This is a genomic window from Pantoea sp. YR525, assembly GCF_900116775.1.
Taxonomy (GTDB): domain Bacteria; phylum Pseudomonadota; class Gammaproteobacteria; order Enterobacterales; family Enterobacteriaceae; genus Pantoea; species Pantoea symbiotica.
Genome location: NZ_FPBU01000015.1, coordinates 1 through 57,671, shown reverse-complemented (window position 1 = coordinate 57,671; position 57,671 = coordinate 1). Strand labels below are relative to the sequence as shown.

The following is a 57,671-nucleotide window of genomic DNA, read 5'->3' as shown; positions in this document are numbered from 1 at the left end:
GCGGATAACGGCATTGGTATGGCGTCTGCGCTGGCGGTGCTGGCTGACAACAGCCTGATCCACGGCCCGATTGAAGTGCTGCTGACCATGACCGAAGAATCGGGTATGGACGGCGCCTTTGGCTTACAGCCGAACTGGCTGCAGGCCGACATTCTGATCAATACCGACTCGGAAGAGGAAGGTGAGATCTACATGGGTTGCGCCGGTGGTATCGACTTCATCACCACCTTGCCACTGACGCGTGAAGCGATTCCTGCGGGCTATGAAACACTGAAACTGACGCTAAAAGGCCTGAAAGGCGGTCACTCCGGTGCCGACATTCATCATGGTCTCGGCAACGCCAACAAACTGCTGGCACGCTTCCTCGCGCTACACGCGCGTGAACTCGATGTGCGTTTGATCGAATTTACCGGCGGTACGCTGCGTAACGCTATCCCGCGTGAAGCTTTCGCTACGCTGGCGATCGACAGCCATAAAGTTGACGAACTGAAATCGGCTGCGGCCCATTTCCAGGCAACGCTGCTGAACGAACTGGGCGTGAAAGAGAAGAACATCGCCGTCGTCGCTGAGTCGCTGGCGCATCAAGGCCAGGCGCTGAACGCTGACAGCCGCGATCGTTTCCTCAACCTGCTCAACGCCACACCAAACGGCGTGATCCGTAACTCCGATGTGGCGAAAGGCGTGGTGGAAACCTCGCTCAATGTCGGCGTGGTGACCATGGATCAGAGCAATGCCGAAATCATCTGCCTGATTCGTTCACTGATCGATACCGGCAAAGATTGGGTGGTTGAAGTGCTGACCTCGCTGGCCGAACTGGCCGGGGCGAAAAGCGCACCAAAAGGCGGCTATCCGGGCTGGCAGCCTGATGCCGATTCACCGGTGATGGCGCTGACGCGTAAAACCTACGAAGCGCTGTTTGGCAAAACGCCGAACATTCAGGTGATTCACGCCGGTCTGGAGTGTGGTCTGTTCAAGAAGCCGTATCCGAACATGGATATGGTTTCGATTGGCCCAACCATCACCGGCCCGCATTCGCCGGATGAGCAGGTTCACATTGAAAGCGTGGGTCTGTACTGGAAACTGCTGACTGCGCTGCTCAGCGTGGTGCCAGAAAAAGCGTAAGTTTTGAATTTCGCGACAAACCCGGCTTCGGTCGGGTTTTTTATGCCTACAACCCCAGCACCAACTGTCGCTCCAGCTGAGGATCCACCATCGTGACATGCAATCCCACCAGCCGTACGCCGCGCCCTGCTCTGCGTTCGTCCCACGCCTGACGCGCTATCGTGATCATGTCTTCTTTATTCAGCACCGACCAGACATGCTCCTGCGTGGTTTGCTGGAAATCATTGAACTTGAGTTTCACACCTTGTCGGGCGATCTGTTTATCCGGCTTGATGGCGGTTAAGCGACGATCCAGCTCGGCATAGAGAAAATCAATAATCTCCAGACACTGCTCCCAGCTGTGAATGTCTTCCATTAGCGTGCGTTCAACGCCAAGCGATTTACGTTCGCGCTCAACCACCACATTGCGCTCATCAACGCCGTTGCTGCGTTCCCATAAAATACGGCCAAACTTGCCAAAGCGTTTGAGCAGCAGCGCCAGATCGGCACGCTGCACATCGACGCAGGTACGCAATCCCATCTCTTCCAGCTTTTTGGTCGCCACTTTACCGACGCCAGGAATTTTGCTCAGCGGCAGCGTCAGCAAAAAATCGGACATCGCGTCAGGCGTAATCACATATTGCCCGTTGGGTTTGTTGAGATCGGAAGCGATCTTGGCGAGGAACTTGATCGGCGCGATCCCGGCTGAAGCGGTTAACCCGGTTTCACGCAGAATATCAGCGCGAATCGCCTGCGCCATTAAGGTCGCCGAACCGTGGCAATGCAGGCTATCGGTAACATCCAGATAGGCTTCATCCAGTGAGAGCGGTTCAATCAGCGAGGTGTAACGCGAGAAGATGTCGCGGATTTGGCGGGAGGCTTCTTTATAGGCATCGAAGCGGCCAGGCAGCAGCCGCAGATGCGGGCAAAGTTTGAGCGCCATGCCGGTCGGCATTGCGCTGCGCACGCCATATTTGCGGGCTGGATAGTTAGCAGTACTGATTACACCACGCTGCACGCGACTGCCGCCAATGGCGATCGGAATATCACGTAAAGAGGGATCGTCGCGCATCTCAACCGCTGCGTAAAAGCAGTCCATATCGACATGAATAATTTTGCGCATACGCCCTCCTGAGTACTGGATAAGTATACAGCAGCGAAAAATATCGGCAATAATTGTTGAGAGAGAGATTAAAGTTTACAAATTAGTGGTCGTATTCCTTTTAGGAACGCGCCATTTTCTCGGACACTGGCTTGATTAAAAGCCAGACAATGTTAATGTTGCGCTGCGATAGCGGATATTTCCGATAATGCAATACCCGGACGCTCAGCGTCATCGTCTCTCTTCAATTCAAGGTATCTACAGAATGGGCAGAATCGCATTAACGCTTGCGATGATTCTTATGCCAGTCCTTAGCTGGGCAATTAACCCCGAGCCTACGCAACCGCTGGCTCCGGTGAGCAAAGAGTTAAAGAAACAACTAATTGGCACCCCCGTTTTTATTCAGATTTTCAAGGAAGAGCGTACGCTGGAACTGTACGGCAAAATCGGTAATGAATATCGTCTGCTGGACAGCTATCGCATCTGTAATTTCTCTGGCGGTTTAGGACCTAAACGTCGTCAGGGCGATTTCAAAAGTCCGGAAGGCTTTTATAACGTCAAGCTGAATCAGTTGAAACCGGATAGCCGTTTCTATCGCGCTATTAACACTGGTTTCCCGAATCAATACGATCGCGCTAAAGGCTATGACGGCAATTATTTAATGATTCACGGTGATTGCGTATCGATTGGTTGCTACGCGATGACCAATGCGTCAATGGATGAGATCTTCACCTACACCAATGCCGCGCTGCGCAATGGTCAGCAGGAAATTCAGGTCAACATCTATCCGTTCCGCATGACCGACAGCAATATGCAACGTCATAAATACTCGACCTACATTAACTTCTGGCGTGAACTGCAGCCGGGCTATGCGTACTTTGCCAGGTACCGTGTGCCGCCAACGGTGAATGTGACGGCAACCGGCCAATATGCGGTGAACAGCACGCCGGTGATCTCTACACCGGATGCTGCCTCGAAATCATTCCTGGCGCTCACCCAGGCAAAATAATGCCCACTCGCCTGGCACTATCCGGTGCCAGGTTTCATTCCCTGTCAGCGGTTGCGTGGCAATCACCGTCACCACATCTTGCGGCGTCGTCTGCTGCTGAAAATCAATCTCCACATCCTGATCGAGCAGCGTGGCTTTGCCAAACGGCGCACGGCGCGTAATCCAGTAGAGATTGGTTGAACAAAACGCCATCAGGTAGCGCCCATCCGATAACAGCATGTTGAACACGCCCTTCTCACGCATTTCTGCTGCCAGCTCGGCAATGTAGCGGAACACCGCCGGCCAGTTGCCCGGCGTACGTGGATAGCGCTCGGTCAGTTTATGCAGCATCCAGCAGAACGCTTTTTCGCTGTCGGTTTCACCAATCGGACGGAACGGCCCGGTATCCAGCTGACGATAACCTTTAAGCTGACCATTGTGTGCGTAGGTCCAGTTGCGGCCCCAAAGCTCACGCGTGAACGGATGGGTATTTTCCAGCGACACTTCCCCGCGATTCGCCTGGCGGATATGCGCCACCACGGAATGCGATTTGATCGGGTATTCCTGCACCAAACGGGCAATCGGCGAGTTAAAGCTCGGCTGCGGATCTTTGAAGGTGCGGCACCCTTTTCCTTCGTAAAACGTGATGCCCCAACCATCTTTGTGCGGCCCGGTTCCACCGCCACGCTGCACCAGACCGGTAAAACTGAAACAGATGTCCGTGGGGACATTGGCGCTCATCCCGAGCAATTCGCACATAGCAACCGCCTTAAGTTAGATCCTCTCGCGCACGGCGAGAGGAACGCATCATTACTTAACCATCTCTTTTTCAATCAACAGCATCAGGATGTGGATCACTTTGATATGAATCTCCTGAATGCGGTCGGCATAGCCAAAGTGCGGCACGCGAATTTCAATATCCGCTGAACCTGCCATCTTGCCGCCATCTTTACCGGTCAGAGTAATCACTTTCATGCCTTTCGCGCGCGCAGTTTCCACCGCTTTGATGATGTTGGCGGAGTTACCGGAGGTTGAGAGGCCCAACAGCACATCACCTTCGCGACCAACCGCTTCGATATAGCGCGAGAACACATAGTCGTAGCCAAAATCGTTGCTGACGCAAGAGAGATGGCTGACATCAGAAATGGCAATCGCCGGGTAGCCAGGACGGTTTTCACGATAGCGCCCAGTCAGCTCTTCAGCAAAATGCATGGCATCGCAGTGCGAGCCGCCGTTACCGCAGGAGAGCACCTTGCCGCCCGCTTTGAAGCTGTCGGCCAGCAGCACTGCGGCGCGCTGAATCGCGTGAATGTTGGCTTCGTCACTCAGGAAGTTGTTAAGCGTATCGGCTGCTTCATTGAGTTCTGAGCGAATAATGTCCTGATACATAGGGATGTCCTTTAGAGGAAAGATTGACCCGGCAAGTTTAACGGAATGGGGCTACGCCGCAAAGCGCCTGCATTCAGTAAAAGCGCGGCGCTTTGAGGAAGTTTGGCAGTTGTTGCGCATCGTGCAACGAATTTGTGAGATGTGTTGTAATTGCGATGTAAACAGATTGATAAATTTTGCCCCATATTCTAAACCTACACCCATAACAGGTCAGACCTCTTACTACTTATGGAGTGGTTCATTATGTTGGTTGCCTCAATCGTTGCGACGCTAATCCTGCTTAGCGTGTTGTTCTACCACCAAATTTCTCTTCAGCTGAGCAGCGTGATTCTGCTGCTGTGGACCGGCGCGCTGGCGGCCGCTGACGTGTGGACACCGTGGATGCTGCTGCCGCTGGCGATCATTCTGCTGCCGTTCAACCTGCCAGTGATGCGCCGCAGCATGTTCTCGAAACCGGCGCTGCACAGCTTCCAGAAAGTGATGCCGCCGATGTCACGCACCGAAAAAGAGGCGATCGACGCCGGCACCACATGGTGGGAAGGCGATCTGTTCCGCGGCAAACCGGACTGGCAGAAGCTGCATAACTACCCGCAGCCGCGCCTGACCGAAGAGGAGCAAGCCTTTATTGATGGGCCGGTGGAAGAAGCGTGCCGCATGGCGAACGACTTCGAAATCACCCATGAAATGGCCGATTTGCCGCCGGAGTTGTGGGCGTATCTGAAACAGCATCGCTTCTTCGCCATGATCATTAAGAAAGAGTATGGCGGCCTCGAGTTCTCAGCTTATGCGCAGGCGCGTGTGCTGCAGAAACTGGCGGGCGTCTCTGGCATTCTGGCGATCACCGTCGGCGTACCCAACTCACTCGGCCCAGGCGAACTGCTGCAACATTACGGTACCGATGAGCAGAAAGATCATTATCTGCCGCGTCTGGCACGCGGTGATGAGATCCCTTGTTTTGCCTTGACCAGCCCGGAAGCGGGTTCGGATGCCGGCGCGATTCCCGATACCGGCGTGGTGTGCATGGGCGAGTGGCAAGGTCAGCAAGTGCTGGGCATGCGCCTCACCTGGAACAAGCGCTATATTACGCTGGCACCGATTGCTACCGTGCTGGGTCTGGCGTTCAAACTCTCCGATCCGGATCATCTGCTGGGCGATACCGAAGAGCTCGGCATCACTTGCGCACTGATCCCAACGCACACGCCTGGCGTAGAGATTGGCCAGCGCCACTTCCCGCTTAATGTGCCGTTCCAGAATGGTCCAACGCGCGGTAAAGACATTTTCGTGCCGATCGATTTCATCATCGGCGGCCCGTCAATGGCCGGTCAAGGCTGGCGCATGCTGGTGGAATGTTTGTCCGTCGGTCGCGGCATCACGCTGCCTTCGAACTCAACCGGCAGCGTGAAAAGCATTGCGCTGGCGACCGGTGCGTATGCGCACATCCGTCGTCAGTTCAAAGTCTCTATCGGTAAAATGGAAGGGATTGAAGAGCCGCTGGCGCGCATTGCCGGTAACGCCTATGTAATGGATGCTGCCGCGACGCTGATCACTAGCGGCATTATGCTCGGTGAAAAACCGGCGGTGCTGTCGGCGATTGTGAAGTTTCACTGTACCCATCGCGGTCAGCGCGCCATTATCGACGCCATGGATATCGCTGGTGGTAAAGGCATTATGCTGGGCGAAAACAACTTCCTGGCGCGTGCATATCAGGGCGCACCAATCGCCATCACCGTGGAAGGCGCTAACATCCTGACACGTAGTATGATTATCTTCGGCCAGGGCGCCATCCGTTGCCATCCTTGGGTGCTGGAAGAGATGAATGCCGCAGCGAAAAACGATTTGGTGACTTTTGATCGCGCGCTATTCAGCCATATTGGGCACGTTGGCAGCAATAAAGTGCGCAGCCTGTGGCTGGGCTTAACCGGCGGTCGCACCAGCGCCACGCCAACCCGCGACGCCACACGCCGCTACTATCAGCACATCAACCGTTTGAGCGCCAACCTCGCGCTGCTGTCAGATGTGTCGATGGCGGTACTGGGCGGCAGCCTGAAACGTCGTGAACGCATCTCGGCGCGTCTCGGCGATGTATTGAGCCAGATGTATCTGGCGTCAGCTACCTTGAAACGCTATGAGGACGAAGGCCGCAACGAAGCTGATTTGCCGCTGGTACATTGGGGCGTGCAGGATGCGCTGCATCAGGCCGAAGTGGCAATGGATGATTTGCTGCGCAACTTCCCGAACCGCATGGTGGCCGGTGCGCTGCGATTGGTGATTTTCGCCGGTGGTCATCACTGCCCGGCACCGTCCGATAAACTGGATCACAAACTGGCGAAACTGCTGCAACTGCCTTCCGCGACGCGTACCCGTTTGGGACGCGGCCAGTATCTGGCACCAAGCGCACACAATCCTGCGGGTCAGCTGGAGCAGGCGCTGCAGGATGTGATGGCCGCCGAAGTGATTCACGATCGTCTGTGCCAGCAGCAGAAAAAACACCTGTCGTTCACCCGTCTGGATGCACTGGCGCAGCGTGGTCTGAAAGAGGGCTGGATTGATGAGAGCGAAGCGCAGGTGCTGATCCGTGCTGAAGCCAGCCGCCTGAAAGCGATTAACGTCGATGATTTTGCGCCGGAAGCGCTGGCAGTGCCCGTTCAACCCAAAGCAGGTAAACCGTCGCGCGCAAGTGAAGCGGCGTAATACCCTCAGGCAGCGAAGGAATTCGCTGCCTCTTCACTTTTCCATTTCTTAAGCTCTGGTAGTAAAAATATTTTCATTGCATATCAGACATATCTGCACGGCGCTATTTTCCCGCCTCTTTAGGATACCGGCCATTACCTCATCAATAATGGTTCAGACAAATGGATTCCAGGAAAAACCGCCATAGCCCTTACGGCACGGAGCAGGACGAACTGCCGCAGCCGCTTTCTGATACGCACACACTGACCGTCTTCGACGCGCACGTCAGCGCGTATGCAGCAACCACCGCCGCAATCCCCGAAGAGAGCTTTGACTCCGAGCGCCTGCAGAAGATCAGCACCGGTACGCAGCTCGAAACCCAGGCTGGCCTGATTATCCAGAACCACAACAGCCGCCTCGAAGTATCCGAGTACAACTGGTTCGGCTACAACTCCAAAACCCTGCTGGTCGGCGAAAAAAGCACCATCGCCTTCACTCTCGGCGCGCAGGGCATGTCCGAGTTCAGCTTCGACTACTTTGCCCTGCACAACCACACCACCGTGATGAACTTCTACGACGCCGCCGGCAACCTGATTGGCTCCGAGAAGCTGCTCTACACCGGCTCCGTCACCGCCAAACAGTTCGTCATCAAAACCCTGACCTTCACCGCCCCGTCCGGCACCCAGATTGCCCGCGCCGAGCTGGTCACCGGCGACGAGCCCTCCGTCGGCGACTACGGCTTCCATATCGACAACGTGAAGTGGAGTGCATCCAATCTGCTGCCGGTTAACATCACCTTCGACCAGATGCAGAAGGACTCCGGCGCCAGCGCCGCCGACTTCATCACTAACGACGGCTCCGCCGGTCGCCAGGTAAACGGCACTCTGAGCCGCGCACTCAGCGCGAACGAAACGCTGGAGTTCTGGGACGGCTCGAAATGGGTGACCGCCAGCGTCAGCGGTCTGACCTGGCAGGCTCAAGACGCTATCGCCCACGCCGCAGACTGGGAATACAAACTGCGCGTGGTCGATAACACCGGTAAAACCACTCAAGAACAGAGCCAGAAGGTGGTGCTCGACGTCACACCATCACCGGTGCAGATTATCTTTGAGCGCATGGGCAAAGACGACGGCATCGCCGACGACTGGAAAACCACCGACGGCAGTGCCGGCCGCACCGTCAGCGGTAAGCTTGACCGCGCGCCCGACGCCGGCGACGTCGCCGAATACTCCACCGACGGCGGTAAAACCTGGCACAAACTCACCCTGAACGGGCTGGACTGGTCCTTCACCGACCCGGACGGTCATAAAGCCGACTGGCAGTATCAGGTGCGCATCACCGATGTCGCCGGAAACGTCGCCGTTCCTGCGGTGCAGGATGTGGTGCTGCTGCCACCTCCGGTACGCCTCAGCTTTGACCGCATGGATAAGGATACCGGGCCCAACGCAACCGACTTCATCACTAAAGACGGATCTGCCGGACGCATTGTGGAAGGTAACCTCAGCCGTCTGCTAGAACCGGGTGAAAAACTGGAGTTCTGGAATGGCACCCAGTGGGTGGAGGCCACCGCCAACGGCCTGCGCTGGCATGCGCAGGATGACACCGCGCACGGCAGCAGTTGGACTTACAAAGTACGCGTGATTAACGCCTCCGGTAGTACGCTGGAAGATCGGCACCAGGATGTAGTGCTCACCCCTTCTCTCCCCATTCAGGCCACTTTTGAGCGAATGGAGAAAGATTCCGGTAGCAGTGGTACCGACTTCATCACCAGAGACGGTTCTGCCGGACGCCTCGTACAAGGGATGCTCAGCCGCACTCTGGATCCGGATGAAACCCTGGAGTTCTGGAACGGCTCGGCCTGGGTGAAGGCCACAGCCAACGGTATGAGCTGGCAAGCACAGGATACCAGTGCGCACGGCGATACCTGGCAATATAAGCTGCGTATCACCGACGTCGCTGGTAGCACTCTTCACGAACAGACTCAGGAAGTGATGCTCGACGTCACGCCTTCTGACGTTCAGGTTATTTTTGAGCGCATGGGCAAAGACGACGGCATGGCGGATGACTGGCAAACCACCGATGGCTCCGCCGGGCGCACCGTCAGCGGTAAGCTTGACCGCGCGCTCAGCCCCGGCGACGTCATCGAGTACTCTCTCGATGGAGGTGGCACCTGGCTGAAGCTCACCGTAAGCGGCCTGAGCTGGAGCTTCACCGACAGCAGCGCGCACAGCGAAGACTGGCAGTATCAGGTGCGCATCACCGACGTCGCCGGCAACGTCGCTGCACCGGTGGTGCAGGAAGTGGTGCTGCTCACCACCGCCATCAGCCTCACCTTTACCCGCATGGATAAGGACACCGGCGACAGCGATACCGACTTCATCACAAAGGACGGCTCCGCCGGACGCCTGGTCGAAGGCACAATGAGCCGCGCCCTCCTGCCGGGCGAAACCCTGAAGTTCTGGAACGGCGTGCAGTGGATTAACGCCACCGTGAACGGCATAACCTGGCAGGCGCAGGATGACCACCTGCACCCGGTCAGCTGGCAGTACAAGCTGCGCGTTACCGACAGCACGGGCAGCACCCTGCAGGACCTCGCCCAGAATGTGACGCTCATCCAGCCGCTGCCCGTGCAGGCGACGTTTGAGCACATGGACAAAGACACCGGCAGCAGCGCAAGCGACTTCATCACCAAAGACGGCACCGCCGGACGCCAGGTCGAGGGCACCCTCAGTCGCGCGCTGGAGCCGGGCGAGAAGCTTGAGTTCTGGAACGGCACGGCCTGGGTCAGCGCCACCGTGAGCGGCATGACGTGGCAGGCGCAGGACACGACAGCGCACGCGGCCAGTTGGCAGTATAAAGTCCGCATCACCGACGACGTCGGCAAGGCCCTGCACGAGAAGGCACAGAGCGTGGTGCTCGACGTCACGCCGTCTGCCGTGAACATCACCTTCGAGCGCATGGAGAAGGACGACGGCACCCCTGGCGACTGGAAAACCTCCGACGGCAGCGCCGGGCGCACCGTGTCCGGCAGGCTTGACCGCGCGCTGAACGCCGGTGACGTCGTTGAGTTCTCGCTCGACGGCGGCCTCACCTGGCGGCCCGTCACACTGAACGGACTGGCGTGGTCCTTCACCGACCCGGATGCCCATGACAAAGGCTGGCAGTATCAGGTGCGCATCACCGACGTCGCCGGCAACGTCGCCGCGCCGGTGACTCAGGACGTGGCGCTGCTCGCCACCGACATATCCCTCACCTTCACCCGCATGGAAAAGGATACCGGCGGCAGCGCCACCGACTTCATCACGGAGGACGGTTCCGCCGGACGTAAGGTTGAAGGCACGCTAAGCCGCCTCCTTTTCCCAGGCGAAAAACTTGAATTCTGGAACGGTAAAGCCTGGGTTCTCGCCGCTGTGGACGGGCTGGTCTGGCAGGCACAGGATAACACCGAGCACAACGCCGACTGGGAATACAAGTTACGCGTTACTGACCTCAGCAATAATGAAATTATCGAGCAAAAGCAGCAAGTTGTGCTTAAAGGACCGCCACCAGAGGAGGCTCTGCTGTCCAGTATGGGCAAAGACAGCGGGTTGGACTCACATAACCTGTTCACCAACGATGGGCGCTCAGGGCGCATCTACTGGGGAACTTTCGACGAAACAGACATCGGCGCACGGGTTGAAGTTACCACCGACGGTGGACTCACCTGGCACGAGGCGCTGATTGACGGCAACAAATGGCTATGGCAGGACAGCGCGGCGCATACTGCAGACTGGACGCTGCAGACGCGCGTCACAAATAAGTCAGGAAAGAGCACCGAAGGCGCCGTGCATCAGGTGCAACTGGATACCACGCAGCCTAATGCACCGGAGATGATTAATCGGGAAGGCAATTACCTGACTGTCAGCCTGAAAGACAGTAACGTGGTGGCAGGCGATAAGATAATCGTGCATATCAATAATAAGAATGCATTCTATACCTTAACCAATGCCGATATTTTGGCGGGTCAGGCCGTCATCACGCTGCCTGCTAACATCCCGCTGTCGGCAGAATATCGCGCCGCCTTTATGGATATACACGGCAACATATCGGACTATTACTCTCGTCAGGAATATATTGTTGATTTTGAAGATGCTCCGTTATTCCAGGGCGTAACCGCCGGAAAGACTTATGACATTGGCCTGGTTAGTCTTACATGGTCAGGTAATAGTAATTTTAATGGTATTGTTAATTGGGATTCACATGAACTGCTTAATGATGGGCGTTCTGCGATGAAGATGGAACTCAATAACGGTTTTAAAAGCAATAAGGTTTCTTTCTTTATTGGGGGATTAAACCGAACCAGTATGGTTCTGGAATTTTATGACGGCGCGACAAAAATCCACACTCACACAATTGACGGTAAGCGTGTAAACCAAAATGTGACAGTTACCTTGCCTGCTGGAAAAAAATTCACCAGCATAATTTTCCCTGGAGGCTCCTCCGATGAATATTCGGTGGACAATTTTAATTTCCACTCTTCGACAAATAAGATACTGCCAACCGAGACCGTTCAGAACATAGTAAAAGACGACCTCATTTCCGTAGGCGATAATTTGGACAACATCTTTGTGGTGCATAACGTCAGCGACCTGAGCAAAATCGAGATGCTCAACGGCAACGGCGGCATTGATACGCTGAAACTCGCAGGTGCGAATCAGACGCTGGATCTCACGAATTTCCTCAGCAAAATCCAGTCGATGGAGGTGATTGATATTACCGGCAGCGGCAATAACACCATTAACCTGTCACTGGGTGATATTTTGCAGCAGGGCGGCAAAGATCTGTTAAATATGTCCGGCAACGTGCAGATGGTGTTGAAAGGCAACGCCGGGGATAAGGTTAACCTCTCCGATCTACTGCCGGATAATGGCGACGTTGGCGACTGGAGCAGCAGCGGCAATGTTACGGTCGGCGGCGTAGTCTACACCGTCTGGCAGCACAGTGCGCTTGACGCTGAACTGCTGGTGCAGAGCGGCGTCACCACCAACGTCATTAATCATTAATCATTAATCATGCCACGCGCGGTGGGAAACCTCCCGCTGCGCGTTCTAACTTTTCCTCCCCCGCCATTTCTTAAGTCCCCGCCGCAAAAATATTTTTGCCCGATACCAGACATGTCTGGACCGCGCTATTTCCTGTCCTCTTTAGGATAGCGACCATTACCTCTACTTAATGGTCAGGAAAAATGGATTTTAAAAAAAACCGCTATAACCCTTACGGCACGGAGCAGGATGAACTGCCCGTGGCGCAGACCTCCGTCGCCACTGCCGTTATGGCAGCAGCGCCCCCAGCCGTTCCGGAAGAGCGCTTCGACGCCGAACGCAGTCAGAAGATCAGCAGCGGTTCCCTGCTCGAGACCCAGGCCGGCCTGATTATCCAGAACCACAACAGCCGCCTCGAAATCGCCGAGTTCAACTGGTTTGGCTACAACTCTAAGACGCTGCAGGTCGGTGAAAAGAGCACCATCAACTTCACCCTCGGCGCCCAGGGCATGTCCGAATTCAGCTTCGACTACTTTGCCCTGCACAACCACACCACCGTGATGAACTTTTACGACGTTAACGGCACCCTGATTGGCTCCGAAAAGCTGCTCTACACCGGCTCCGTCACCTCCAAACAGTTCGTCATTAAAACCCTGAGCTTTACCGCCCCGGCCGGCACGCAGATTGCCCGCGCCGAGCTGGTCACCGGCGACGAGCCCGCCGTCGGCGACTACGGCTTCCACGTCGACAACGTCAGGTGGGCCGCCGCCGGCCCGCTGCCGGTGAACTTCACCTTTGACCGGATGCAGAAGGACACCGGCACCAGCGCCACCGACTTCATTACCAAAGACGGCTCCGCCGGGCGCCAGGTGGAAGGCACCCTGAGCCGCGCCCTCAGCGCGAACGAAACGCTGGAGTTCTGGGACGGCAGCAGGTGGGTGGCCGCCAGCGTGAACGGCATGCGCTGGCAGGCGCAGGACGACACCGCGCACGCCGCCGACTGGGAGTACAGGCTGCGCGTGGTGGACACCGCCGGCAACGCCACGCCGGAGCAGAGCCATCAGGTGGTGCTCGACGTCACGCCGCCGCCGGTGCAGGTTATCTTCGAGCGCATGAGCAAGGACGACGGCGTCGCGGACGACTGGCGCACCGCAGACGGCTCCGCCGGCCGCCTCGTCAGCGGCTCGCTCGACCGCACGCCCGACGCCGGTGACGTCGCCGAATACTCGTACGACGGCGGCAAAACCTGGCATACGCTCACCCTGAACGGGCTGGACTGGTCCTTCACCGACCCCGACGGCCACAACGCCGACTGGCAGTATCTGATACGCTTCACCGATATCGCCGGCAACGTCGCCGCTCCGGCGGTGCAGGACGTGGTCCTGCTGCCGCTCGACATCACCCTCTCCTTTGACCGCATGGAAAAAGACACCGGCGCCAGCGACAGCGACTTCATCACCCGCGACGGCTCCGCCGGCCGCCGGGTCGAAGGCACGCTGAGCCGCGAGCTCAACGCCGGCGAAACCCTGCAGTTCTGGAACGGCACCGCGTGGGTAAATGCCACCGCAACCGGCCTTACCTGGCAGGCGCAGGACGACGCGGCGCACGGCGGCAGTTGGACCTACAGGCTGCGAGTGGTCGACGCCACCGGCAGCACGCTTGAGGACCAGCATCAGGACGTGCTGCTCACCCCGCCCTCACCGGTGCGGGTCACCTTCGATTACATGGAGAAGGATGACGGCATCGCCGGCGACTGGCGCACCAGCGACGGCTCCGCCGGACGCCTCGTCAGCGGAAAGCTTGACCGCGCGCTCAGCCCCGGCGACGTCGTCGAATACTCCCTCGACGGCGGCGTCAGCTGGCAGGTCGCCTCCCTGAACGGCCTCGGCTGGTCCTTCACCGACCCCGCCGCCCACGGCCAGGACTGGGTTTATCTCGTGCGCATCCACGACGTCGCCGGCAATATTGCCGCCCCGGTCAGTCAGACCGCCGTGCTGCTCCCGCCGCCGCCGGTCAGCCTCACCTTCGAGCGCATGGACAAAGACTCCGGCATCAGCGCCACCGACTTCATCACCAATGACGGCAGCGCCGGACGCCTTGTCGAAGGCACCCTCAGCCGCGCGCTCAGCGCGGGCGAGACGCTGGAGATGTGGGACGGCCAGCGCTGGGTCAGCGTCAGCGTCAGCGGCCTCAGCTGGAGCGCGCAGGACGACGCCGCCCACGCCGCCGACTGGCAGTACAAACTGCGCGTCCTCAACCCCGGCGGCGTCCCGTTCCACGAACAGACGCAGGACGTGGTGCTCGACCTCGTGCTGCCGGACGCCGCCGGCCTCTCCGGGATGGGCAAAGACAGCGGGCTGGACGTGCAGAACCTTTACACCAGCGACGGCCGCGCCGGGCGCATTTACTGGGGCACCTTCGCCGCCGCGGAAACCGGCGCGCGCGTGGAGGTCACCACCGACGGCGGCCTCACCTGGCACGACGCCCTGACTGATGGCAACAGGTGGAGCTGGCAGGATAACGAAGACCACGGTGCAGACTGGACGGTGCAGACGCGCATCACCGATCGCGCGGGCAACACCTACGAAGGCACGCCGCATCAGGTGCGCATGGACGCCACGCCGCCTGACCATCCGGATTTGATTAACCGCGAGGGCGACAGGCTGACCGTCAGCCTGAAGAACAGCGGCGTGGTGGCCGGCGACAGGATTATCGTCCACATTGACGGCAAAAACGCCTTTTACACCCTGACCGCTGCCGATATCCAGGCGGGCCAGGCCGTCGTCACCCTGCCGGCCAACAGCCGCCTGTCGGCAGAGTACCGCGCCGCCTTCATGGATGCGCACGGCAACGTGTCGGACTACTTCTCCCGTACGCCGCTAATCTTCGATTTTGAAGATCAGAAGGCTTTTAATCATCCGGTCAGAAATAAAGCGTATGACTTTGGCTTGTTCAGTATCATTTGGTCTGGCTCATCGGCTAACCATGGAATTACTGGTGTCGCTAAAGAACAGGGCATGCAATATCCAACCAACACACTGGGTATAACCTGCGTTGGAGACCCTGTAACGTTGATGCTAAATCATGGTAAAAAAAGCAACAAAATGACCTTCGAGATTAAAGACTTAACGCTCGGGGATATTAGAATTGAATTTTATGATGATGGAAAATTGGCATATAACTACACTGCCTACATGCGCAATGGTAAATATCAATATCTGACAGTAGATCTGCCAGCAGGAAAAGAATTTACCTCCATAAAATTTATTCCGGCAACTTCAGGTGATGTTCTGGCTATTGATAACCTGAACTTCTGGGTTTATGACGATAAGATCGTGTCGACTGAAACAACTCAGACCGTGCTTAACGGCGACATTATTTCCGTGGGTGATAACCTGGATAATATCTTCATCGTTAATAAGGTCAGCGACCTGAGCAAAATTGAGATATTCAACGGCAACGGCGGCATTGATACGCTGAAGCTGGCGGGGGCGAATCAGACGCTGGATCTCACCTCTTTCCTCGGCAAAATACAGTCAATGGAGGTGATTGATATTACCGGCAGCGGCAATAACACCCTCAACCTGTCGCTGGGCGATATTCTGCAACAGGGCGGCAAAGATCTGTTCAACATCTCAGGCAACGTGCAGATGGTGGTGAAAGGCAATGCCGGCGACAAAATAAACCTTTCAGATCTCCTGCCCGACAAAAGTGATGTAGGCGACTGGAGCAGCAGCGGCAACGTTACCGTCGGCGGCGTGACGTACGCCGTCTGGCAGCACAGCGCGCTCGATGCTGAACTGTTGGTGCAGAGCGGCATCACCACTAACCTGCTCAATCATTAATCACACCATGCGCAGTGGGAAATTCCTGCTGCGCTTTTTACGCTTTACACTCCCCGCCATTACTTAAGTGCGCAACGCAAAAATATTTTTGCCCGATACCAGACATATCTGCACGGTTCTATTTTTCAGCCTCATTAGGATACCGGCCATTAACACATCATTAATGGTTCAGAAAAATGGATGCCAAAAAAAACCGCTATAACCCTTACGGTACCGATCAGGACGAACTGCCGTATCAATCAATCGTCAGCCGGGAAGTGGCCGTTTCTGCCGTTTCGCCGGCATCTGCTCCGGAAGAGCGCTTTGACGCTGAGCGGATACAAAAAATCAGCACCGGTGCGCAGCTTGAAACCCTGGCTGGGCTCATTATCCAGAACCACAACAGTCGCCTTGAAATATCCGAGTACAACTGGTTCGGCTACAACTCTAAAACCCTGCTGGTGGGTGAAAAGAGCACCATCAACTTCAGCCTTGGTGCACAGGGTATGTCCGAATTCAGCTTCGACTACTTTGCCCTGCACAACCACAGCACCATGATGAATTTTTACGATGCCAGCGGCAACCTGATTGGCAGCGAAAAACTCCTTTACACCGGCTCCGTCACCGCCAAACAGTTCGTTATCAAAACCCTCAGCTTCACCGCCCCGCCCGGCACGCAGATTGCCCGCGCCGAGCTGGTCACCGGCGACGAGCCCGCCGTCGGCGACTACGGCTTCCACATCGATAATGTGAAGTGGACCCCATCCAGCGTACTGCAGGTGAACTTCACCTTTGACCAGATGCAGAAGGACACCGGTGCCAGCGCCACCGACTTCATCACCAAAGACGGCTCTGCCGGACGGCAGGTAGAAGGGACGCTGAGCCGTACACTCGTTACGAATGAAACGCTCGAGTTTTGGGACGGTTCAAAATGGGTAACCGCTAGCGTGAACGGCATGCGCTGGCAGGCACAGGACAACATTGCGCACAACGCCAGCTGGGAATATAAGCTACGCGTGGTGGATGCCGCCGGCAATATCACTCAGGAACAGAGCCATCAGGTGGTGCTTGATGTCACGCCATCTCAGATACAGGTTATCTTCGATCGCATGAGCAAAGATGATGGCATTGTGGATGACTGGCGTACCACTGACGGTTCCGCTGGACGTATCGTCAGCGGATCCCTTAGTACGGCGATGAGCACCGGTGACGTCGCCGAATACTCGCTTGACGGCGGTATTACCTGGCATCTGCTTACCCTGAATGGCACAGACTGGTCCTTCACCGACAAAGGCAGTCACATTTCCGACTGGCAGTACCAGGTGCGAATCACTGATGTCGCTGGCAATATCAGCTCCCCAGTGGTGCAGGACGTGGTGCTGTTGCCACCGCCGGTCCGCCTCAGCTTTGACCGAATGGACAAGGATACAGGCACCAGCGCAACCGACTTCATCACTAAAGACGGCTCCGCCGGACGTCTGGTAGAAGGAAATCTTAGCCGCCTTTTGGAACCTGGTGAAAAGCTGCAGTTCTGGAACGGCACTGAGTGGGTAGAAGCCATTACCAACGGCCTGCGCTGGCATGCGCAGGACGACACCGCTCACGGCAGCAGCTGGATCTACAAAGTACGCGTTATTGACGCCTCGGGTAGTACGCTGGAGGATCGACATCAGGACGTAGTGCTCACTCCTTCTCTTCCCATTCAGGCCACTTTTGAGCGTATGGAGAAGGATTCCGGTAGCAGTGACAAAGACTTCATCACCAGAGACGGTTCCGCCGGACGTCTTGTACAGGGAACACTTAGCCGCACTCTGGAGCCTGATGAGACGCTGGAGTTCTGGGACGGCACCCAATGGAGCACCGCCAGCGTTAAAGGACTGGTTTGGCAAGCACAGGACACGGGTGTACACGGTGATAGCTGGCAATATAAGCTGCGAGTCACCGACGTTGCTGGCACCACTCTGCACGAAAAAACTCAGAATGTGACGCTCGATGTCACACCGTCTGACGTTCAGGTTATTTTTGAGCGCATGAGCAAAGATGATGGCGTAGCCGACGACTGGAAAACCACTGACGGCAGTGCTGGACGCACCGTCAGCGGCTCGCTTAGCAAGGCACTCAGCAGCGGCGACGTCGCCGAGTATTCACTTGACGGCGGTAAAACCTGGCAAGTGCTTAGCGTCGCCACTGACAATAGCTGGAGCTTCACCGACGGCAGTGCACACGCCGAAAACTGGCAGTACCAGCTACGAATCACAGATATTGCTGGCAACGCTACCGCGCCAACAACGCAAGATGTAGCGCTGCTCACCTCCGCAATCAGCCTCAGCTTTACCCGCATGGATAAAGACACAGGTAGCCATGACACCGACTTCATTACCAAAGACGGTTCTGCTGGACGTTTGGTCGAAGGGACGCTGAGCCGTGCACTCTATCCGGGAGAAACGCTGAAGTTCTGGGACACCACAAAATGGGTCACTGCCGTCGTGGACGGTCTGAAGTGGCAGGCGCAGGATAACAGCGCCCACGCGTCCAGCTGGCAGTACAAGTTGCGCGTGACTGATAACACAGGCAGCACGCTGCAAGATCATCTTCAGAACGTGGTGCTGGATGTCACGCCGTCCGACGTGAACATTCTCTTCGAACGTATGGACAAGGACGACGGTATCGCCGACGACTGGAAAACCACCGACGGCAGTGCAGGACGCACTGTCAGTGGCTCACTCAGCAAAGCACTCAGCACCGGTGATGGCCTTGAATACTCAACAGACGGCGGTACCAGCTGGCAGAAACTTGCGGTCAGCGGCCTCAACTGGAGTTTTATTGACGTCGCCGCGCACGTGGCAAGTTGGGAGTACCAGGTGCGCATCATCGACATCGCTGGCAACATCAGCGTGCCCGCCGTGCAAGAGGTGGAACTGGTGCAACCCAATCCCATTGCTCTCACGTTCACGCGCATGGAGAAAGACACCGGTGCCAGCGACACCGATTTCGTCACCAGCGACCTCTCCGCTGGTCGCCTGATTGAGGGGACGCTCAGTCGTGCATTAGAGCAAGGTGAAAAGCTGGAGTTCTGGGATGGCACAAAATGGGTTAACGCTGTTGTAACTGGCCTCAGCTGGCAGGCGCAAGATAACACCGCACATACCGACAGCTGGACATATACATTACGCGTTGTCGATCAGGCGGGTAAGTCTCTGCATGAGCAGTCACAAGATGTGGTGCACGAACTGATTATCCCTGACGCCGCGAAGCTTGCCGGTATGGGCAAGGACAGCGGGATGGATATTGAGAATCTCTATACCAATGACGGTCGCGCGGGACGCATTTTCTGGGGCACCTTCGATGCAACAGTGGCCGGTACTCGTGTGGAAGTCACTATCGATGGCGGCCTGAGCTGGCACGACACGCTGATTGATGGCAACAAATGGGTCTGGCAAGATCAATCTGTACACACTGCCGACTGGACTTTGCAAACGCGCATCACCGATGTTGCAGGCAACATAGTTGAAGGCGATATACACCAAATTCGCATGGATGTTGCGCCACCCAACGCACCAGAGCTGATTGATCGTGAAGGCAATAAACTTACCGTCAGCTTGAAAAACAGTAATGTGGTAGCCGGTGACAAGGTTATCGTCCACCTCGACGGTAAGAATGCCTTTTATACGCTGACCAGCGCCGATATTCAGGCAGGCCAGGCTATCGTGACATTGCCCTCCGGCATACGTCTTTCAACGGAGTACCGCGCCGCCTTTATGGATGCGCACGGCAACGTCTCAAACTATTTCTCCCGTACCCCATTCACGATTGATTTTGAAGATCATCAGGATCTTAGCGGCCCAAGAGCGAATAGAGTTTATGATTTTGGCCGCTATAATCTCCGCTGGGCAGGCCCTGATACGACATTTGATGGCATTTTCAGATGGGCCTCTGCACAAGGCCCCGTATGGGGTGATAAAGGACTAGGATTAGTCTTCACCAACTCGGCAACGCTCGAGCTAAATAATGACTTTAGAACCAATAAGGTCATTTTCGATGCCAGAGCCATGAAAGAAAGAGATATTCGCGTCGATTTTTATGATGGTGGAACTGTCGTTCATTCCCTGCAGATTTACAAAAGTAACGGTATTTATCAACACGTCGAAGTCACGCTTCCTGCTGGTAAAACGTTCACTGCGATGAAATTCTCAGGTTTAGGTAGAGGTACTCCCGCTGTTGTCGACAACCTGATTTTCGAACTTAATAACGATAAGTTGCTGCCCACTGAAACTGTTCAAACCGTGATTAACGGCGATTTAATTAGCGTGGGTGATAACCTGGATAACACCTTTATTGTTAATAAGGTCAGCGATCTGAGCAAAATCGAGATGCTGAACGGCAACGGTGGCATCGATACGCTGAAGCTGAACGGGGCAAACGAGACGCTGGATCTCACCGCCTTCCTCGGCAAAATTCAGTCAATGGAAGTGATCGACATTACCGGCAGCGGCAATAACACCCTCAACCTGTCACTGGGCGATATTCTGCAGCAGGGCGGCAAAGATTTGTTAAATATGTCCGGCAACGTGCAGATGGTGGTGAAAGGCAACGCCGGGGATAAGGTTAACCTCTCCGATCTGCTACCGGATAATGGCGACGTTGGCGACTGGAGCAGCAGCGGCAACGTTACGGTCGGCGGCGTAGTCTACACCGTCTGGCAGCACAGTGCGCTCGATGCTGAACTGCTGGTACAGAGCGGCGTAACAACCAATCTGATCAATCACTAATCACGCCACTACGCGCAGCAGGAGCCTCTTCCACTGCGCGTACTCTCTTTTACCCTCTTCGCCATTTCTTAAGTCTCCCGCGCAAAAATATATTCTTCGGATAACAGACATGTCTGTACGGCGTATTTTTTTTGCCTGTTTAGGATACCGGCCATTATCTCAATTCAATGGTTAAGAAAATGGATTTCAAAAAGAATCGCTACAACCCTTACGGTACCGAGCAGGATGAACTGCCTCAGTCATCCGGCGATATCCCTGATCCGGCCGTTTCCGCCGCACCGGTAACCGATGCTACGTTGCTGGCCTCTGCCTCGCCGATCGGGGAAAGCTTTGATGAAGAGCGCGTACAGAAGGTAGCCATCGGCGCCCAGCTCGAAACCGAGACGGGTTTGATCATCCAGAATCACAACAGTCGCCTTGAAATCGCCGAGTTCAACTGGTTCGGTTACAACTCAAAAACTCTGCTGGTGGGTGAAAAAAGCACCATCAACTTCAGCCTTGGCTCTCAGGGCATGTCCGAATTCAGCTTTGATTACTTTGCCCTGCATAACCACAGTACGGTGATTAACTTTTACGATGCTGATGGCAACCTGATTGGCAGTGAAAAGCTTTTCTACACTGGCTCCGTCACGGCCAAACAATTTGATATCAAGACCCTCAGCTTCACCGCCCCCGCCGGTATGTTAATTGCCCGCGCAGAGCTCATCACTGGCGATGAGCCGGGTGTCGGTGACTACGGCTTCCACATCGATAACGTAAGCTGGACCTCCGCAGGTTTGATACCGGTTGGATTCACTTTTGACCGCATGGACAAAGACTCCGGCAGCAGCGGCAGCGACTTTATCACCAAAGACGGCTCTGAAGGACGCAGCGTGGAAGGTACGCTGAGCCGCGCCCTCGCCGCCTCCGAAACTCTGCAGTTCTGGGACGGCAGCAAGTGGGTCTATGCCACCGTAACCGGCATGAACTGGCAGGCGCAGGACGACACGCTGCACAGCGCCGACTGGGAGTACAAATTACGTGTCGTTGATGCGGCAGGCAATGCCACGCCGGAGCAGAGTCATCAGGTGGTGCTGGATACCACGCCATCCGACGTGCTGGTTACCTTCGGGCATATGGATAAGGACGATGGTACCGATGCGCGTGACTGGGAAACCACCGACGGCAGCGCCGGACGCACGGTATATGGCTCTCTGAACAAAGCGCTGAGCGCTGGCGACATCATTGAATACTCACTCGACGGCGGTAAAACCTGGCTGGCGCTCAGCGTCGCGGCCGACAACAGCTGGAGCTTTAACGATAACGCCGCTTACACCAGCGACTGGGAATATCAGGTCCGCATTACCGATATCGCCGGCAACGTTACCGTGCCGATCACACAGACGGTGACGCTGGCTGAAATTATGCCCGTCATTACTGAAATGTGGGACAACCACGGCGGTAACGATCTGGTCGCTCATAACGGTTATTCCGACGACCTCACACCAACGCTGAAAGGCACCGGACAGCCCGGAGCCACGCTTGATGTTTATGCCTTTTACAGCAACGAAAACTACAGCAAAAAAATAGGATCGGTGCTCGTCAAAGCAGACGGCACCTGGGAGTGGACGCCATCAGCAGCACTGCAGCCGGGTGAAATTACCTTTGATATGGTGACAAAGACAGGACTGGCTTCGGATCCCGTTACGCTCAACCTGGTATCTGCCCCAACCGTCGATAAAGCCTTTGATAATGCCGGTCAGACCCAGGAATGGCTGGCTAACGGCGATGCCACCGATGACAGCGCTCCGCGTCTGTACGGTAAAGCGCTGCCCGACAGCCTGGTTTATATCTATGACAACGGTTCACTGATTGCCAGCGTCACCGCAGACGCCAGCGGTGCCTGGGAGTGGGAACACGCCACCGGCATGAGCGTCGGCAGGCACAGCATCACGGTAAAAATGGAGAAAGGCGCGTTCCAGAGCGACTTCTCGCAGCCGTGGGAGTTTGAATACGTCAGCATGCAGCCGGTCAGCTTTACCCTTACCAGCATGCAGAAAGACACCGGCAGCAGCCAGACCGACTTCATTACCAACGATGGTTCAGCCAGCCGCGAAGTTACCGGTACGCTCAGCCGCGCACTCTCCGCGACGGAAACGTTGCAGTTCTGGAACGGCAGCGCCTGGGTCAATGCAACCGTTACCGGCATGAGCTGGAAAGCACAGGACGCCACGGCGCACAGCGCCGACTGGGAATACAAACTGCGCGTGGTCAACAGCCTCGGTGACGTATCGCCGGAGCAGGATTTCCAGGTGGTGTTAGACACCACGCCATCTGACGTGCAGGTCACCTTCGATCATATGACCAAAGATGACGGCAGCGACACACGTGACTGGGAAACCACCGACGGCAGCGCCGGGCGTACCGTGCACGGCACGCTGAGCAAAGCACTCAGTGCAGATGACATCATTGAATACTCACTCGATGGTGGTAAAACCTGGCTGGCACTCAGCGTTGCCGCTGACAACAGCTGGAGCTTCACCGACGGCAGTGCGCACACTGGTGACTGGGAATATCAGGTGCGCATCACTGATATTGCCGGCAACGTAACCGTGCCGGTTAAGCAGGCGGTCACCCTGACTGAAATTGCGCCCGTCATCACTGAGATCTGGGACGATGTCGGCAACAGCCGCGTGGTGCCACATGAAGGTTACACCGATGACTTTACGCCACGCCTGGTCGGCACCGGCCACCCGAATTCGCAGCTTGAAATCTGGGCAAAATATGGCAGTGACAAGCTGATTAAAGTGGGCACTGTCGATGTGAAAGCAGACGGCACCTGGACCTGGACGCAGCCCACACCGGTGACGAGCGAAAATGTACGCTATGCGGCTATCTCATCTTCAGGCCTCGATTCTGCTCTCTATGACATCAAGCTGGTTAAGCCGCCGACCATTGAGAAAGCCTACGATGACGCCGGCCAGACCCAGGACTGGCTGGCTAACGGCGATGCCACCGATGACAGCGCTCCGCGCCTGTACGGTAAAGCGCTGCCCGACAGCCTGGTTTATCTCTACGACAACGGTTCACTGATTGCCAGCGTTACCGCAGACGCCAGCGGTGCCTGGGAGTGGGAACACGCCACCGGCATGAGCGTCGGCAGGCACAGCATCACGGTGAAAATGGAGAAAGGCGCGTTCCAGAGCGACTTCTCGCAGCCGTGGGAGTTTGAATACGTCAGCATGCAGCCGGTCAGCTTTACCCTTACCAGCATGCAGAAAGACACCGGCAGCAGCCAGACCGACTTCATCACCAACGATGGTTCAGCCAACCGCGAAGTCAGCGGTACGCTCAGCCGCGCACTCTCCGCGTCAGAAACGCTGCAGTTCTGGAACGGCAGCGCCTGGGTCAACGCCTCCGTTACCGGCATGAACTGGAAAGCGCAGGACGCCACGGCGCACAGCGCCGACTGGGAATACAAACTGCGCGTGGTCAACAGCCTCGGTGACGTATCGCCTGAGCAGGATTTCCAGGTGGTTCTGGACACCACGCCTTCAGCTGTTCAGGCGTTCTTTGTTGAGATGAGTAAAGACGATGGCACAACTGGCGACTGGCAGACCTCCGATGGCAGCGCCGGACGCAGCGTATCAGGCATCTTTGACAGAAAACTCGACGCTGGTGATATCGCCGAGTTCTCGCTCGATGGCGGTAAGACCTGGCACCCGCTGACGGTAAACAACCTCTTCTGGAGCTTTACCGATAACACCGCACATACCACCAACTGGGAATATCAGGTGCGCATCACCGATATCGCGGGGAATACCACCACGCCGGTTAAACAAAGCGTGGTACTCGGCGATGCTGCTCCAGCTATCACTGAAGTTTGGGATGACGTAGGTGGCAGTAATGTCGTGCTGCAGAATGGTTATTCGGATGACCTAACCCCAAGGCTCAAAGGTACGGGTACACCGGGGGATAAGATTTTTATATTCCTTCTGGATAAAAGTGGAACGGGAACCGGGCATGTATTTTCCAAACCTTATCCTGTTGTGGACAGCAAAGGTAACTGGGAATGGACATCACCCACGCCATGGCCGCTGGGCAAAACGGAAGTCTATGTCTTTAGCCAGAAAACTGGTGCTGAGTCAGCCACTTACACTTTCAATCTCGTTGAAGGCCCAACCATTGAAAAAGCCTTTGATGACGCAGGGCAAACCTCAGAATGGCTGACTAACGGCGCAACCACCGATGACAGCACGCCACGTTTGTATGGCAAAGCGCTAGCGGGCAGCCTTGTCTATATCTACGACAACGGCAAGCTGATAAGCAGCGTCACCGCGGATACCAATGGAGCATGGGAGTGGGAACATGCCACTGGCATGAGCGTGGGCAAGCACAGCATCACGGTGAAAATGGAGAAAGATGCCTTCCAGAGCGACTTCTCCCCGCCGTGGGAGTTTGAGTACGTCAGCATGCAGCCGATCACCTTCACGCTCACAAGCATGGAGAAAGATACCGGCATCAGCCAGACCGATTTGATCACCAATGATGGCTCAGCCAACCGTGAAGTTGTAGGCAAAATCAGCCGCAAACTCGTCGCTGGTGAAACGCTGCAGTTCTGGAATGGCAGCGCGTGGATTAATGCCACTGTCACCGGTAAGAACTGGAAAGCACAGGATGCAACCGCGCACACAGCCGACTGGATCTATAAATTGCGCGTTGTTGATGCTGATGGGAATTTCTCGCCGGAGAAAGAGTTCCAGGTCATTTATGACATCACGCCTTCTGACAACCAGCTCAAATTTGTATATATGGAGAAGGATAGTGGTGTCGGCGCCGCATCACGTGATTGGATAACCGATGATGGCAGCCAAAATCGCCGCGTATATGGAACACTCGATAAGTCGCACAAGGTGACCGGTGTAATCGTTGAGTACTCATTGGATGGCGGTAAAACCTGGGCAGCAGCAACCTTGAATGGTGAACAGGCATGGTGGTTCACCGATGATAAAGCACACACCAGCGACTGGGAATATCAGGTGCGAGCTGTTGATGTGGCCGGTAATGTATCAGCGCCAGTGAAGCAAAACGTTACGTTGGAACAAATAATTGAACCAACGATTGGCAGCGTATGGGACTACGTTGGTGGCAGTGACATGGTGCCACAACATGGATTATCCGATGATCGCCACTCCACCTTTAAAGGCACGGGAAAACCGAATGATATTATTAACTTCTGGGTTATCAACACCAAAGGGGATATTGTTGCGCAAGGAAATGCGCCAATTGACTCAAATGGCAATTGGTCCTGGACCCCAATACAAGAACTCCCACTTGGTGATGTGATATTCCAAATACTTGAGTCTTCAGGCAAACCGTTACCTTCATATCCTATAACTATCGTTGCACCACCGACCATTGAGAAAGCTTTCGATGACGTTAAAAACGTTGCGCTTCCTTCAGGTGCCACCAGCGCGGACTGGAGTCCGGAATTTGCCGGTAAAGCACTCCCTAACAGTGTGGTGCAAATTTATGACGGCAACAAACGTATTGATAGCGTTAAAGCCGATGCTAATGGGGCATGGGAGTGGGAATATGCGGGTGGCCTGAGTGTCGGCTTACATAAAATCAATGTAAAAATGAAAGTGGGAACCTTCCTGAGTTCCTCGTCTGCTGACTGGGAATTTATCTATGCCAATCCCGTTACCATCAAGCTTTCGCAAATGGATAAGGATACGGGTAGCAGCCAAACCGACTTCATTACCAATGATGGAACCGCAGGACGCAACGTAACGGGCACGCTCAGTAAAGCACTGGGCGCAGGTGAAACCCTGAACTTCTGGAACGGCGTTTCCTGGTCTAAGGCCACCGTCACCGGTACAACATGGACGGCAAGGGATAATGCGGCGCACTCCGGTAACTGGCAATACAGGCTTCAGGTCGCTGACAGCAAAAATAATGTTCTCGCTGATCAGATTAAAAATGTGGTGTTGGATAAATCCACTACCGCACCTGCCATAGAAAGGGTAGCTGTCAATGGTGACAATTGGGGTGGCTACGTGGGTCACTACGGTAAAACCAAAGATCGTACGCCAACCCTTGAAGGCCATGTTGAAAAAGGGGCCACGGTAACCATTCAATATGGCATTGATAATGGTGCCTGGCTAGGAACAGCTACCGTTAAAGCCGATTCAATTGATGGTAGATGGCTTTGGACACCGACGACGCCTTTATATGATGAAGCCTGGGACTTCCGCATTCAGTACACCGATCAAGCCGGTAATACCAGCGCGTGGTCGCCACAATTCACCATCGTTATTGATAACAAGTCGACCTTCTCCAACAACGACATTGCTGTAAATGCCGAATGGGATGGAAGCGGCATCCATGGCGTAACGTTGGATGATAATGCTCCGCTGGCGATTAACACGCTGAACATAACCGGCAGCAATCAATCACTTGATCTGTCAGCACTGCAAAAAACCTTATCTGCCCTCAACACCATTGATCTCAGTGGCGACGGTGATAATCAGCTAACGCTCAGTGCCGAAGATGTGCTGGCTCTGGGACAGCATGCCCTGTTCATTGATGATGATAAAAAGCAGATTCAGGTGAAGGGTAACGAAGGTGATAGCGCGATTTTGGCCCGTCAGCTGGAGAACTTTGATGCTAACGAATGGGTGGTGGCCAAGGGCACAATTACCTCTTCAGGCGTCGAGTATCACGTGTGGCACAATCAAAACTCAGATGTCGAAATTTTGATTCAGGCCGGATTGAAAACGGAACTCATGTAATGCGCAGGTCGCCATAAATGGCGACCCTACAAAGGATTGGCGCGTTTTTCGTAGGGTGCGCATTTATGCGCACCCTGCAGAATCATCAGCAATTTTCATCGCTAATCTGCAAAACTCAATAATAACGACCAATATTGATTTGGACCTCTAAGCGTCTGGATTGCCCTGAATTGTTATCCTGTTTATAGTGACGACAACACAAGGTGACTCCGCAACGACATTCGCGCTTAAGGCCATAAACAATGACGCAGCACAACCTGATCCCCGAGAGCAAATTACCGGCGCTCGGTACCACCATTTTTACGCAAATGAGCGCACTAGCGCAGCAACACAACGCCATCAATCTCTCGCAAGGTTTCCCCGATTTCGACGGCCCACGCTACCTGCAACAACGTCTGGCCTTCCACGTCAGCCAGGGCGCCAATCAATACGCTCCAATGATAGGAACATTGCCACTGCGTGAAGCGATTGTTGAGAAAACCGCTGCGCTTTACGGCCACACGCCTGACGTCAACAGCGACATCACCATCACCGCAGGCGCGACCGAAGCGCTCTACGCCGCAATTACCGCATTAGTGCGTGCCGGTGACGAAGTGATCTGCTTCGACCCAAGCTACGACAGCTACGCGCCTGCCGTGCAGCTGGCGGGCGGCGTGTTAAAACGCATCGCCCTGCAGCCGCCGGGTTTCCGCGTTGACTGGCACGAATTCCGTAGCCTGCTGAGCAGCAAAACCCGCTTAGTGATTCTGAACACGCCACACAATCCTTCCGCTACCGTGTGGCACAAAAGCGATTACGTCGAGCTGTGGCAGGCAATTGCAGAGCAGGAAATCTATGTGCTGAGCGACGAAGTGTATGAGCACATCTGTTTCGCCGAAGCGGGCCACGCCAGCGTGTTGGCGCATGCTGAACTGCGTCAGCGTTCAATTGCGGTATCGTCATTTGGCAAGACCTTCCACATGACCGGCTGGAAAGTGGGTTACTGCATTGCCCCGGCAGCGATCAGCGCTGAAATCCGCAAAGTGCATCAGTATCTGACTTTCTCGGTGAACACACCGGCGCAACTGGCGATTGCCGATATGCTGCGTCAGGAACCTGAGCACTATCGTGAACTGCCAGAGTTCTACCGCGCGCGCCGCGATCGCTTTATTCAGAAGCTCTCCGCCAGCCGATTCAAGGTGCTGCCGTGTGAAGGCACTTATTTCCTGCTTGTGGATTACAGCGCGATTTCCGATCTGGATGACGTGAGTTTCTGCCAGATGCTGACCAAAGAAGTCGGCGTGGCGGCGATTCCGCTGTCGGTATTCTGCGCCGAACCCTTCCCGCACAAGCTGATTCGCCTGTGCTTTGCCAAACAAGAGGCGACACTCGACGCCGCTGCGGAGCGCTTATGTCAGCTTTGAAAATTACCGTTCTACAGGAAACCCTGAGTTGGATGGATGGCGCAGCCAACCTGCGTCACTTCGATGGCGTGCTGAAAGGCATTGAAGGCCGCGACATCATTCTGTTGCCGGAGATGTTCACCACCGGTTTTGCCATGGAAGCCGCCGAAAGTTCGCTGCCGCAGGATGAAGTCGTCGCCTGGCTGCACGCGCACGCACAAACCAGCAACGCGCTAGTCGGCGGCAGTGCGGCGATCCAGACGGAAAAAGGCGCGGTGAACCGTTTCTTGCTGGTCGAACCGAACGGCACGCTGCATCAGTACGACAAGCGTCATTTGTTCCGCATGGCCAATGAGCATCAGCACTATGTGGCGGGTGAAACGCGCGAAGTGTTTGAGTGGCGCGGCTGGCGTATTCTGCCGCAAATTTGCTACGACCTGCGCTTCCCGGTGTTTTCCCGCAATCACAATGATTATGATTTGGCGCTGTATGTCGCTAACTGGCCGGCACCGCGCGCCTTGCACTGGCAGTCGCTGCTGTTAGCCCGTGCCATTGAAAATCAGGCTTATGTTGCGGGTTGTAACCGCGTCGGCAGCGATGGCAATCATCATCAATACAGTGGGGATAGCCGGATCATTTCGCCACAGGGTGAGATTCTGGCGGCTGGCGAGCCGTTTGCGCGCGCGCGTTTGGATGCGGAGTTGTCACTCGAAGAGTTGCAAGCTTACCGTGAGCGTTTTCCGGCATGGCGCGACGCAGATAACTTTACCTTATAAAACAACGCAGGGAGAGGTTCCCTGCGTTTCAATGCACTATCCCAGCAAATTCAACGCCATTTTCGCGATGCCATTGCCTTGATTTAACATTGCCTGGCTGCTTTGCATCAGCATGTTCATGCGTGTCATTTTCGTCACTTCCATGGCGTAATCTGCATCGACAATGGTACCGATATTAATATCGGTATTGTCGCGCATATTGCTCAGGTTAGCGTCGGTGTACTGCAAACGGTTGATGTTAGAACCGAATTCACTGCGTACTGACTGCACTTTTTCCAACGCTTCACTGACAAGATCAATGTTGTCGTTCGCCGTTGTCGCATCTTCCAGCGCACCTGGGTTACCCGGAACGGTCACCAGGTTTAACATCGCATCCACAGAACCCTGCAGCTTGCTATCCAGATTTACTTTCAGCACTTCATCACTTGAGCTACCAATCTGGAATTGCACGGTAGAAGTGAACTTGCCTTTTACTTCCGGCGGGATCACGCTCTGCAATAACGGCTCAGATCCGTAACGAGTATTACGCATGATGCTATCCATTTCGCTGAACAACGCGTCGTACTCTGACTGCATCGCACTACGATCTTCAGCGCTGAAACTGTCATCGGCTGCCTGAGTAGAGAGCTCCTTCATGCGCTGCAGCACGTTGGTCACCTCTTCCAGCGCGCCTTCACCCAGCGACATCATCGCACTCGAACGTGCGATATTGTGCTTCGCCACGGTCATGCCATTGGATTGTGACTGCAAGCGGGTGGCGATTTGCAGACCTGCCGCATCATCAGCCGCACTGTTAATACGTTTGCCGGTTCCCAAACGCTGCATGGCAACGCTCAGCGCATCAGTGGCTTTGCCCAGCGATCGGGTTGAAGTCATGCTTATAGCATTGGTATACATCGATATTTTCATAATTATTTATCCTACTGTTGTTGCTCCGTTGTGGGCCTTTTGCGCACCTACTTAAGAGCGTCACAGGAGTGAGCGTATTTTAGTGTTCGAATCCTTTAAGAACCGGTTTGAGTCAGGTCTTACGATTTTCGCCCGATCAGGCAGCATTATTACGCTGTTTTTTCAGCGTAAAATTTTAATAATCTCGACATTAAGTGAAAAAACAGCAAAAAATAAGGCAGCCACTTTCGGCTGCCTTGCTTTGAAGTTGAATAGCTTCTGCTGGTGATTACAGCTCGAAGCGATCCAGATTCATCACTTTGGTCCATGTGGCGACGAAGTCGGTCACGAACTTCTGCTTCGCATCGCTGCTGGCGTATACCTCGGCCAGCGCGCGCAGAATAGCGTTCGATCCAAACACTAAGTCGGCACGTGTGGCGCTAAACTTAACTTCACCGTTCAGACGATCGCGGCCTTCAAACAGTTCTTCGCTCTCGTCGGTGGCTTTCCACGCGGTGCGCATGTCGAGCAGATTGACGAAGAAGTCATTGCTCAGCACGCCAACGCGATCGGTGAACACGCCGTGCTGGCCGCCGTCGAAGTTAGTGCCGAGAACACGCAGACCACCAATCAGCACCGTCAATTCTGGCGCGCTCAGCGTCAGCTGCTGTGCTTTGTCTAACAACAGCGTTTCGGTTGAAGAACCTTTCGGGCTGCGACGATAGTTGCGGAAACCATCGGCCAGCGGCTGCAGGAAGTTGAACGACTCAACGTCGGTTTGATCCTGACGCGCATCAACACGGCCCGGCGTAAATGGCACTTGCGTTGCCACGCCAGCGGCTGAAGCGGCCAGTTCGATACCTACGCTACCCGCCAGCACAATCACATCAGCCAGCGACGCTTTGCCGGATTCCTGCTGAATCTTCTGCAAGGTTGGCAGCACATCATTGATTACACTGGCATTCACCGCCCAATCTTTCTGCGGCGCTAATGCCAGACGTGCACCGTTGGCGCCGCCACGTTTGTCACCGCCACGGAAGGTCGATGCTGAAGCCCAGGCCACTGAAACCAGCTGGCTGACGCTCAAACCTGAAGCAGCAATGCGCGCTTTAATCTCGCTGATATCAGCAGGCGTTGGCTGATGAATCGCCTGCGGTAACGGATCCTGCCACAGCAAATCTTCCTTCGGCACTTCCGGACCAATGTAACGCGCTTTTGGTCCCATATCGCGGTGCGTCAGTTTGAACCACGCGCGGGCAAAGGCTTCATTGAACGCCTGCGGATCGTTGAGGAAGCGGCGCGAAATCTTGCCAAACTCTTCGTCAAAACGCAGCGTCAGATCGGTTACCAGCATGGTCGGTTTACGTTTTTTCTCCGGATCAAACGGATCCGGGATAATCGCTTCGGCATCAACAGCTTCGAACTGGATTGCGCCCGCTGGGCTGTGCGTTTGCACCCATTCGTATTTGAACAGGTTCTCGAAGAAGTAGTTGCTCCACTGCGTTGGGGTTTGCGTCCACACCACTTCCAGACCTGAAGTGATGGCATCTTTACCCACGCCGCTGCCGTAGCTGCTGGTCCAGCCGAGGCCCTGCGCTTCAATCGGTGACTCTTCAGGATCAACGCCAACGTGGCTGGCTTCTGCCGCGCCGTGAGTTTTACCCAAGGTATGGCCGCCAGCAATCAGCGCCACGATCTCTTCGTCGTTCATGCCCATATTGCCGAAGGTGGCACGAATCGCCGGCGCGGCTGATTTCGGATCGCCGCTGGCTTCCGGACCTTCCGGGTTAACGTAAATCAGGCCCATTTCGGTGGCGCCCAACGGTGCATTGGCGAGCGCTTCTGGATGGCGATGTGCCAGCCATTCGGTTTCGTGGCCCCAATCCACATCCATATCCGGTTCCCACACGTCTTCGCGACCGGCACCAAAGCCGAAGGTGCGGAAGCCCGCGTTTTCCAGCGAGACGTTGCCCGCCAGAATGTAGAGATCGGCCCAGGAAATTTTCTGACCGTACTTCTGCTTCACCGGCCACAGCAGGCGACGCGCTTTATCAAGGCTGACGTTATCCGGCCACGAGTTCAGCGGCGCAAAACGCTGCTGACCACGACCAGAACCGCCGCGACCATCGATGGTGCGATAGGTACCCGCGCTGTGCCACGCCATGCGAATGAACAGCCCAATATAGCTGCCCCAGTCGGCTGGCCACCAGGATTGCGAATCGGTGAGAAGTGCGCGGATATCGGCTTTTAATGCGGAGTAATCCAACTTGCTGAATTCGTCGCGGTAGTTGAAGTTGTCACTAAGTGGGTTGGAACGGTTGGAGTGCTGGTTTAACAGGTCGACGCGTAACATATTGGGCCACCAGTCGCGGTTGGATGTCCCGCCACCAGCGCCACGCGCCAGAACACTTTTCTCTTCAGACGCCCCGTGATGAAAGGGGCACTTGCCTGCGGCTGCTGCATTATCGTTATTGTCGTGCGTGCTCATGTTTATCGGCTCCATTGGCTTCACATTGCTTTCTAATATGCGACTAAGATTAGCTGCACTTTCGCCAGGAATATATTTGGATGAACCGAAGGTTTTGATAGTTACTGGCTTTCAAGCGCAGCGCGTGATGCGCTTCGCAAAATGGGTGTGGACCAGGTCGCCATGAATGGCGACCCTACAAGGGACAGATATGGGAATTTATGCGGCAATAGGCCGGTTTCGGTTTTGTAGGGTGCGCATTTATGCGCACCGGCCGTGATTAAACGCGGATCAGCTGCCGCGATAGGTTGACCATGACCACGGCGAGATGAGAAACGGCAGATGATAATGGCTGCCTGTGGCACCAATCACGAAATCGATCTGCGCGCTCACGTAGAGCGCATCGCGCCCTTCGGCGGCAAAGTAGTCGCCGATCTCTGCCGTCAAACGATAATGACCCGGTGCCAGCGGTTCGGGCGTCAGATCTTTAATGCGTCCGTCGCTGTCGGTTTTGCCTTCCACCAGCGGCAGCCAGCCTTCCGGGCTATTTTGCTCGAGCGAAACCGCCACGCCAATCGCCGGTTTGCCCAGCGCGGTATCGAGAATATGCGTCGTAATGGTGCTCATGTGATGCTCTCCTTTAGCCGCAACAGGGTAATTTCACGCAGCTGCGCCAGCGCTTCACGCTGTTCACTCGCTGCATCGTTGTTAAGCCGACGCTGCAATTCCGCCAGCATCTCTTCGCCGCTGCGCCCTTTGGCACGAATCAGAAACACCCGGCCAAACCGCTGCTCATAGGTTTGATTACCCGCCAGCATCGCCAATTGCAACGCACCGTCCGTCTGCTGCATCGCCGACTGCTCACTGCGCGACAGCGTGGCCTCTTTGTCCGCGCCCGCCACTTTGTCGCCAATGCGCGGATGGGCACTCAGCGCCTGCTCAAGCTCAGCGGCTTGCCAAAACTGCGCCAGGCGATCGGCTTCTGCCTGCAAAGCCGCAACGTCGGCATAAGGCCGTGCCGCCACCAGCGCCTGTTGCCAGCCGGGAATCGCCACGCAGTGGGCAATCGCCGTCTGCGCGGCTTCGGGTGACAACTGATTGAAGCTGACTAAATCCATCTTTATTCCTTAGCACGTGCAATATCGTAAACCGCTTGCAGATACGCCTGCACGCCCAGCGCCACATCAGCGGTTTGTACCGATTCCGCCGGATGATGGCTGATGCCGCGATGGTTGCGCACAAACAGCATGCCAACCGGCCAGCGCTCAGCGATAGCAATCGCATCATGTCCCGCGCCGCTTGGCAGCGACAGGCTGCGCCCTTGCACGGTTTCTACCGCGTGGCTCAGCGCCTGCTGCAAGCGCGCATCACAGGCGGTGGCGGCAATCTGGTAATACGTGTTGGAGTTGAAGGTTAAGCCGCGACGCAGCGCAATCGCCTGCGCTTGAGTGAGCAGCGTGGAGAGCAAACGCTCCAGCGGCTCATCCTGCGGACCGCGCACGTCGAGCGACAGCTGCACTTCGCCGGGGATCACGTTGACCGCGCCCGGCAAGCAGCTCAGCGTGCCGACGGTCGCCACCAGCTGCGGATCGTGCTCCTGCGTGGTGTGTTCAATAAACACCATCCATTCGGCAGCCGCAGCCAGCGCATCTTTGCGATGCGCCATCGGCACGGTGCCCGCATGGCCGGCTTCACCGATAAAACTGCAATTCAGACGACGCGCACCGTTGATTGCCGTCACCACACCAAGCGCCAAATCTTCCTGCTCAAGGCACGGACCTTGCTCGATATGCAGTTCCAGATAGGCGGCGATCTCATTGACATCACGCGCCGCGTCGAGAATTTTCGCCGCATCGAAACCGACGTCCTGCATCGCTTCTGCCACGGTAATGCCATTGCCATCAGGATGCGTCACCCAACTTTCCGGCCAGCTGCCGGTAATGCCACGGCTGCCGAGCAGCGTAATGCCGAAGCGCGTGCCCTCTTCGTCGCCGAAGCCGACAATCTCAATCGCCAGCGGTAAACGCTGCTGCCGATCGTGCAACCACTGCACGGTTTCGATAGCGCTTAACACGCCGAGCATGCCGTCGTAGCGACCGGCGTTGCGCACCGTATCCAGATGCGAACCGAGCAGCAGCGCCTGAGCGCCCGGCTGCGCCGCTTCGTAGCGACCGCAAATGTTGCCCACCGCATCCTGCCAGGTCGTCATGCCCGCGGCCTGCATCCAATCGCCGACGCGCGCGTTGGCGCGCAGCTGTTCCGGCGACAGATAAACGCGCGTCAGGCCATCTTCGCTTTCGCTGATCTCAGCCAGCGCATCACAGCGCGCCATGACGCGAGCGGCGGCGATCTGCGCCTCGCTGGCGGTCATCAGGCTTTTATTCATGCGCGGCTCCCGTAAAGATCCCACGCAGCCTGCATCGCTGCGCCTTGCGTGGTGCGGAAACCAACATGATTCAGCACCGCTTCCAGCGCGCTTAAGGTCATCATCACGCAATCTTTACGCGCGTTGTAACCCATGGTACCGATGCGCCACACTTTGCCGTGCAGCGGACCAAACGAAGTGCCGATCTCGATACCGAAATCTTCCAGCACCAGCTTACGCACCTGATCGCCATTCACGCCCTGCGGGATCACCACGCCGAGCACGTTATTCATTTTGTGTTGCAGATCGCCGAAGGTTTCGAGGCCCATACCCTGAATGCCTTTCAGCAGCGCATCGCCATGCAGCTTATGGCGCGCGATGCCGTTATCTAATCCTTCCTGCATCATCAGACGCGCACATTCACGCGCGCCAAACAGCGCGGTGGTGGCTTCAGTGTGGTGATTAAGGCGCTCTGGGCCCCAGTAATCCATGATCATGCCGAGATCGAAATAGTTGGAGTAGATCATCTCGTCGTCGCCATCCTGATGATCGGCGGTGCGGATGCCCTCTTCCACGCATTTACGTTTGCGGATCACCGCTTCCATCTGCGGGCTCAACGTGATTGGCGAGGTGCCGGACGGTCCGCCGAGGCACTTCTGCATGCCAGCCGATACCGCATCCAGGCCCCACGCATCGGTTTCCAGCGCATTGCCGCCGAGCGACGCGGTGGCATCGGTGTAGAACAGCACGCCATATTTCTGGCAGATCGCGCCCAGCTCTTCCAGCGGTTGCAGCATGGTGGTCGAGGTATCGCCCTGCACCGTCAGCAGCAGGCGCGGCTGCACTTTTTTGATCGCATCTTCGATCTGATCCGGCGTAAACACTTCGCCCCACGGCACTTCAATGGTGTGCACTTCCGCACGGCAGCGGCGGGCGATTTCACACAGCAAATGACCGAAACGGCCAAATACCGGCACCAGCACTTTGTCGCCCGGACGGATCGCCGACAGCAGAATCGCTTCGATACCGGCGCGTGAGGTGCCGTCGATCAGCATCGTCCAGCGGTTTTCAGTGCGGAATACGCAACGGTACAGCGCCATCACTTCGTTCATGTAGTGCGTCATCGCCGGATCGTACTGACCAATCAGCTGGCTCGACATGGCGCGCAGCACGCGCGGATCGGCGTTGATCGGGCCCGGTCCCATCAGCAGACGCTGTGGCGGATTGATTTGCGAAAATTGGCTGATATCCATGTTGTATTCCTTAAAGAAAACTTAGAGGCGGACCGTGGAGATAAATTGCTTCAGCTCCGCCGTTTGCGGATTGGCGAACAGCGTTTTGCTGTCGCCCTGCTCCCAGACGCGCCCCTGATGCATAAAGACCACGCGATCGCCCACGTCGCGGGCGAAGTTCATTTCATGGGTGACGAGAATCAGCGTCATGCCTTCGGCGGCCAGCTGCTCCAGCACTTTCAGCACTTCGCCGACCAGCTCGGGATCGAGCGCGGAGGTGATCTCATCACAGAGTAAAACTTTGGGCTGCATCGCCAGCGCACGGGCAATCGCCACGCGCTGCTGCTGACCGCCAGACAGATTGGCCGGGTAGTAATTGATGCGCTCACCGAGGCCGACTTTCTCCAGCATCTGCGTTGCCAGTTCACGGCATTCAGCTTCGCTTTTCTTCAGCACGCGGCGTGGCGCCAGCATCACGTTTTCCAGCGCCGTCATGTGCGGGAACAGGTTGAAGTTCTGGAACACCATGCCGACCGAGCGGCTGATTTCACGCGCCTGCGATTCGCGGTCGGTAATGGTCATGCCGCCGAGTTTGATGCTGCCTTCCTGATAGCCTTCCAGCCCGTTCATGCAGCGCAGCAAGGTACTTTTTCCCGATCCGCTGCGGCCGATAATCGAGATCACTTCGCCGTGATCGACATCGAGATCGACACCTTTCAAGACGTGGTTGTCGCCGTAGTACTTCTGTACCTGATTAATGGTGATGAGCGGCATTGAATTTTTTCTCCAGGTACTGGCTGTAACGCGACAGCGGATAACACATCAGGAAGTAACCGAGCGCCACCAGGCCAAACACCTTGAACGGCTCATACGTCACGTTATTCAAAATGGTGCCGGCTTTGGTCAGCTCGACGAAACCGATAATCGAAGCCAGCGCGGTGCCTTTAATCACCTGCACGGCAAACCCAACCGTAGGCGCGATAGCGATACGAATCGCCTGCGGCGCCACCACGCGAAACAGCGTTTGACCAAAGGTCAGGCCAAGACAGCGCGACGCTTCCCACTGCCCTTTTGGCAGGGCGCGAATGCTGCCGTACCAGATATCCACCAGAAACGCGCTGGTGTAGAGCGTTAAGGCCAGCGAGGCGGCGGTCCAGGGCGCCACATCGATGCCGAACAAGCCGACACCAAAGAAGGCGAGGAACAGCTGCATCAGCAGCGGCGTGCCCTGAAACAGCTCGGTGTACGCGCGCACAAAGCGCATCGGCCATTTACGCTTCAGCAGGCGCATAAACAGCAGCGGTAAGGTCACCAGCGTGCCGCCAAAAAACGCCACCAGCGAGAGTAAAATTGTCCAGCGCGCTGCCAGCAGCAGGTTGCGCAGGATGTCCCAGTCGGTAAATTGCGTCATCATGCCGGCTGCGCTCCCAACCATTTACGTCCCAGCGCCAGCAGCAGTTGGCGCATGGCAATCGACAACACCAGATAGATCAGCGTGGTCACGAAATAGACTTCAAAACTCAAAAATGTGCGCGACTGAATCAGGTTGGCGGCAAAGGTCAACTCTTCGTACGACACCTGCGACACCACCGATGAACCGAGCATCACAATGATGCATTGGCTGACCAGCGCCGGATAAATGCGCTGCAGCGACGGCGGCAGCACCACGCGGATAAAGGTTTGCGTGCGGGTCAATCCCAGCACGCGCCCCGCTTCCCACTGGCCGCGCGGCGTCACCTGAATCCCGGCGCGAATAATTTCGGTGCTGTAAGCGCCAAGGTTAATCAACATCGCCAGCAGCGCGGCTTCGCCCGCCGTCAGTTTCAGACCGAGATTGGGCAAACCAAAGACGATAAAAAACAGCTGCACCACAAACGGCGTATTGCGGATCAGCTCGACATACAGGCCCCAGATGCGGCTCGCCCAGCTCGGTTTGCCGCTGCGCAGCGCCGCGCCGAGAATCCCGAGGCTGACGCCGCCCACGGTGGCGAGCACGGTGATCTGAATCGTGACCCACAATCCGGCCAGCAACTCTGGCCAGTGCGGCCAGAGATCGGCAAAGTTAAGTTGCGCCATGCTTTATGCGCCGAGGTTGGCTGGCAACGGCGCTTTCAGCCACTCTTCCGACAGCTTGTTCAGCGTGCCGTCTTTGATGCCCTGCTCAATCAGCGCATTCACTTTCTCTTTCAGCGCCGGCTCATCTTTTTTCAGGCCGATGTAGCACGGTGAATCTTTCAGCATGAACTGGGCAACCGGTGCTTTCGCTGCGTTCTGACGTGCAATGGCGGCGACAACCAGGTTACCGGTGGCAACATATTGCACTTGTCCGGAAAGATAGGCCGACAGCGTGGTGTTGTTATCTTCATAACGCTTCACCTGTGCATCTTTAGGCGCGATATCGCTCAACACCATATCTTCCACTGCACCGCGCGTGACGCCGATGGATTTTCCGCTCAGCGCTGCCGCATCTTTCAGGGTTTCACCTTTCGGACCAAATACGCCGAGGAAGAACGGCGCATACGCTTGGGTGAAATCGATCACTTTTTCGCGCTCGGCGTTTTTTCCCATGCTGGAGATCACCAGATCGACTTTATCGGTCTGCAGATACGGCACGCGGTTGGCGCTGGAAACCGGCACCAGCTGCAACTTCAGTTTCATCTGTTTGGCGAGATACTTCGCCATGTCGATATCGTAGCCCTGCGGTTGCAGGTCAGTACCCACGGAACCGAACGGCGGGAAATCCTGCGGAACCGCCACGCGGATCACGCCACGCTTCTGGATATCCTGCAGCTGATCGGCCATCGCACTCCCGACCTGCGCCATCAGCAATGCCGCGCCTGCTACCGCTAATAATACTTTTTTCATTATGCACCCCGGTGAGTTTACGTGAAACAAAAGATTCTTGGTGAATCATTCTGCAACTAATGTGCCAACCGCAGTACCGGAAGAAGAAAGGGAAAAAAACGTGGATTTACCGTGTTGCAGGCAGCAAAAACGGGCATCGCGCCCGTTGGAATTAACGATCAAAAACAGTGCAATGCACCATGATGGCGCCCGTTATCGGTGTTCCAGCTCGTCGAGATGTTGATAAAGATCGGCAATTTGATGGATGCGCTGACGGCCCTGCGACAACATTTCATGCAGCAACGCATTCGCCAGCAGGTTTACCAAACTCATGGCGGAGGCGTAGCTATCAAAGGCGGAAACGCTGTCGAGCGGTGCGCAAAGCTGCCAGCGAGCCAGCGTGATAATGCCCTGCGCCTGCGGCTCACACAGCGCCAGCACCGGGATATTGCTCTGCTGCAGCTGCTGCATCAGCGGACGGATGATGCGTGGACGGCGACGAAACGCCATCACCACCACGATATCGTCGGGCGTGATATCCACCAACTCTTCGCCCAGCGTCTGGCCCGGCTGCGGCAGCACATGCACCTGCGGACGCGCCTGCATCAGCTGCTGTCGCAGGTGCAGCGCCACCGGATAGGCGTTACGCATGCCGATGATAAACACCCGTTTTGACGCGCCCAGCGCGCTAATCACCTCGCCAAACTGCTGCGGATCGATGCTGTTAACCCACTGCGTCAGATTCGCCATCTCTTGCTTATAATGGCGTGACAGCAAGGTGTTGCCCTGCACCGCATCACGATTGTCGGTGAGCGGCATGCCGCTCTGGCGCAGGATGCGCAGCTCATCGCGCATGTCCTTGTATTTCTCGTAACCGAGACGCTTGAACAAACGGCTAACCGTCGCCTTCGACACGCCGCTCAGCCGCGCCAGCTCGGCGCTGTTGTAGCTGATCAGGTCATCAAAATGGTCAAACACGAAGTCGGCAATGCGCTGCTCCTGCGGCGACAGTTGCGGATAGTGACTACGAAGGCGTTCATCAAGTTGTTTCATCATCGGTCCTGTAACTTTCGTTTCATCACAAGCTAGCATAAATCGATCCAGATTGATGTCCGACCAAATTGGAACAGCTCTTGCTTAGATTTATGCAGTATTTGCCAGGTGCGCACAAATCCGCACCGCACGGTTGTAGGGTCGCCATTCATGGCGACCGCCGTTCAAATGCACCCTACAAGCCATAACAGAGAAAGAGTTCACTATGATACAGAGCAACATGGCGCCGTTAGGCATGGCCGTTACGCCACATCATCTCGCCAGCGAAAGCGCCTTAGCGGTGCTGCGCGAAGGCGGCAATGCGCTGGAAGCGATGGTGGCCGCCGCTGCCACTATCGCGGTGGTTTACCCGCACATGAACGGTTTAGGTGGCGACGGCTTCTGGCTGGTGGTGCCGCCACACGGCGATCCCATCGCCATTGACGCCAGCGGCGCGGCCGGTTCACTGGCGCATCTCGATTTCTATCACGGCGAAACGCATATTCCGCATCGCGGTCCCAAAGCCGCCTTAACCGTTGCGGGTACCGTGAGCGGTTGGCAGGAAGCGTTGACGCTGGCGCAGGAACTCGGCGCTACGCCACTGCCATTAACCCGCTTGCTGCGCGATGCGATTCGCTATGCCGCCGACGGCATTCCGGTCACCGCCTCGCAGGCCGCCGCTACCGCCGCCAAACAGCATGAGTTGCAGCATCAACCCGGTTTTGCCGCCACCTTTTTACCGGACGGCAGCGTGCCGGTGGCAGGCAGCCGCTTCACCCAACCGGCGCTGGCGAACACCCTGAGCACGCTGTGCGATCACGGACTCGAGAGTTTTTATCGCGGTGAATTGGCGCACCATCTGGCGCGCGAAATGAGCGCGTTGGGGATGCCGATCACGCTGGAAGATTTGCAGACGCATAAAGCCCGCCGCTGCACGCCGCTGCATCTGGCGCACAGTGAAGGCGATATCTGGAACATGACGCCGCCGACGCAGGGTTTGGTGTCGCTGGCGATCCTCGGTATTACCGATCGACTTAATATGGCTGACGCCAATGAAGCACAAACCGTGCACCGCATCGTCGAAGCCACCAAAAAAGCCTTCGCGCTGCGCGACAAGCACATCACCGATCCGCGTCACATCGACATTGATGTACAGAGCCTGCTGGATGCTGAACATCTCAGCACGCTGGCGGCGCAGGTGGACGATCACCAAGCGGCTGCGTGGGGCACCGGGCGCGGACCGGGCGACACCGTGTGGATGGGCGTGATGGACAGCAGCGGGCTGGCCGTTTCATTCATCCAGAGCGTCTATCACGAATTCGGCAGCGGCGTGGTACTGCCTGGCACCGGCATCACCTGGCAAAACCGGGGGGCCGCTTTCAGCCTGCAGCCCGATCATTTGCTGGCGCTGCAGCCGGGCAAACAGCCGTTCCATACCCTTAATCCCGCCGCCGCGCGTCTCAAAGATGGCCGCACCATGGTGTACGGTTCGATGGGCGGCGACGGCCAACCGCAAACCCAGGCAGCGATTTTCACCCGTCACGTGATTCAGGGGCATCCTCTGCAACAGGCGGTGAGCGCGCCGCGCTGGCTGCTGGGTCGCACGTGGGGACAATCATCTGATTCGCTTAAGCTCGAAGCGCGCATCGCACCGGAAACGGTGCAGCAGCTGCGCGCACTCGGCCATGAGGTTGAACTGCTATCTGATTTCAGTGAAGTGGTCGGCCATGCAGGCGCGATCGTCAGACACAACAACGGCATGCTGGAAGGCGCGTTCGATCCGCGCAGCAACGGCAGTGCCGCCGGTTTCTAACGGAGATTATTGATGAGTTCACAACTGGATTGGGCCACCTATATCGCCCAAATGGAACAGATTCTGGCGCTGGAGCTGGATGATGCGCGTCGCGCCGAGCTGCTGACGCAGTTCAACCGCATCGCCGCGATGGCCGAGCCGCTGATGGCGCTGCCGCTCGACGATCGGCTGGAAGTGGCGGGAGTGTTTCATCCATGAAACTGTCGTCATTATCGATTAACGCCCTGCAGCAGGCGCTGAGTCAGGGCGAGATCAGCGCCCGCGATATCGCACAACATACGCTGGCGGCGATTGAACAGCATAATCCCGCAATCAACGCCTGGACCGAAGTTACCGGCCAGCGCATGCTGCGCGAAGCCGATCAGATCGATCAGCAGCGCCAGCGCGGCGAAGCCTTGCCGCCATTGGCTGGCATTCCTTACGCGGTGAAAAACCTGTTTGATGTCGCCGGACACAGCACTTTAGCCGGAGCCAGCCTGTTCAGCGAACGCGCGGCAGCCCGCGAGGATGCGTGGGCAGTGAGCAAACTGCGTCAGTCTGGCGCGCTGCTCTCCGGCATGCTGAATATGGATGCCTATGCGTACGGCTTTACCACCGAAAACACCCATTACGGCGCGACGCACAATCCGCGCGATTTAACCCGCGTGGCGGGCGGATCGTCCGGCGGTTCAGCGGCGGCGGTGGCGGCGGGTTTGGTGCACTTCTCGCTCGGCACCGACACCAACGGCTCGATTCGCGTGCCCGCTTCGCTGTGCGGCATCTTCGGCCTGAAACCGACCTTTGGCCGTTTATCGCGTAGCGGCAGCCATCCGTTTGTCGCCAGCCTCGATCACATCGGCCCATTTGCCCGTTCGGTTGAAGATTTGAGCCTGGTGTACGACACCTTGCAAGGTGCCGATGTCAGCGATGCCTTCCAGGCCGCGCAGCCCGTTGCGCCAGTCAGCGCCGGGCTCAGCAAGGGCGCAGAAGGCGTGCGTAGCGCGGTACTCGGCGGGTTCTTCTCAACCTGGTGCAGCGATGAAGCGCGCGCCGCCGTGGTCGTTGCGGCTAAAGCACTGCAGGCAATCGACGAAGTGACTTTACCGAATGCAGAGATCGCCCGTTCGGCGGCCTTTATCATGACCGCCGCAGAAGGCGGCAATCACTACTTGCCGATGCTGCGCTCGCAGCCCGAGCAGTTCGAGCCCAACTCACGTGAACGCTTGCTGGCCGGAGCGATGCTGCCCTCGGCGTGGTACGTGCAGGCGCAGCGTTTCCGCCGTCACTTCCAGCAGCAGGTGCTGCCGCTGTTTGAACAGTTCGATGTGCTGATTGCACCCGCCACACCGTGCACCGCCACCACCATCGGCCAGGAAACCATTCACATCAACGGCCAGCATTTACCGACGCGCGCCAGCATGGGCATGCTGACCCAGCCGATTTCGTTCCTCGGCTTACCGGTCTGCACCGTGCCGCTGCAAACCGCCAGCGGCTTGCCGATTGGTTTACAGCTGATCGCCGCACCGTTTAAAGAACATCTGGCACTGCGCGCCGCCTGGGCGCTGCAACAGCAAGGGCTGACGCTGCCACAAACCACCTTAATGGATGCCTGAAGATGACACCTGAACATATCGATCGCCCGGCAGTGCTCGCCGAAGTCACCGCCGCCTTTTACCGCTACGAGCAGGCGTTGATCAGCAATGACGTTGAAGTGCTGGATGAGCTGTTCTGGCACGACAAACGTACCGTGCGTTTGGGCGCGGGTGAGAATCTGTATGGCATTGATGAGATTCGCGCTTTCCGCGCGGCGCGTCCGTCGAAAGGGTTGGAGCGCGAGTTACGTAATACGGTGATTACCACTTTTGGCGATGACTATGCGGTGTGCAGTACCGAGTTTACGCGTGAAGGCGTGGAGAAGATTGGACGCCAGCAGCAGACGTGGGTGCGATTGCCGTGCGGCTGGCGGATTGTCGCGGCGCAGGTGAGTTTGATGAGTTAAGTGCGGTTTGTCCCTCACCCTAGCCCTCTCCCGCATGCGGGAGAGGGAATGATTAGGTGGTGCGATTTGTTGAATCGGGGCTGGAGCGGCACCTTCTCCCGCTGGCGGGAGAAGGTTGGGATGAGGGGCTAAGCGCTCGGTGCCGGATGCGTCTCAATCCAGTGATCGGCGATCTGCTGGCGCGTACACACCCACACATCTTCATGTTGCTGGATGTGATCGAGGAAGCGCTGCAAGCCACGGAATTTCCCCGGACGTCCCAGCAAACGACAGTGCATGCCAATCGACATCATCTTCGGTGCGGTTTCGCCCTCTTCGTACAGCACATCAAAGGTGTCGCGCAGATAGGTAAAGAACTGCTCCGCGGTGTTGAAGCCCTGCGGCGAGGCGAAGCGCATGTCGTTGCACTCCAGCGTGTAAGGGATGATGAGGTGCGGTTTGACCGTGCCGTCCTGACAAGTGACTTGCGTCCAGAACGGTAAATCGTCGCCGTAATAGTCGCTGTCATAGCTGAAACCGCCCTGCTCGACCACTAAACGTCGGGTGTTTGGGCTGTCGCGGCCGGTGTACCAGCCGGTTGGCGCTTTGCCGAACAGATCGGTTAACACGTCGACCGCCTGCTGCATGTGCTGGCGCTCGGTTTTGGCATCCATCGCCTGATAGTGGATCCAGCGCCAGCCGTGGCTCACCACGTCGTAATCCGCCGCTTTAATCGCTTCGACGATCTCCGGATGCCGTGCCAGCGCCATCGCCACGCCAAATACCGTCAGCGGCAAACCGCGTTTTTGAAACTCATTGTGAATGCGCCAGAAACCGGCGCGCGAGCCGTATTCATACAGCGAATCCATCGACATATGACGATCGGCGTAGCTGGCCGCACCGATGATATCGGAAAGAAACTGCTCGGAACCGGCGTCGCCATGCAACACGTTGTTCTCGGCACCCTCTTCGTAATTAAGAACAAACTGCACCGCGACGCGCGCTTTGCCCGGCCACTGCGCATGCGGCGGGTTGCCGGCATAACCGATCAGATCGCGTGGATAGTTTTTGTTGAAGCTGTACTCTTTCTTTCCAGATACATCATTCATTCTGTAAGTTCCTGTCGCTCAACCAGTGGTTAGTTTAGGTGCTGAAAGGCTCCGCTGAGCGGTTTTTCGAGGGGATAATCGAGATCGCCGTGCTTGCTGGTGCCAAAGCCTAACGCCACCAGCGACTCCACCATTTTTACTGCGGCGCTGACGCCGTCGATCACCGGAATGCCCAGCTCTTTGGTGAGATCCTGCGCCAGCGTGGCCATGCCGCCACAGCCCAACACAATCGCGCCGCTGCCATCTTCGCGTTTGGCCTGCATGCAGCGCTGACGGACTTTCTCCTGCGCCACGCCGCTGCCGTCTTCCAGCGCCAGCACCGGCAGATCGATGGCGTGCAGCGCAGCGCAATGGTGAGTGAAGCCATATTGCTGCAGCAGATGGCGCGCTATCACCAACGTACGCGGCAAGGTGGTGACAATCGAAAAGCGCGTCGCCACCAGCGTGGCGGTGTGCATGGCCGCTTCGGCGATGCCAATCACCGGTCCGCTCGCCAGCTCACGCGCCGCCAGTAATCCCGGATCGCCGAAGCAAGCAATGATATGGCCGCTCACGCCTTGCGCTTTGCCGCGTTTCACCTGCTCCAGCACGCCAATTGCCGCGATGGCTTCATCAAAATGCCCTTCAATCGACTCCACGCCGTGCGTTGGACACACCGCCAGAATCTCGGTGCCCGGCGCGGCGACGGCGCGCGCGGCGGCGCCAATGGTTTCCGTCATCGCTAAGCTGGTGTTGGGATTGATGACCTGAATCAGGCTCATGATGCCGCTCCTTTGTTACCGGCAAATAACCGGGTGAAATCAGGCAAGGTTTCGCCGCTGCGCTCAAAGTGCAGGCTGGCAACAATGTGTTCGAAGTGATGCTGCAGCGCCGCCGTTAACGCCGGCAGATCTTTTTGCCGCAGCAGATCCACCAGCCGATCGTGATGATCGCAACGGCAGCCGCGCTGCCACGGTGCACCGTAAGCGGCAATCACCAACGACGAACGCTGCGTCAGGCGCGTCACCATATCGGTGAGCACTTCGTTACCGGAGATCGCCTGCAGCTGAATATGAAAGGCGGCGGAGAGACGAATCGCGGCAGCACCATCGTGCTGGTCGTGTGCTTGCTGCTCTTCTTCAATTAACACGCCAAGTGCCGCTAAGTGTGGCGCCTGTACGTGGCTCAACACCGCCGGCAAATTGGCGCACTCTAATAAACTGCGGGTGGCAAAGATGTCGCGGGCTTCATCAACGCCCGGCGTCGCCACCTGTGCACCACGTCGGGGCGACAAGGTGATCATTTGCACCGCGGCGAGGCGCTGCAGCACCTTGCGGATGCCGGTGCGGCTCACGCCGAAGACGTCTGATAACGCTTCTTCCGGCAATTTACTGCCCGGCGGCAACTGATGCTCAACGATGGCGGTCAGCAGCGCCTGATAGATAGGTTCATCGCGATCGTTCAGATCGGCAGCCGTTTTCTGGCCTGTTTCACTCTTCATTACCTGCTCCGGTAAGTGACTGTGTGCTGCACATCGTATACGTGAAATTAATTTTTTGTATACAAGAAATCAATTCTGGCCTGGATCCTGCAATACCGTTTCACGATGTGATTATTTTTCCATGATGTAGAGAGGAGCAGGTTTCATGCCAAATCATTCTGAAGTGACCTCTGCGGTGGCCTCTGAAGCCAACGCGCAATACAGTCCACGCCTGTGTAACGAAGATCTGGCGCCGACGCGCGACCAGAACTGGTCGTGGTACAACATCTTTTCTTTCTGGATGTCGGACGTGCACAGCATGGGCGGCTATGTGGTGGCCGCCAGCTTCTTTACCCTTGGGCTGGCGAGCTGGCAGGTGCTGCTGTGCTTGTTAGTGGGCATCTGCATTGTGCAGCTGTGCGCCAATCTGGTGGCCAAGCCGAGCCAGATGGCGGGCGTGCCCTACGCGGTGATTTCGCGCCAGGCATTTGGTGTGTTCGGCGCGAATATCCCGGCGATTATCCGCGGGCTGATCGCTTTCGCGTGGTACGGCATCCAGACTTATCTGGCGGCCAACGCGCTGATGCTGGTGCTGCTAAAATTCTTCCCAACCCTGAGCAGCATGACGCAAAGCAGCTGGCTCGGCTTATCACAGCTGGGCTGGTGCTGTTTCGGCGTGATGTGGTTGCTGCAGGCGATGGTGTTCTGGCACGGCATGAGCGCAATCAAACGCTTTATCGATGTCGCCGGTCCGGCGGTGTATGTGGTGATGGTGGCGCTGGCGGGCTGGATTGTATACAAAACCGGTTTTGACGGTATCTCCTTCACGCTGGCCAGCAAGCAGTTGAGCACCGGCGAGCAAACCTGGCAGATGATCACCGCAACCGCGCTGGTGGTCTCCTACTTCTCCGGTCCGCTGCTGAATTTTGGTGATTTCTCACGTTACGGCAAAAGCATGGGCGAAATTCGTCGTGGCAACCGCTGGGGCTTACCGTTCAACTTCCTGCTGTTCTCGATTGTCACCGTGGTGATTGTTTCCGGTACCCAATCGCTGTTCGGCAGAATGATCACCGATCCGATTGAGACCGTCAGCATGGTGGGTAACGACGTGGCGGTGGCGATTGGCCTGCTGACCATGATTATCGCTACCATCGGCATTAATATCGTGGCGAACTTTGTCTCGCCGGCATTCGACTTCTCTAACTGCTCACCGCAAAAAATCAGCTTCCGCACCGGTGGCATGATTGCTGCAGTCGGCTCGGTGTTACTGACGCCGTGGAACCTGTTCCAGTCGCCAGAATTGATCCACTACACGCTGGATGTGCTGGGTTCGTTTATTGGGCCACTGTTCGGCATCCTGGTGGCTGATTTCTATCTGATTAAACGCAGCAAAGTTTACGTTGACGACCTGTTTGATGACACGCCAAAAGGACGTTACTGGTATCGCGGCGGCTTCAACCCGAAAGCAATTGCTGCGTTGCTGCCGTCGGTGGGCATTTGTCTGGTGATCAGCTTTATTCCTTCACTGCATGCGGTGGCGAACTTTAGCTGGTTTATCGGTGTGGCCTTGGGTGCGGGCTGCTATCGCTGGCTGGCGCGTGCTGATCGCGAAGAGTCTGTGGCGGCGTATCGCGCGACGGTGGCGGTGCAAAAGGATTAAGTTGGTAATGGTCGCCATGAATGGCGACCCTACGTCGGTTTGGAAAAATCAAAAAGCCGATGCATTTCTGCATCGGCTTCTTTAAATAGATTGGCGGAACGGACGGGGCTCGAACCCGCGACCCCCTGCGTGACAGGCAGGTATTCTAACCAACTGAACTACCGCTCCGCGCTTTGTTCCCCGTCGAGAACGAGGCGCATATTAATAGCAGCTCTCGTACCCGTCAACGCTTTTTATGTGGGAATGTTTCGTTTGGCGTTTTTTTCAGCTTAACGTCGATTTTCCACGCAAAATCAGCCGTTTTACACACGCCACAGGCAGCTACCGCCCTTCTTCTGCACTAAATCCAGACGACCTTCGTGCGCAATAATCTCTTCATCGCTGGCGCTAACCACGCGCAGACCTGAACTCGGACGCACTATCCGCTGAATGTTCTCACCGCCGCCCTGATTGTTCTGCTCACCATCGAGTGAAAAGGCCAGCGAAGTCTGACCGCCGGTCATCATCAGGAACACTTCGGCCAGAATCTCGGCATCGAGCAGTGCGCCGTGCAGCGTACGCTTGCTGTTGTCTATCTCATAACGGTTGCACAACGCATCAAGGCTGTTGCGCTTGCCGGGATACATCTTACGCGCCATCGCCAGGCTATCGGTGATCTGGCAGAAGGTTTCGGTTTTGCCGATATCCCGCTTCAGCATGCCGAATTCGTAATCCATAAAGCCGATATCGAACGATGCGTTATGGATCACCAGCTCCGCGCCACGGATGTACTCGAGGAATTCATCGGCGATATCCGCAAACATCGGCTTATCGAGTAGGAATTCATCGGCGATACCGTGAACGCCGAACGCTTCCGGATCCACCAGCCGATCGGGCTTCAGATACATGTGGAAGTTGTTGCCGGTCAGGCGACGGTTGATCACCTCAACCGCACCAATTTCAATGATGCGATGTCCTTCATAATGCACACCGATCATGTTCATGCCGGTGGTTTCGGTATCGAGGACGATCTGGCGGTTATTTGCAGTGCTCATAGGACTCGTTTTATGTCAGACTTGGCGTTTTGTCAGAAGGAAGTCTACCAGAGATGCGCAAACAGGTAGAAATATTCACCGATGGATCTTGCCTGGGCAATCCCGGTCCCGGCGGCTACGGCGCCATTTTGCGGTATGGTGCGCATGAAAAAGAGTTCAGTACGGGTTATCGCCTCACCACCAACAATCGCATGGAAATGATGGCGGCTATCGTGGCGCTTGAAGCGTTAAAACAGCCGTGTGAGGTGGTGCTTAGCACCGACAGCCAATATGTTCGTCAGGGCATCACCAGCTGGATCCACAACTGGAAGAAGCGCGGCTGGAAAACCGCCGATAAAAAACCGGTTAAAAATGTCGATCTGTGGAAACGCCTCGATGTGGCGCTCAGCAACCATGAAATTAAGTGGGAATGGGTTAAAGGCCATGCGGGGCATCCGGAGAACGAACGCTGCGACGAACTGGCGCGCAGCGCGGCGGGAAATCCTACTCAGGATGATATCGGCTATCAGGTTGAATCCTGATCCTTCACTTCACGAAACTGGCGCGTAACGTTAACCGTTTGACGTAGCTGGCTTTGACTCAGATTCTTCTTCATTTTGGTGGGCGTTAACGGGAACGTGCGTTTACGTGCCACCACAATATTCAAACAACCGAGCGCCGGTAAATGCGCGCTGATCACCCTGCCGCCCTGCCGATGCCACGGCACCACCTGAAAACGGGTGCGGTACACCACTTCATAATTCAGCAGGCTCAGCCAGTCGAGCAAGCGCACCTGGCTGAACATGCGTCCACTCCACGGCGCGCGCGAGTGTAATCCCGGAATGCCTTTGCTGATCCCTAATAGACTGAAAGGATTGAAGCCGCTGATGATCATCCAGCCATCATCGATCAATACCCGATCCACTTCGCGCAGCACGCGGTGCGGATCCTGACTCCACGCCAGCGTGTGCGCCAGCAAACAGGCATCAACTGATTTAGATTCAAAGGGTAATTGCGTGTTATTGGCGATAACCTGTAACTCATCGCCCTCAATGCCCACATTCACCTGATGCGATATGGCACACTGGCTGGTGTTGATTTCTGCGCTGAGGCTGCCAATTTTAAGCATATGAAAGCCATACAGCTTGCCGAGATAAGGCTGCAGTTGCTGAGTGAGCGCGTCGCGAAAATAGTCTCCCATTGGCATATCGCGCCAGGAGCGCGGTGCAGTCAGGATTTGGCGTGTTTTAGCCGGCTTCATGCTCTACCATTTTCCTTTTTCTACGACCTGAGAGGTGTTTATGAATCTTACCAGCATTCCCGCATTGCAGGATAACTACATCTGGACACTGACGGACGATGACAATAACTGTCTGATTGTCGATCCCGGCGAAGCACAGCCGGTGCTGGATAAAATCAGGGCTAATCATTGGCAACCCGTGGCGATTTTGCTGACGCATCATCATCACGATCACGTCGGCGGCGTGGATGAGCTGTTGCAGCACTATCCCGATTTGGCGGTTTTCGGTCCACAGGAAACTGCAGATAAAGGGGCAAAGCGTATTGTGGCCGAAGGCGATAAATTTACTCTGCTCGGGCTAAATTTCCGTGTCATCGCAACACCTGGTCACACTTTAGGACATATCTCATATTTCAGCTCCCCTTATCTTTTCTGTGGAGACACGATGTTTTCCGGTGGCTGCGGACGTTTATTTGAAGGCACCGCAGAACAAATGTTCGAATCATTTCAAAAGCTTAATCAACTCCCTGCAGATACTCTTGTTTGCTGTGCGCATGAGTACACTTTATCCAATATGAAGTTTGCTGCGGCTATTCTGCCCCATGACCCTAAAATTTTGGCAAGGTATCAGCAAATTAAGGACTTACGCGCAGAAAACCGCATTACTTTACCGACAAAACTGGCCTTAGAGCGGGAAATAAATTTATTTTTACGCACGCAAGATGCTGATTTACAACATGCTTTAGGCACTAATGTGTCATCGTCAGCGTTATGGCAAACTTTCGCCGATCTACGCGAGAAGAAAGACCGCTTTTGATATTTGAGGTTGTGTTGTGGTGGACCGTCACGTATAGTTGCTCGTCTTTTAAGCGAACTATTGACACACACATGAAGGCTAAAGCGATCTTACTCGCCTCGGTCTTGCTGGTAGGATGTCAGGCATCAAGGAATGACGCCAATATCCCCGTACAGCATGCCCAGAGTCTGTCTTCAGCTGGTCAAGGTGAAAATGGAAAGTACGGAGATCGATTGTTGTCGCCGCGATGGCAGGATGATGGAACAAGCCTCGCAGAAGATACTGATCTCTGGAATCACATTAGTGACGAGTTGAAGATGGGGATTCCGGAAAACAGCCGGATCCGCGAACAAAAAACAAAATTTTTAAAAAATAAGAGCTATCTCCACGATGTAACATTACGGGCAGAGCCGTACATGTACTGGATAGTCGAGCAGATACAGAAACGTAAAATGCCGATGGAACTGGTACTGCTACCCATAGTGGAGAGCGCTTTTGACCCACACGCAACATCTTCTGCGAATGCCGCCGGCATCTGGCAGATTGTTGCACAAACGGGCAAAAACTATGGTTTGAAACAGAACCAATGGTACGACGGACGCCGCGATGTGGTGGCCTCGACCAAAGTAGCGCTGGATATGATGCAGCGTCTGAACGGTATGTTTGACGGTGACTGGTTACTGACCATCGCCGCCTACAACAGCGGTGAAGGACGTGTGCTGAAGGCGATGAAACAGAATAAGGCGCGCGGTAAGCCGACTGACTTCTGGAATTTATCGCTGCCACGCGAGACTACGGTTTACGTACCTAAAATGTTGGCCTTGAGTGAGATTCTCAAGAACAACAAGCGTTACGGTATCAAACTGCCGACCCCGAACGAGAGCCGTGCATTAGCTCGCGTAGAGGTGGGACAGCAGATTGAACTGACGCAGGCCGCCGATATGGCCGGTATGTCTCTCAGCAAGCTGAAGACATTTAATGCCGGTTATAAAAACGGAGCCACAGCGCCAAATGGACCGCACTACATTATGGTGCCGAAGTCCAACGTTGCTAAGTTGCGCGATTCACTGGCTTCAGGTGATATCGCTTCCGTGCAGCCTACCGAGATGGCGAAAGTCAGCGCGGCAGGAAACAGCTACACGGTACGCAAAGGCGACACCTTGTCTGGTATTGCCAGCAAGCTTGGCGTAAGCGTCAGTGCACTGAAACAGCAGAACAATCTGCGCAGCGCTTCTGTTCGTACCGGTCAGACTCTGACCGTGAGCGGCAAAGCGAGCACGCAATTGGCTGATAACGGCAACAGCATCACCTACCGTGTACGTAAGGGTGATTCTTTTGCCAGTATTGCAAAACGTCACGGTGTGAATACCAAAGATGTTATGCGCTGGAACAGTGACGCTAAAGACATTCAGCCGGGCGACAAGCTCACGCTGTTTGTGAATAATAGCGCAACACCTGATACCTAATGCCCCGAAAAGGCTGACTTTTGTCAGCCTTTTTCATTTTCTGCTTCCGCTAAATTCTGCATATCGCCTGTTCAGGCACTAACTTACCCTTCGCAGTATGACTTCGATTGTTGCTAGATGGGAGCTAGAGCGTATTGGCTTAACGCTCGATACCGTAGAGAGAGTTGAACTCAACCAATAGCGGATTGTGATCTGATGCGCGCGTCACCAGCACTGAAGCCTCACTGACCTTCATATCGCGGTAGAAAACGAAATCCAGTGGGCGACCGAAAGCTTTGCGACGATGGTCATCGGTGAAGTTCACTTCACGCAGTGACATCTCCCGCGCAAAGCGATACAGCGCATTCATACGCTGACGACTCCAGGCGTTAAAATCCCCCGCCATGATCACCGGGCCGCGATGATGCTGAATCTGTTCGCCAATCGGCCCGAGTTGTTTGCTGTAGACATCGACACCGAGACTGAAATTGACTGCATGGATATTTACTACCATCAGCATTTCGCCAGTCGGCAACGGATATGCCGTGACCAGCGCAGATTTGGCTAAACGCAGCAACGGTTCACGCTCGCGAAGTGGGCAGCAATAAACAGGATGCGCAGATGCCAGCGTCATGACGCCAGAAGGATGTTGCGGTAGAACAAAGGCTGGCACCTGATCGGCCGCGAGATAGTTACTGGTGGCGAATTTGACCAGTTCGGGCGTAGCTTGCGCCTCCTGCAGTAGAACAAGGTGGGCATCTTTGCCAAAACCTTGCAGCACCGACATCCAGTCTGCGCGTTGTTGCTTGAAGATATTCCAGACTAAGACTCGCAGTGTGGGATCGGCTGGCAAAGGTGCGCCAGGCGGTAATGCCTGCCCAAGATGCAGCATTGCCCCCGGCGGAAAGATCCGCTCTGCTGGCTGACCTGCTACATAACGCATTGAATAAGTTTTTTTCCGCACTTTCCCGCCTGACTGGTTTACGACTCGTACTTCACCTGACTGTTATAGGGATTTTAGCGCGGGGTTTCAATTGGTGTTCTTGATTGTCGGAATTCGCCTCACAGCATACCAATGCAAAAGCCTGCCAGTTGGCAGGCTTTTGCGCGTGCTATTCCATCGCTATCGCCGTTTGAGGTTTGTCGAGTTGACCACTCAATCGCACCAGCAGCAGCGCGCCAAGCACAATCACCGCACCAACCCACGGTGTCTGTGCCAGCCCATAATGCTCGACAATATAACCACCTACCGTGGAACCCAGAGCGATACCGATATTGAAGGCTGCAATATTGAGGCCTGATGCAACATCGACAGCGCCTGGCGCATAATGTTCAGCTTTCTGCACCACGTAAACCTGCAAACCCGGCACGTTGGCAAAGGCGAAGATACCCATAACTAATACTGTTGCCACTGACATAAAGTGCATGCTGGCGGTGAACTGGAACACCATTAGCAGAATGGCGAGCGCCATAAAGATCAGTGTCAAAGCAGGTACCGCGCCACGGCGATCGGCCAACTTACCGCCCCAGATATTACCAATGGCGACCGACACACCATAACCCAGCAAAATCACACTCACTGCGGTAGGTGAAAAGCCAGCCAGCGACTGCATCATTGGCGCAAGAAATGTGAAGGCAGTAAATACGCCACCATAACCCAGCGCGGTAATCGCATAAATCAGCAGCAGACGTGGGTTGATCATCACGCGTGCCTGCTGTGCCAGCGTTGTTGCCGGTGGTTGAGCAATGTTACGCGGGATAAGCAGTTGGCTTGCCACCAGAGCGATGACGCCCAGCAATGACACAGCCAGGAAACTTTCACGCCAGCCAAAGTGTTGTCCGATGAGCGTACCCAACGGCACGCCAGTTACCAACGCTACGGTCAAACCGCCAAACATGATGGCAATCGCACTCGCTGCCTTCTCTTTGCTTACGAGGCTGGTCGCTATCGTGGAACCGACAGAGAAGAACACACCGTGAGCCAGGCCGGTAAGCAGTCGGGCAATGACCAGCGTTTCATAGTTTGGTGCCAACCAGGCAACCAGATTGCCAACGGTAAAGAGCACCATCAATCCCATTAATAATTGCTTACGCGCTAACTTACCGGTCAAAGCAGTCAATACCGGCGCGCCAACGGCAACGCCCAGAGCATAAATAGAGACCAGCATTCCTGCGGAAGGCAGCGTAATACTGAGTTGCTCAGCGATGGTTGGGATCAGCCCGACAATAACAAATTCTGTCGTTCCGATCGCATAGGCACTGATTGTCAGCGCCCAAAGTGCAAGTGGCATGATTAACTCCCATAAAGTTTTAATGGGCGCTAGTATTGCCTCATGCTTTAATGACAAAAAGATGCAAAATGAGAATAGACTTTTGCTTTTGGAGGGATAATGAAGGCATCGTCAGATGAGCTCAAGGTGTTTATCGCAGTGGTGGAGAGCGGCAGCTTTAGTCGGGCAGCAGAACAGTTGCAGATGGCCAATTCAGCGGTAAGTCGCACGGTTAAAAAACTGGAGAACAAGCTGGGCGTGGCGCTCTTAACGCGTACTACGCGTCAGTTAGCGCTCACTCATGAAGGCGAGCACTACTTTCGCCGCGTGCAAAAGTTGATGCAGGAGATGTCAACGGCCGAGAGTGAGCTGATCGAGCGTCAGCTCGCACCTCAGGGCGTGCTACGTATTGATGCAGCTACGCCCGTGATTCTGCATCTGTTGCTGCCGATGATTAAACCCTTTCGTGAGCGCTATCCAGACGTCACGCTATCGCTGATCTCTTCGGAGAGCTTTATTAACCTCATCGAACGTAAAGTCGATGTGGCGATTCGCGCCGGCAACTTGACGGATTCCACATTGCGTGCTCGTCTGCTCTTTATTAGCTATCGCAAATTAGTGGCGACGCCGGCTTATCTGGCGAAATATGGTGTACCAGCATCGGCAGCAGATTTAGTACAGCATGAATGCCTTGGCTTCGTTGAAACGCCACGCTTAAATCGCTGGCCTGTCGCAGGTGAAGGTGGCGAGCTTTATGACATCACGCCGGGTATGTCATCTAACAGCGGCGAAACGCTCAAACAGCTAGTGCTAGGCGATCAAGGTATCGCGTGTTTATCAGATTTTATGGTGGATAAAGAGATAGCGGATGGCACTTTTATTGAACTGCTAGCTGAACATCGCGTTCCAGTCGAGATGCCCTTTAATGCGGTCTATTACAGCGACTTGGGAGTTAGTCAGCGCGTTCGGGCTTTTATCGATTTTCTAAGTGAATGGGTTAAAGATCAGCCCTGGCGAGTGCAGGGCTGAAGAGGTAAGTCGCGATTAATCCCAGTCTGGTGCCAGACCTTCAGGACTCACTAAACGCTGCTGACGATCCAGCGCGGCAATATTTGCCATATCTTGATCATCTAACTGCAGATCAACTGCTGCCATGTTGCTCGCCAGATTTTCACGTTTGGTGGATGACGGGATCACCGCGTAACCTAACGTCATCGCCCATGCCAGAACCACCTGAGCTGGAGTGGCTTTGTGCTTCTGTGCAATCGCGTCGATTACCTGATCTTTCAGCGCATCGCCATAAGCCAGCGTCATGTAAGAAGTGATGTGAAGACCATTCTTTTGAGCAAATTCAACCACCTGACGGTTCTGCAGGAAAGGATGCAGCTCAATCTGGTTAGTGGCAATATTTTCTGCACCAACCGCGTCAATCGCCTCTTTCATCAAGGCGATTGGGAAGTTTGAGATACCAATCTGACGCGTTAGACCTGCTTCTTTTGCTGCCATCAGTGCCAACATGCTCTCTTTCACTGATACCGCCCCTTCTGGAGAAGGCCAGTGGATCAAGGTGAGATCGACATAATCGGTGCGCAGTTTTGCCAGGCTCTCTTTCAAGCTGGGAATCAACTTCTCAGCATCAAGATTCTCAATCCAGATTTTGGTAGTAACGAACAAGTCGCCACGTGCTACGCCACTTTCAATGATCGCCTGACCCACAGCTGCCTCATTTTCATAGATTTGCGCGGTATCTAATGTGCGATAGCCAAGTTCTAAAGCAGTTTTAACTGAATGGATTACAACATCGTCTTGCAGACGGAAAGTACCTAAACCAAAGGCGGGGATTGTCATGATTTCCTCATCGGATAGCGTTATGTTTCGATGGGAACTATTCTGGCAGGTTTATTGTTGCTGAAAAATCCGCTTATAAGCAGAAGAATTTTGATTTTTTATCAACAATATTAGCGGAATCACAGACATGAAAAAGCCCTGACTTTTCAATCAGGGCTTATCAATTAAGTGGCGGAACGGACGGGGCTCGAACCCGCGACCCCCTGCGTGACAGGCAGGTATTCTAACCAACTGAACTACCGCTCCACCGATTCTGTACTGATATCAGATAATCGTTCTGATTTCAGGTGTTTCGCCCTTCCAACGTCACGGGGAAGGTCACGACCCGGTAACGGGTCTTAAATTGATGCCTGGCAGTTCCCTACTCTCGCATGGGGAGACCCCACACTACCATCGGCGCTACGGCGTTTCACTTCTGAGTTCGGCATGGGGTCAGGT

At 55.6% G+C, this 57,671-nt stretch carries 39 protein-coding genes, 2 tRNA genes, 1 rRNA gene and 1 pseudogene (1 of these 43 running past the window's edge); 18 read left to right on the top strand and 25 right to left on the bottom strand.

What is annotated here, in order from left to right; genetic code table 11:
- Positions 1 to 1,122, top strand: the 3' portion of a protein-coding gene (pepD, locus tag BM323_RS22870; protein WP_036649665.1) for a beta-Ala-His dipeptidase. It extends 339 nt beyond the left edge of the window; only the last 1,122 of its 1,461 coding nucleotides appear in the window; its start codon lies beyond the left edge, outside the window; it ends in the stop codon at positions 1,120 to 1,122.
- Between the two features lie 46 nt (positions 1,123 to 1,168).
- On the opposite strand, the gene dinB is transcribed toward pepD, so the two are convergent.
- Positions 1,169 to 2,224, bottom strand: a complete 1,056-nt coding sequence (dinB, locus tag BM323_RS22865) for a DNA polymerase IV (protein ID WP_008108939.1) — start codon at positions 2,222 to 2,224, stop codon at positions 1,169 to 1,171.
- A 244-nt stretch (positions 2,225 to 2,468) separates the two neighbouring features.
- On the opposite strand from dinB, the gene dpaA reads away from it, so the two are divergent.
- Complete coding sequence (gene dpaA, locus BM323_RS22860; protein ID WP_008108935.1) at positions 2,469 to 3,212, top strand: peptidoglycan meso-diaminopimelic acid protein amidase; 744 nt, start codon at positions 2,469 to 2,471, stop codon at positions 3,210 to 3,212.
- On the opposite strand, the gene BM323_RS22855 is transcribed toward dpaA, so the two are convergent.
- Positions 3,183 to 3,950, bottom strand: coding sequence for a class II glutamine amidotransferase (locus BM323_RS22855; protein WP_008108933.1), 768 nt, complete (start codon positions 3,948 to 3,950; stop codon positions 3,183 to 3,185). The genes dpaA and BM323_RS22855 overlap by 30 nt on opposite strands.
- A gap of 51 nt (positions 3,951 to 4,001) precedes the next feature.
- On the bottom strand, positions 4,002 to 4,580 hold the full coding sequence (gene lpcA, locus BM323_RS22850) for a D-sedoheptulose 7-phosphate isomerase (RefSeq protein ID WP_008108931.1): 579 nt from the start codon (positions 4,578 to 4,580) through the stop codon (positions 4,002 to 4,004).
- Positions 4,581 to 4,823: 243 nt separating this feature from the next.
- On the opposite strand from lpcA, the gene fadE reads away from it, so the two are divergent.
- The 7 genes from fadE to BM323_RS22815 all read left to right on the top strand — a co-directional run bounded on the left by fadE (position 4,824) and on the right by BM323_RS22815 (position 29,795).
- On the top strand, positions 4,824 to 7,271 hold the full coding sequence (fadE, locus tag BM323_RS22845) for an acyl-CoA dehydrogenase FadE (protein WP_008108930.1): 2,448 nt from the start codon (positions 4,824 to 4,826) through the stop codon (positions 7,269 to 7,271).
- A 161-nt stretch (positions 7,272 to 7,432) separates the two neighbouring features.
- Entirely contained in the window at positions 7,433 to 12,292 is a 4,860-nt protein-coding gene (locus BM323_RS22840; protein ID WP_008108928.1) for an Ig-like domain-containing protein, read from the top strand.
- Between the two features lie 182 nt (positions 12,293 to 12,474).
- Positions 12,475 to 16,116 (top strand): hypothetical protein, encoded by a 3,642-nt coding sequence (locus BM323_RS22835; protein WP_091024837.1) that lies wholly within the window; start codon positions 12,475 to 12,477, stop codon positions 16,114 to 16,116.
- A 176-nt stretch (positions 16,117 to 16,292) separates the two neighbouring features.
- A complete protein-coding gene (locus tag BM323_RS22830) occupies positions 16,293 to 20,864 on the top strand; it encodes a hypothetical protein (protein WP_091004331.1) in 4,572 nt (1,523 codons plus the stop codon).
- Positions 20,865 to 21,043: 179 nt separating this feature from the next.
- On the top strand, positions 21,044 to 27,637 hold the full coding sequence (locus BM323_RS22825) for an Ig-like domain-containing protein (protein WP_091004329.1): 6,594 nt from the start codon (positions 21,044 to 21,046) through the stop codon (positions 27,635 to 27,637).
- A gap of 242 nt (positions 27,638 to 27,879) precedes the next feature.
- Complete coding sequence (locus BM323_RS22820; RefSeq protein ID WP_008105236.1) at positions 27,880 to 29,040, top strand: pyridoxal phosphate-dependent aminotransferase; 1,161 nt, start codon at positions 27,880 to 27,882, stop codon at positions 29,038 to 29,040.
- Positions 29,028 to 29,795, top strand: coding sequence for an amidohydrolase (locus BM323_RS22815; protein WP_008105235.1), 768 nt, complete (start codon positions 29,028 to 29,030; stop codon positions 29,793 to 29,795). Before BM323_RS22820 ends, BM323_RS22815 begins: the two co-directional genes overlap by 13 nt.
- 36 nt (positions 29,796 to 29,831) lie before the next feature.
- Here the strand turns inward: BM323_RS22815 and BM323_RS22810 are convergent, their stop codons facing one another.
- The 11 genes from BM323_RS22810 to hpxU all read right to left on the bottom strand — a co-directional run bounded on the left by BM323_RS22810 (position 29,832) and on the right by hpxU (position 40,644).
- Entirely contained in the window at positions 29,832 to 30,692 is an 861-nt protein-coding gene (locus BM323_RS22810; protein WP_255348925.1) for a flagellin N-terminal helical domain-containing protein, read from the bottom strand.
- 280 nt (positions 30,693 to 30,972) lie between these two features.
- Positions 30,973 to 33,171, bottom strand: coding sequence for a catalase/peroxidase HPI (gene katG, locus BM323_RS22805; RefSeq protein WP_008105233.1), 2,199 nt, complete (start codon positions 33,169 to 33,171; stop codon positions 30,973 to 30,975).
- A 270-nt stretch (positions 33,172 to 33,441) separates the two neighbouring features.
- On the bottom strand, positions 33,442 to 33,777 hold the full coding sequence (gene uraH, locus BM323_RS22800) for a hydroxyisourate hydrolase (protein ID WP_008105232.1): 336 nt from the start codon (positions 33,775 to 33,777) through the stop codon (positions 33,442 to 33,444).
- Positions 33,774 to 34,268, bottom strand: a complete 495-nt coding sequence (gene uraD, locus BM323_RS22795; protein WP_008105231.1) for a 2-oxo-4-hydroxy-4-carboxy-5-ureidoimidazoline decarboxylase — start codon at positions 34,266 to 34,268, stop codon at positions 33,774 to 33,776. The genes uraH and uraD overlap by 4 nt, the downstream gene beginning before the upstream one ends.
- Positions 34,269 to 34,270: 2 nt before the next feature.
- Complete coding sequence (hpxK, locus tag BM323_RS22790) at positions 34,271 to 35,536, bottom strand: allantoate amidohydrolase (RefSeq protein WP_008105230.1); 1,266 nt, start codon at positions 35,534 to 35,536, stop codon at positions 34,271 to 34,273.
- Positions 35,533 to 36,768 (bottom strand): pyridoxal-phosphate-dependent aminotransferase family protein, encoded by a 1,236-nt coding sequence (locus BM323_RS22785; RefSeq protein ID WP_091004326.1) that lies wholly within the window; start codon positions 36,766 to 36,768, stop codon positions 35,533 to 35,535. The genes hpxK and BM323_RS22785 overlap by 4 nt, the downstream gene beginning before the upstream one ends.
- A gap of 21 nt (positions 36,769 to 36,789) precedes the next feature.
- On the bottom strand, positions 36,790 to 37,521 hold the full coding sequence (locus tag BM323_RS22780) for an amino acid ABC transporter ATP-binding protein (protein ID WP_007887180.1): 732 nt from the start codon (positions 37,519 to 37,521) through the stop codon (positions 36,790 to 36,792).
- Positions 37,502 to 38,158: an amino acid ABC transporter permease gene (locus tag BM323_RS22775; protein WP_036648539.1), complete on the bottom strand. Its 657-nt coding sequence runs from the start codon at positions 38,156 to 38,158 to the stop codon at positions 37,502 to 37,504. The genes BM323_RS22780 and BM323_RS22775 overlap by 20 nt, the downstream gene beginning before the upstream one ends.
- Positions 38,158 to 38,823: an amino acid ABC transporter permease gene (locus BM323_RS22770; protein ID WP_008105227.1), complete on the bottom strand. Its 666-nt coding sequence runs from the start codon at positions 38,821 to 38,823 to the stop codon at positions 38,158 to 38,160. Before BM323_RS22770 ends, BM323_RS22775 begins: the two co-directional genes overlap by 1 nt.
- Before the next feature lie 3 nt (positions 38,824 to 38,826).
- Positions 38,827 to 39,612, bottom strand: a complete 786-nt coding sequence (locus BM323_RS22765) for a transporter substrate-binding domain-containing protein (RefSeq protein WP_008105226.1) — start codon at positions 39,610 to 39,612, stop codon at positions 38,827 to 38,829.
- A gap of 192 nt (positions 39,613 to 39,804) precedes the next feature.
- Entirely contained in the window at positions 39,805 to 40,644 is an 840-nt protein-coding gene (gene hpxU, locus BM323_RS22760; protein WP_091004323.1) for a MurR/RpiR family transcriptional regulator HpxU, read from the bottom strand.
- A gap of 205 nt (positions 40,645 to 40,849) precedes the next feature.
- Here hpxU and BM323_RS22755 point away from each other — a divergent pair, with 205 nt between their 5' ends.
- Genes BM323_RS22755 through hpxZ form a run of 4 tightly spaced genes read left to right on the top strand, consistent with a single transcriptional unit; the run spans position 40,850 to position 44,414 of the window.
- The gene (locus BM323_RS22755; protein ID WP_008105224.1) at positions 40,850 to 42,436 is read left to right on the top strand and encodes a gamma-glutamyltransferase family protein; all 1,587 of its coding nucleotides are present in this window, start codon (positions 40,850 to 40,852) and stop codon (positions 42,434 to 42,436) included.
- Positions 42,437 to 42,448: 12 nt separating this feature from the next.
- On the top strand, positions 42,449 to 42,634 hold the full coding sequence (gene hpxX / locus BM323_RS22750) for an oxalurate catabolism protein HpxX (RefSeq protein ID WP_008105223.1): 186 nt from the start codon (positions 42,449 to 42,451) through the stop codon (positions 42,632 to 42,634).
- Positions 42,631 to 44,028, top strand: coding sequence for an AtzE family amidohydrolase (locus tag BM323_RS22745; RefSeq protein WP_008105222.1), 1,398 nt, complete (start codon positions 42,631 to 42,633; stop codon positions 44,026 to 44,028). Before hpxX ends, BM323_RS22745 begins: the two co-directional genes overlap by 4 nt.
- Before the next feature lie 2 nt (positions 44,029 to 44,030).
- Positions 44,031 to 44,414, top strand: a complete 384-nt coding sequence (gene hpxZ, locus BM323_RS22740) for an oxalurate catabolism protein HpxZ (RefSeq protein WP_008105221.1) — start codon at positions 44,031 to 44,033, stop codon at positions 44,412 to 44,414.
- A gap of 128 nt (positions 44,415 to 44,542) precedes the next feature.
- Here the strand turns inward: hpxZ and puuE are convergent, their stop codons facing one another.
- From puuE to BM323_RS22725, 3 genes are read right to left on the bottom strand one after another with little or no spacing between them, the layout of a single operon-like run.
- Positions 44,543 to 45,502 (bottom strand): allantoinase PuuE, encoded by a 960-nt coding sequence (puuE, locus tag BM323_RS22735; RefSeq protein WP_008105220.1) that lies wholly within the window; start codon positions 45,500 to 45,502, stop codon positions 44,543 to 44,545.
- Positions 45,503 to 45,531: 29 nt separating this feature from the next.
- Positions 45,532 to 46,263, bottom strand: coding sequence for an allantoin racemase (gene hpxA / locus BM323_RS22730; RefSeq protein WP_008105219.1), 732 nt, complete (start codon positions 46,261 to 46,263; stop codon positions 45,532 to 45,534).
- Positions 46,260 to 46,982, bottom strand: coding sequence for a GntR family transcriptional regulator (locus BM323_RS22725; protein ID WP_008105218.1), 723 nt, complete (start codon positions 46,980 to 46,982; stop codon positions 46,260 to 46,262). The genes hpxA and BM323_RS22725 overlap by 4 nt, the downstream gene beginning before the upstream one ends.
- Positions 46,983 to 47,127: 145 nt before the next feature.
- On the opposite strand from BM323_RS22725, the gene BM323_RS22720 reads away from it, so the two are divergent.
- Positions 47,128 to 48,621: an NCS1 family nucleobase:cation symporter-1 gene (locus tag BM323_RS22720; RefSeq protein ID WP_008105217.1), complete on the top strand. Its 1,494-nt coding sequence runs from the start codon at positions 47,128 to 47,130 to the stop codon at positions 48,619 to 48,621.
- Positions 48,622 to 48,712: 91 nt separating this feature from the next.
- Here the strand turns inward: BM323_RS22720 and BM323_RS22715 are convergent.
- Positions 48,713 to 48,789 (bottom strand) — tRNA-Asp (locus tag BM323_RS22715).
- A gap of 134 nt (positions 48,790 to 48,923) precedes the next feature.
- On the bottom strand, positions 48,924 to 49,655 hold the full coding sequence (dnaQ, locus tag BM323_RS22710) for a DNA polymerase III subunit epsilon (protein WP_008105216.1): 732 nt from the start codon (positions 49,653 to 49,655) through the stop codon (positions 48,924 to 48,926).
- Here dnaQ and rnhA point away from each other — a divergent pair.
- A pseudogene (gene rnhA / locus BM323_RS22705) lies at positions 49,609 to 50,176 on the top strand (ribonuclease HI). The gene dnaQ and the pseudogene rnhA sit on opposite strands and share 47 nt — an antisense overlap.
- Here the strand turns inward: rnhA and BM323_RS22700 are convergent.
- The gene (locus BM323_RS22700) at positions 50,161 to 50,895 is read right to left on the bottom strand and encodes a class I SAM-dependent methyltransferase (protein ID WP_008105214.1); all 735 of its coding nucleotides are present in this window, start codon (positions 50,893 to 50,895) and stop codon (positions 50,161 to 50,163) included. The pseudogene rnhA and the gene BM323_RS22700 overlap by 16 nt on opposite strands.
- Positions 50,896 to 50,935: 40 nt before the next feature.
- On the opposite strand from BM323_RS22700, the gene gloB reads away from it, so the two are divergent.
- Positions 50,936 to 51,691 carry a hydroxyacylglutathione hydrolase gene (gloB, locus tag BM323_RS22695; RefSeq protein ID WP_008105213.1) on the top strand — a complete coding sequence of 252 codons (756 nt, stop codon included), beginning with the start codon at positions 50,936 to 50,938 and terminating at the stop codon, positions 51,689 to 51,691.
- Positions 51,692 to 51,762: 71 nt separating this feature from the next.
- Entirely contained in the window at positions 51,763 to 53,136 is a 1,374-nt protein-coding gene (gene mltD / locus BM323_RS22690) for a murein transglycosylase D (protein ID WP_036648534.1), read from the top strand.
- A gap of 139 nt (positions 53,137 to 53,275) precedes the next feature.
- Here the strand turns inward: mltD and BM323_RS22685 are convergent, their stop codons facing one another.
- Together BM323_RS22685 and BM323_RS22680 are read right to left on the bottom strand one after the other, a co-directional pair.
- Complete coding sequence (locus BM323_RS22685; protein ID WP_008105211.1) at positions 53,276 to 54,079, bottom strand: endonuclease/exonuclease/phosphatase family protein; 804 nt, start codon at positions 54,077 to 54,079, stop codon at positions 53,276 to 53,278.
- A 148-nt stretch (positions 54,080 to 54,227) separates the two neighbouring features.
- Entirely contained in the window at positions 54,228 to 55,406 is a 1,179-nt protein-coding gene (locus tag BM323_RS22680; RefSeq protein WP_008105210.1) for an MFS transporter, read from the bottom strand.
- 99 nt (positions 55,407 to 55,505) lie between these two features.
- Here BM323_RS22680 and yafC point away from each other — a divergent pair, with 99 nt between their 5' ends.
- On the top strand, positions 55,506 to 56,414 hold the full coding sequence (gene yafC, locus BM323_RS22675; protein WP_008105209.1) for a DNA-binding transcriptional regulator YafC: 909 nt from the start codon (positions 55,506 to 55,508) through the stop codon (positions 56,412 to 56,414).
- A 15-nt stretch (positions 56,415 to 56,429) separates the two neighbouring features.
- Here yafC and dkgB read toward each other — a convergent pair whose 3' ends face one another.
- The 3 genes from dkgB to rrf all read right to left on the bottom strand — a co-directional run.
- The gene (gene dkgB / locus BM323_RS22670) at positions 56,430 to 57,233 is read right to left on the bottom strand and encodes a 2,5-didehydrogluconate reductase DkgB (protein WP_008105208.1); all 804 of its coding nucleotides are present in this window, start codon (positions 57,231 to 57,233) and stop codon (positions 56,430 to 56,432) included.
- 169 nt (positions 57,234 to 57,402) lie between these two features.
- A tRNA-Asp gene (locus tag BM323_RS22665) sits at positions 57,403 to 57,479 on the bottom strand.
- A gap of 102 nt (positions 57,480 to 57,581) precedes the next feature.
- Positions 57,582 to 57,671: ribosomal RNA gene (gene rrf / locus BM323_RS22660) — 5S ribosomal RNA — on the bottom strand; the annotation flags it as partial.

Excerpts from the sequence above, each read along its gene's own strand:
- hpxK (WP_008105230.1), bottom strand. The coding sequence starts at position 35,536 with ATGAATAAAAGCCTGATGACCGCCAGCGAGGCGCAGATCGCCGCCGCT.
- dkgB (WP_008105208.1), bottom strand. The coding sequence starts at position 57,233 with ATGACAATCCCCGCCTTTGGTTTAGGTACTTTCCGTCTGCAAGACGAT.
- BM323_RS22835 (WP_091024837.1), top strand. The coding sequence starts at position 12,475 with ATGGATTTTAAAAAAAACCGCTATAACCCTTACGGCACGGAGCAGGAT.
- uraH (WP_008105232.1), bottom strand. The coding sequence starts at position 33,777 with ATGAGCACCATTACGACGCATATTCTCGATACCGCGCTGGGCAAACCG.
- yafC (WP_008105209.1), top strand. The coding sequence starts at position 55,506 with ATGAAGGCATCGTCAGATGAGCTCAAGGTGTTTATCGCAGTGGTGGAG.
- fadE (WP_008108930.1), top strand. The coding sequence starts at position 4,824 with ATGTTGGTTGCCTCAATCGTTGCGACGCTAATCCTGCTTAGCGTGTTG.
- dinB (WP_008108939.1), bottom strand. The coding sequence starts at position 2,224 with ATGCGCAAAATTATTCATGTCGATATGGACTGCTTTTACGCAGCGGTT.
- BM323_RS22855 (WP_008108933.1), bottom strand. The coding sequence starts at position 3,950 with ATGTGCGAATTGCTCGGGATGAGCGCCAATGTCCCCACGGACATCTGT.
- hpxA (WP_008105219.1), bottom strand. The coding sequence starts at position 46,263 with ATGAGCCTGATTCAGGTCATCAATCCCAACACCAGCTTAGCGATGACG.
- BM323_RS22830 (WP_091004331.1), top strand. The coding sequence starts at position 16,293 with ATGGATGCCAAAAAAAACCGCTATAACCCTTACGGTACCGATCAGGAC.
- BM323_RS22745 (WP_008105222.1), top strand. The coding sequence starts at position 42,631 with ATGAAACTGTCGTCATTATCGATTAACGCCCTGCAGCAGGCGCTGAGT.
- dpaA (WP_008108935.1), top strand. The coding sequence starts at position 2,469 with ATGGGCAGAATCGCATTAACGCTTGCGATGATTCTTATGCCAGTCCTT.
- uraD (WP_008105231.1), bottom strand. The coding sequence starts at position 34,268 with ATGGATTTAGTCAGCTTCAATCAGTTGTCACCCGAAGCCGCGCAGACG.
- BM323_RS22840 (WP_008108928.1), top strand. The coding sequence starts at position 7,433 with ATGGATTCCAGGAAAAACCGCCATAGCCCTTACGGCACGGAGCAGGAC.
- lpcA (WP_008108931.1), bottom strand. The coding sequence starts at position 4,580 with ATGTATCAGGACATTATTCGCTCAGAACTCAATGAAGCAGCCGATACG.
- BM323_RS22780 (WP_007887180.1), bottom strand. The coding sequence starts at position 37,521 with ATGCCGCTCATCACCATTAATCAGGTACAGAAGTACTACGGCGACAAC.
- hpxZ (WP_008105221.1), top strand. The coding sequence starts at position 44,031 with ATGACACCTGAACATATCGATCGCCCGGCAGTGCTCGCCGAAGTCACC.
- BM323_RS22785 (WP_091004326.1), bottom strand. The coding sequence starts at position 36,768 with ATGGATATCAGCCAATTTTCGCAAATCAATCCGCCACAGCGTCTGCTG.
- BM323_RS22720 (WP_008105217.1), top strand. The coding sequence starts at position 47,128 with ATGCCAAATCATTCTGAAGTGACCTCTGCGGTGGCCTCTGAAGCCAAC.
- BM323_RS22765 (WP_008105226.1), bottom strand. The coding sequence starts at position 39,612 with ATGAAAAAAGTATTATTAGCGGTAGCAGGCGCGGCATTGCTGATGGCG.
- BM323_RS22680 (WP_008105210.1), bottom strand. The coding sequence starts at position 55,406 with ATGCCACTTGCACTTTGGGCGCTGACAATCAGTGCCTATGCGATCGGA.
- BM323_RS22820 (WP_008105236.1), top strand. The coding sequence starts at position 27,880 with ATGACGCAGCACAACCTGATCCCCGAGAGCAAATTACCGGCGCTCGGT.
- BM323_RS22775 (WP_036648539.1), bottom strand. The coding sequence starts at position 38,158 with ATGACGCAATTTACCGACTGGGACATCCTGCGCAACCTGCTGCTGGCA.
- BM323_RS22825 (WP_091004329.1), top strand. The coding sequence starts at position 21,044 with ATGGATTTCAAAAAGAATCGCTACAACCCTTACGGTACCGAGCAGGAT.
- mltD (WP_036648534.1), top strand. The coding sequence starts at position 51,763 with ATGAAGGCTAAAGCGATCTTACTCGCCTCGGTCTTGCTGGTAGGATGT.
- hpxU (WP_091004323.1), bottom strand. The coding sequence starts at position 40,644 with ATGAAACAACTTGATGAACGCCTTCGTAGTCACTATCCGCAACTGTCG.
- dnaQ (WP_008105216.1), bottom strand. The coding sequence starts at position 49,655 with ATGAGCACTGCAAATAACCGCCAGATCGTCCTCGATACCGAAACCACC.
- BM323_RS22810 (WP_255348925.1), bottom strand. The coding sequence starts at position 30,692 with ATGTATACCAATGCTATAAGCATGACTTCAACCCGATCGCTGGGCAAA.
- hpxX (WP_008105223.1), top strand. The coding sequence starts at position 42,449 with ATGAGTTCACAACTGGATTGGGCCACCTATATCGCCCAAATGGAACAG.
- BM323_RS22815 (WP_008105235.1), top strand. The coding sequence starts at position 29,028 with ATGTCAGCTTTGAAAATTACCGTTCTACAGGAAACCCTGAGTTGGATG.
- BM323_RS22700 (WP_008105214.1), bottom strand. The coding sequence starts at position 50,895 with ATGAAGCCGGCTAAAACACGCCAAATCCTGACTGCACCGCGCTCCTGG.
- BM323_RS22725 (WP_008105218.1), bottom strand. The coding sequence starts at position 46,982 with ATGAAGAGTGAAACAGGCCAGAAAACGGCTGCCGATCTGAACGATCGC.
- BM323_RS22755 (WP_008105224.1), top strand. The coding sequence starts at position 40,850 with ATGATACAGAGCAACATGGCGCCGTTAGGCATGGCCGTTACGCCACAT.
- BM323_RS22770 (WP_008105227.1), bottom strand. The coding sequence starts at position 38,823 with ATGGCGCAACTTAACTTTGCCGATCTCTGGCCGCACTGGCCAGAGTTG.
- puuE (WP_008105220.1), bottom strand. The coding sequence starts at position 45,502 with ATGAATGATGTATCTGGAAAGAAAGAGTACAGCTTCAACAAAAACTAT.
- katG (WP_008105233.1), bottom strand. The coding sequence starts at position 33,171 with ATGAGCACGCACGACAATAACGATAATGCAGCAGCCGCAGGCAAGTGC.
- gloB (WP_008105213.1), top strand. The coding sequence starts at position 50,936 with ATGAATCTTACCAGCATTCCCGCATTGCAGGATAACTACATCTGGACA.